52 protein-coding genes and 2 pseudogenes (2 of these 54 cut by a window edge) are annotated in these 57,068 nt (G+C 63.5%); 31 read left to right on the top strand and 23 right to left on the bottom strand.

All coding sequences use genetic code 11. The features are described from left to right. The 3 genes in view from G365_RS0115395 to G365_RS23135 are tightly spaced (at most 15 nt apart) and all read left to right on the top strand, a layout consistent with a single transcriptional unit that may run on beyond the window. Positions 1–2,113: the 3' portion of a TonB-dependent siderophore receptor gene (locus G365_RS0115395; protein ID WP_019646428.1), read on the top strand. The gene continues 332 nt to the left of window position 1, outside the view; 2,113 of the gene's 2,445 nt are visible here — the last part of the coding sequence; the start codon falls outside the window, past its left edge; its stop codon occupies positions 2,111–2,113. A gap of 15 nt (positions 2,114–2,128) precedes the next feature. Continuing rightward, a complete protein-coding gene (locus G365_RS0115390; RefSeq protein ID WP_019646427.1) occupies positions 2,129–3,286 on the top strand; it encodes a PepSY-associated TM helix domain-containing protein in 1,158 nt (385 codons plus the stop codon). Continuing rightward, complete coding sequence (locus tag G365_RS23135) at positions 3,283–3,765, top strand: hypothetical protein (protein ID WP_019646426.1); 483 nt, start codon at positions 3,283–3,285, stop codon at positions 3,763–3,765. Before G365_RS0115390 ends, G365_RS23135 begins: the two co-directional genes overlap by 4 nt. Positions 3,766–3,774: 9 nt before the next feature. Here the strand turns inward: G365_RS23135 and G365_RS0115380 are convergent, their stop codons facing one another. Continuing rightward, a complete protein-coding gene (locus tag G365_RS0115380; protein WP_019646425.1) occupies positions 3,775–4,107 on the bottom strand; it encodes a hypothetical protein in 333 nt (110 codons plus the stop codon). A 124-nt stretch (positions 4,108–4,231) separates the two neighbouring features. Between G365_RS0115380 and G365_RS21885 the strand changes: the two genes are divergently transcribed. The 11 genes and pseudogenes from G365_RS21885 to G365_RS24580 form a co-directional block, all read left to right on the top strand. Continuing rightward, positions 4,232–4,945, top strand: a complete 714-nt coding sequence (locus tag G365_RS21885; protein ID WP_019646424.1) for a helix-turn-helix transcriptional regulator — start codon at positions 4,232–4,234, stop codon at positions 4,943–4,945. Positions 4,946–5,275: 330 nt separating this feature from the next. Continuing rightward, positions 5,276–6,424 carry a DegT/DnrJ/EryC1/StrS family aminotransferase gene (locus G365_RS21880; RefSeq protein ID WP_081628583.1) on the top strand — a complete coding sequence of 383 codons (1,149 nt, stop codon included), beginning with the start codon at positions 5,276–5,278 and terminating at the stop codon, positions 6,422–6,424. Positions 6,425–6,447: 23 nt separating this feature from the next. Further along, positions 6,448–7,209, top strand: a complete 762-nt coding sequence (locus G365_RS0115365) for an SDR family NAD(P)-dependent oxidoreductase (RefSeq protein ID WP_019646422.1) — start codon at positions 6,448–6,450, stop codon at positions 7,207–7,209. An 81-nt stretch (positions 7,210–7,290) separates the two neighbouring features. Beyond that, on the top strand, positions 7,291–8,808 hold the full coding sequence (locus tag G365_RS0115360) for a glycosyltransferase 61 family protein (RefSeq protein ID WP_169545170.1): 1,518 nt from the start codon (positions 7,291–7,293) through the stop codon (positions 8,806–8,808). Then, entirely contained in the window at positions 8,808–9,827 is a 1,020-nt protein-coding gene (locus G365_RS0115355; protein ID WP_019646420.1) for a DegT/DnrJ/EryC1/StrS family aminotransferase, read from the top strand. The genes G365_RS0115360 and G365_RS0115355 overlap by 1 nt, the downstream gene beginning before the upstream one ends. Positions 9,828–9,829: 2 nt before the next feature. Then, entirely contained in the window at positions 9,830–10,732 is a 903-nt protein-coding gene (locus G365_RS0115350) for a GNAT family N-acetyltransferase (protein ID WP_043742647.1), read from the top strand. Further along, entirely contained in the window at positions 10,729–11,295 is a 567-nt protein-coding gene (locus G365_RS0115345; RefSeq protein WP_019646418.1) for a GNAT family N-acetyltransferase, read from the top strand. Before G365_RS0115350 ends, G365_RS0115345 begins: the two co-directional genes overlap by 4 nt. 41 nt (positions 11,296–11,336) lie before the next feature. Continuing rightward, positions 11,337–12,368 (top strand): class I SAM-dependent methyltransferase, encoded by a 1,032-nt coding sequence (locus G365_RS23130; RefSeq protein ID WP_019646417.1) that lies wholly within the window; start codon positions 11,337–11,339, stop codon positions 12,366–12,368. A gap of 4 nt (positions 12,369–12,372) precedes the next feature. Then, entirely contained in the window at positions 12,373–13,302 is a 930-nt protein-coding gene (locus G365_RS0115335; RefSeq protein WP_026345401.1) for a glycoside hydrolase family protein, read from the top strand. A gap of 105 nt (positions 13,303–13,407) precedes the next feature. Then, positions 13,408–13,497, top strand: a pseudogene (locus G365_RS23610) (transposase); the annotation flags it as partial. A 4-nt stretch (positions 13,498–13,501) separates the two neighbouring features. Then, a pseudogene (locus tag G365_RS24580) lies at positions 13,502–13,697 on the top strand (IS3 family transposase); the annotation flags it as partial. A gap of 259 nt (positions 13,698–13,956) precedes the next feature. On the opposite strand, the gene G365_RS0115330 reads toward G365_RS24580, so the two are convergent. The 7 genes from G365_RS0115330 to G365_RS21870 all read right to left on the bottom strand — a co-directional run bounded on the left by G365_RS0115330 (position 13,957) and on the right by G365_RS21870 (position 23,533). Further along, a complete protein-coding gene (locus G365_RS0115330) occupies positions 13,957–15,180 on the bottom strand; it encodes a cellulose synthase subunit BcsC-related outer membrane protein (protein ID WP_019646415.1) in 1,224 nt (407 codons plus the stop codon). 32 nt (positions 15,181–15,212) lie between these two features. Then, positions 15,213–16,538: a tetratricopeptide repeat protein gene (locus G365_RS0115325; protein ID WP_019646414.1), complete on the bottom strand. Its 1,326-nt coding sequence runs from the start codon at positions 16,536–16,538 to the stop codon at positions 15,213–15,215. Beyond that, on the bottom strand, positions 16,535–17,566 hold the full coding sequence (locus tag G365_RS0115320) for a glycosyl hydrolase family 8 (RefSeq protein ID WP_019646413.1): 1,032 nt from the start codon (positions 17,564–17,566) through the stop codon (positions 16,535–16,537). Before G365_RS0115320 ends, G365_RS0115325 begins: the two co-directional genes overlap by 4 nt. Then, the gene (locus tag G365_RS0115315) at positions 17,566–19,866 is read right to left on the bottom strand and encodes a cellulose biosynthesis cyclic di-GMP-binding regulatory protein BcsB (protein WP_019646412.1); all 2,301 of its coding nucleotides are present in this window, start codon (positions 19,864–19,866) and stop codon (positions 17,566–17,568) included. The genes G365_RS0115320 and G365_RS0115315 overlap by 1 nt, the downstream gene beginning before the upstream one ends. Further along, the gene (bcsA, locus tag G365_RS0115310) at positions 19,859–22,162 is read right to left on the bottom strand and encodes a UDP-forming cellulose synthase catalytic subunit (RefSeq protein WP_019646411.1); all 2,304 of its coding nucleotides are present in this window, start codon (positions 22,160–22,162) and stop codon (positions 19,859–19,861) included. The genes G365_RS0115315 and bcsA overlap by 8 nt, the downstream gene beginning before the upstream one ends. Then, complete coding sequence (locus tag G365_RS0115305; RefSeq protein WP_155976314.1) at positions 22,159–22,542, bottom strand: hypothetical protein; 384 nt, start codon at positions 22,540–22,542, stop codon at positions 22,159–22,161. The genes bcsA and G365_RS0115305 overlap by 4 nt, the downstream gene beginning before the upstream one ends. Positions 22,543–22,876: 334 nt before the next feature. Then, positions 22,877–23,533 (bottom strand): helix-turn-helix transcriptional regulator, encoded by a 657-nt coding sequence (locus G365_RS21870; RefSeq protein WP_169545168.1) that lies wholly within the window; start codon positions 23,531–23,533, stop codon positions 22,877–22,879. Between the two features lie 357 nt (positions 23,534–23,890). Between G365_RS21870 and G365_RS0115295 the strand changes: the two genes are divergently transcribed. The 6 genes from G365_RS0115295 to aguB all read left to right on the top strand — a co-directional run bounded on the left by G365_RS0115295 (position 23,891) and on the right by aguB (position 29,714). Next, the gene (locus G365_RS0115295) at positions 23,891–24,964 is read left to right on the top strand and encodes an ABC transporter ATP-binding protein (protein WP_019646408.1); all 1,074 of its coding nucleotides are present in this window, start codon (positions 23,891–23,893) and stop codon (positions 24,962–24,964) included. A gap of 9 nt (positions 24,965–24,973) precedes the next feature. Then, positions 24,974–25,858, top strand: a complete 885-nt coding sequence (locus G365_RS0115290; protein WP_019646407.1) for an ABC transporter permease — start codon at positions 24,974–24,976, stop codon at positions 25,856–25,858. A gap of 1 nt (position 25,859) precedes the next feature. After that, the gene (locus G365_RS0115285) at positions 25,860–26,651 is read left to right on the top strand and encodes an ABC transporter permease (protein ID WP_019646406.1); all 792 of its coding nucleotides are present in this window, start codon (positions 25,860–25,862) and stop codon (positions 26,649–26,651) included. A gap of 57 nt (positions 26,652–26,708) precedes the next feature. Continuing rightward, on the top strand, positions 26,709–27,737 hold the full coding sequence (locus G365_RS0115280; RefSeq protein ID WP_019646405.1) for an ABC transporter substrate-binding protein: 1,029 nt from the start codon (positions 26,709–26,711) through the stop codon (positions 27,735–27,737). A gap of 73 nt (positions 27,738–27,810) precedes the next feature. Continuing rightward, positions 27,811–28,857: a histone deacetylase family protein gene (locus G365_RS0115275; RefSeq protein ID WP_019646404.1), complete on the top strand. Its 1,047-nt coding sequence runs from the start codon at positions 27,811–27,813 to the stop codon at positions 28,855–28,857. Next, positions 28,854–29,714 carry an N-carbamoylputrescine amidase gene (gene aguB, locus G365_RS0115270; protein ID WP_019646403.1) on the top strand — a complete coding sequence of 287 codons (861 nt, stop codon included), beginning with the start codon at positions 28,854–28,856 and terminating at the stop codon, positions 29,712–29,714. The genes G365_RS0115275 and aguB overlap by 4 nt, the downstream gene beginning before the upstream one ends. Positions 29,715–29,739: 25 nt before the next feature. Here aguB and G365_RS0115265 read toward each other — a convergent pair whose 3' ends face one another. From G365_RS0115265 to G365_RS0115255, 3 genes are read right to left on the bottom strand one after another with little or no spacing between them, the layout of a single operon-like run. Continuing rightward, positions 29,740–30,510: a GntR family transcriptional regulator gene (locus G365_RS0115265; protein WP_019646402.1), complete on the bottom strand. Its 771-nt coding sequence runs from the start codon at positions 30,508–30,510 to the stop codon at positions 29,740–29,742. Further along, positions 30,503–31,672: an N-acetylglucosamine-6-phosphate deacetylase gene (gene nagA, locus G365_RS0115260; RefSeq protein WP_019646401.1), complete on the bottom strand. Its 1,170-nt coding sequence runs from the start codon at positions 31,670–31,672 to the stop codon at positions 30,503–30,505. The genes G365_RS0115265 and nagA overlap by 8 nt, the downstream gene beginning before the upstream one ends. Further along, positions 31,672–32,550, bottom strand: a complete 879-nt coding sequence (locus G365_RS0115255; RefSeq protein ID WP_019646400.1) for a BadF/BadG/BcrA/BcrD ATPase family protein — start codon at positions 32,548–32,550, stop codon at positions 31,672–31,674. Before G365_RS0115255 ends, nagA begins: the two co-directional genes overlap by 1 nt. A 242-nt stretch (positions 32,551–32,792) precedes the next feature. Between G365_RS0115255 and zwf the strand changes: the two genes are divergently transcribed. Continuing rightward, complete coding sequence (gene zwf, locus G365_RS0115250) at positions 32,793–34,310, top strand: glucose-6-phosphate dehydrogenase (protein WP_019646399.1); 1,518 nt, start codon at positions 32,793–32,795, stop codon at positions 34,308–34,310. A 113-nt stretch (positions 34,311–34,423) separates the two neighbouring features. On the opposite strand, the gene G365_RS0115245 is transcribed toward zwf, so the two are convergent. From G365_RS0115245 to G365_RS23125, 3 genes are read right to left on the bottom strand one after another with little or no spacing between them, the layout of a single operon-like run. After that, the gene (locus G365_RS0115245; protein ID WP_019646398.1) at positions 34,424–34,894 is read right to left on the bottom strand and encodes a nuclear transport factor 2 family protein; all 471 of its coding nucleotides are present in this window, start codon (positions 34,892–34,894) and stop codon (positions 34,424–34,426) included. After that, a complete protein-coding gene (locus G365_RS0115240) occupies positions 34,891–35,451 on the bottom strand; it encodes a glutathione peroxidase (RefSeq protein ID WP_019646397.1) in 561 nt (186 codons plus the stop codon). The genes G365_RS0115245 and G365_RS0115240 overlap by 4 nt, the downstream gene beginning before the upstream one ends. Before the next feature lie 37 nt (positions 35,452–35,488). Further along, a complete protein-coding gene (locus G365_RS23125) occupies positions 35,489–36,241 on the bottom strand; it encodes a 4'-phosphopantetheinyl transferase family protein (protein ID WP_169545166.1) in 753 nt (250 codons plus the stop codon). A gap of 195 nt (positions 36,242–36,436) precedes the next feature. Here G365_RS23125 and G365_RS21860 point away from each other — a divergent pair, with 195 nt between their 5' ends. Further along, positions 36,437–37,267, top strand: coding sequence for a hypothetical protein (locus G365_RS21860; RefSeq protein ID WP_019646395.1), 831 nt, complete (start codon positions 36,437–36,439; stop codon positions 37,265–37,267). Between the two features lie 62 nt (positions 37,268–37,329). Further along, positions 37,330–38,844, top strand: a complete 1,515-nt coding sequence (locus tag G365_RS21855; RefSeq protein ID WP_019646394.1) for a B12-binding domain-containing radical SAM protein — start codon at positions 37,330–37,332, stop codon at positions 38,842–38,844. Positions 38,845–38,916: 72 nt separating this feature from the next. Here G365_RS21855 and G365_RS0115220 read toward each other — a convergent pair whose 3' ends face one another. The 8 genes from G365_RS0115220 to G365_RS0115185 all read right to left on the bottom strand — a co-directional run bounded on the left by G365_RS0115220 (position 38,917) and on the right by G365_RS0115185 (position 47,696). Then, the gene (locus G365_RS0115220; RefSeq protein WP_019646393.1) at positions 38,917–40,236 is read right to left on the bottom strand and encodes a TRAP transporter large permease; all 1,320 of its coding nucleotides are present in this window, start codon (positions 40,234–40,236) and stop codon (positions 38,917–38,919) included. Next, the gene (locus tag G365_RS0115215; RefSeq protein WP_019646392.1) at positions 40,233–40,769 is read right to left on the bottom strand and encodes a TRAP transporter small permease subunit; all 537 of its coding nucleotides are present in this window, start codon (positions 40,767–40,769) and stop codon (positions 40,233–40,235) included. Before G365_RS0115215 ends, G365_RS0115220 begins: the two co-directional genes overlap by 4 nt. A 76-nt stretch (positions 40,770–40,845) precedes the next feature. Next, entirely contained in the window at positions 40,846–41,910 is a 1,065-nt protein-coding gene (gene dctP, locus G365_RS0115210; protein ID WP_019646391.1) for a TRAP transporter substrate-binding protein DctP, read from the bottom strand. A gap of 278 nt (positions 41,911–42,188) precedes the next feature. Beyond that, a complete protein-coding gene (locus G365_RS0115205) occupies positions 42,189–43,640 on the bottom strand; it encodes an aldehyde dehydrogenase family protein (protein WP_019646390.1) in 1,452 nt (483 codons plus the stop codon). A 154-nt stretch (positions 43,641–43,794) separates the two neighbouring features. Next, a complete protein-coding gene (locus G365_RS0115200) occupies positions 43,795–44,796 on the bottom strand; it encodes a 4-hydroxyproline epimerase (RefSeq protein WP_019646389.1) in 1,002 nt (333 codons plus the stop codon). Between the two features lie 42 nt (positions 44,797–44,838). Continuing rightward, a complete protein-coding gene (locus G365_RS0115195) occupies positions 44,839–46,116 on the bottom strand; it encodes an NAD(P)/FAD-dependent oxidoreductase (RefSeq protein ID WP_051089908.1) in 1,278 nt (425 codons plus the stop codon). Positions 46,117–46,154: 38 nt separating this feature from the next. After that, positions 46,155–47,213, bottom strand: coding sequence for a proline racemase family protein (locus tag G365_RS0115190; RefSeq protein ID WP_019646387.1), 1,059 nt, complete (start codon positions 47,211–47,213; stop codon positions 46,155–46,157). A gap of 210 nt (positions 47,214–47,423) precedes the next feature. Further along, positions 47,424–47,696 carry a hypothetical protein gene (locus G365_RS0115185; protein ID WP_019646386.1) on the bottom strand — a complete coding sequence of 91 codons (273 nt, stop codon included), beginning with the start codon at positions 47,694–47,696 and terminating at the stop codon, positions 47,424–47,426. Between the two features lie 391 nt (positions 47,697–48,087). On the opposite strand from G365_RS0115185, the gene G365_RS23120 reads away from it, so the two are divergent. Continuing rightward, a complete protein-coding gene (locus tag G365_RS23120; RefSeq protein WP_019646385.1) occupies positions 48,088–49,974 on the top strand; it encodes a PAS domain-containing sensor histidine kinase in 1,887 nt (628 codons plus the stop codon). A 31-nt stretch (positions 49,975–50,005) separates the two neighbouring features. Here the strand turns inward: G365_RS23120 and G365_RS21845 are convergent, their stop codons facing one another. Then, positions 50,006–50,851, bottom strand: coding sequence for a DUF1365 domain-containing protein (locus tag G365_RS21845; RefSeq protein ID WP_019646384.1), 846 nt, complete (start codon positions 50,849–50,851; stop codon positions 50,006–50,008). Between the two features lie 280 nt (positions 50,852–51,131). Between G365_RS21845 and G365_RS24240 the strand changes: the two genes are divergently transcribed. From G365_RS24240 to G365_RS21820, 7 genes are all read left to right on the top strand, one after another. Further along, on the top strand, positions 51,132–51,842 hold the full coding sequence (locus tag G365_RS24240; RefSeq protein ID WP_019646383.1) for a YjfI family protein: 711 nt from the start codon (positions 51,132–51,134) through the stop codon (positions 51,840–51,842). 58 nt (positions 51,843–51,900) lie between these two features. Next, on the top strand, positions 51,901–52,590 hold the full coding sequence (locus G365_RS21835; RefSeq protein WP_019646382.1) for a PspA/IM30 family protein: 690 nt from the start codon (positions 51,901–51,903) through the stop codon (positions 52,588–52,590). An 18-nt stretch (positions 52,591–52,608) separates the two neighbouring features. Next, a complete protein-coding gene (locus tag G365_RS0115160; protein WP_019646381.1) occupies positions 52,609–53,778 on the top strand; it encodes a glutathionylspermidine synthase family protein in 1,170 nt (389 codons plus the stop codon). A 280-nt stretch (positions 53,779–54,058) separates the two neighbouring features. After that, positions 54,059–54,703, top strand: a complete 645-nt coding sequence (locus G365_RS21830) for a DUF2491 family protein (protein WP_019646380.1) — start codon at positions 54,059–54,061, stop codon at positions 54,701–54,703. A 49-nt stretch (positions 54,704–54,752) separates the two neighbouring features. Further along, positions 54,753–55,169, top strand: coding sequence for a DUF350 domain-containing protein (locus G365_RS0115150; RefSeq protein ID WP_019646379.1), 417 nt, complete (start codon positions 54,753–54,755; stop codon positions 55,167–55,169). Positions 55,170–55,182: 13 nt separating this feature from the next. Further along, a complete protein-coding gene (locus tag G365_RS23115) occupies positions 55,183–55,845 on the top strand; it encodes a DUF1190 domain-containing protein (RefSeq protein ID WP_019646378.1) in 663 nt (220 codons plus the stop codon). 147 nt (positions 55,846–55,992) lie between these two features. After that, on the top strand, positions 55,993–57,068 hold the 5' portion of the coding sequence (locus G365_RS21820; RefSeq protein ID WP_019646377.1) for a sensor histidine kinase. It continues 430 nt past the right edge of the window; 1,076 of the gene's 1,506 nt are visible here — the first part of the coding sequence; its start codon is at positions 55,993–55,995; its stop codon lies off the right edge, out of view.

Genomic DNA, 57,068 nt, shown 5'->3' with positions numbered 1-57,068 from the left:
TGGCACCGTTACCCTGATCCCGCTGCCCAGCGCCCCGGCGGGCACCGCCGTACTGGCCCCGCTGTCAATGTCAGGGGCAGCGGCCCGCCCGGGCGATGCATCGCCGTGGGAACCGACCGAAGGCTATACCGCCCGCCGGGTTGCCACCGCTTCAAAAACCGATGCCCCGCTGATCCGCACCCCCCAGTCGGTCTCCGTCATCACCCGCGACCAGATCGACGCCCAGAAGGCCGACAGCGTGGTCGAGGCTCTGCGCTACACCCCCGGCGTGGTGGGCGAGCCGTTTGGCATCGACAACCGCTATGACTGGACCATCATCCGTGGCTTTTCACAGGCGGAAACCGGCCTGTACCGTGATGGCCTGCAACTGCGGTCCACCGGCTATGCCTCGTGGCGGCAGGAGCCCTATGGGGCGGAACGGATCGAGGTGCTGCGCGGCCCGGCTTCCGTGCTGTACGGACAGGGCGATGTCGGCGGCCTCGTCAATACCATCAGCAAGCGCCCGATGGACGGCCAGAAGCAGGAGGTGCAGGTCACTGTCGGCAGTCACAATCTGGTGCAGGAATCCTTCGACATCGGCGGGCGGGCCGACGATAAGGGGCAGGTGCTGTTCCGCGTTGTCGGCCTGCGCCGCGATGCCGACACCCAGGTTGACTATGTGCGGGATGAACGCACCTATTTTGCCCCGTCGCTGACCCTGAAGTCCCCCGATGATGACACCCATCTGACCCTGCTGGCCAGCTATCAGCACGACAGTACCGGGTCGGCCACCAACTTCCTGCCCGCAGCCGGGACCGTCCGCCCCGGGGCCACCGGCATGATCCCGACGTCCTTTTTCACCGGCGACCCCAATTTCGATACCTACGACAAGACCCAGTCTTCGGTCGGCTATGAATTCGACCACCGCTTCAACGACACCTTCTCGTTCCGCCAGAACGCCCGCTATTCCCACCTGACCCTCACCTACGCGGCCCTGTATGGCTCGGGGCTGGACTCGTCCGATGCCACCCGCACCACGCTGTCACGCGGGTCACTGGTGGCCGACCCGACCACGGATTCCTTCGCGGTGGACACGCAGGGCCGGGCCGAGTTCAAAACCGGGGAGATCGGTCACGATCTGCTGGTCGGGGTTGATGTGCAGCGCAACGATTTTAAAACCCGTACCGGTTTCGGCAGTGGCCCTTCTCTCAGCCTGAGCAATCCGGTTTATGGCCTCAGCGTCACCCGTCCGGCCTATGGCACCGATGACGAAGTGACACAGGTCCAGACCGGCCTGTATCTACAGGACCAGATCGCCCTGACGGACCGCCTGACGGTGGTTGCCGGGGGCCGCCACGACTGGATCAGCACGGTCACCGACAATCACCTGACCAGCAGGGAATCCTCGGCCAACGACAGCGCCTTCACTGGCAAGCTGGGGCTGGTGTACGAATTCCCGGTCGGGATTGCCCCTTACGTCAGCTACTCCGAATCCTTCCGTCCGACGCTGGAAAGCAACAAGGCCGGCATCGCCTTCGCGCCGGAAGAAGGGCGGCAGTATGAGGCAGGGGTCAAATTCCAGCCCCCCGGCCACGACAGTCAGGTGACGCTGGCGGTGTTTGATCTGACCAAGAGCAACGTCGTCACCACCCACCCGACAGACTCCACCGACAAAGTGCAGACCGGCGAAATCCGCGCGCAGGGCTTCGAGGCCTCTGCGGTCGGCAAGGTGACCGAAGAGTTCAGCGTGATCGGCTCGTTCACCGTGCTGGATATGGAGAAAACCCGCAGCAACAACGGCGATCAGGGCAAAGCCCCCACCGGGGTGCCGAAGACCACCGCCACGCTGTGGGGCGATTATACCGTCCGCTCCGGTCCGCTGGCCGGGTTCGGTCTGGGGGCCGGGGTCCGCTACACCGGGCCGACCTGGGGCAACAACGACAACACCCTGCGTCTGGACAGCAGCTGGCTGGCCGACGCCGCCCTGCATTACGACATCACCGAAAACGCCCGCTTCGCCCTGAATGCCAGCAACGTCTTTGACGAGACCGTTCTGGCCCAGTGCTCCAGCGACAGCGCCTGCTACTACGGGCAGGACCGGGTGGTGAAGGCAACCCTTGGCTACCGTTGGTAACATCAGGAAAGACCTGTGCCCGTGACTCCCCCGCGCCGCCCTGTTCTGCCCCCCCGGTTCTGGTTCCAGCTGCATGGCTGGGTGACGTGGCCGCTGTGGGTCTTTCTCGCCTTTCTGTTTCTGACCGGCAGCCTTGCCGCCGTCAGCAACGAGGTGGTCTGGCTGCTCGACCCGGCGGTGCGGGCCACCCCGGCACCTGACGGGCAGACCCCGGCGTATGGGGCCGCGATGGAGGCGGCGCTGGCGGCAGTCCCCGGCAGCAGCCCGGACTATATCCGCCAGCGCACCGGCTTTCTGGCTCTGGAAGTGGTGCTGTGGACCCCCGGCGGCATGACCGCAACCGTGCTGGTTGACCCTGTCACCGCCGAGGTCCGCCGCATCACCACCGCCCCGCTGTTTCAGGATGTGGTGCGGGGCCTGCACAGCTGGCTGCTGCTGCCGTGGCAGGATGATTACAGCCTCGGCTATTACGCCGTCAGCCTGACGGCCCTGCCGCTGCTGGTGGCGATGGGCACCGGGCTGGTGGTCTATAAACGGTTCTGGCGCGGCTATCTGACCCCGCGCCTGCGGGTGACACAGGGCAGCCGGATTTTCTGGGGCGACCTGCACCGGCTGGCCGGGATCTGGTCGCTGTGGCTGCTGGCCCTGACCGGCATCACCGCCCTGTGGTTTCTGGTTCAGGCGATCCTGTGGCACAGCCACACCGCCTATCTGTCTGAGCCGCCGGATCTGGCGGAGCACACGGTTCCCGCACAGGTTTCCGCCCCCCCGGCGCGGATCAGTGCCGATGCTGCCTTTGCCGCCGCACAGGCGGCCCTGCCCGGCCTGCGGGTGCAGTGGTTTGTCTGGCCGGAACACGCCCTGTCACCGTATGCCCTGTGGGGCACCGGGCCCAACCCGCTCTACAACAGTTTCAGCTACGGGGCCTTTGTCAATCCGTGGACCGGGGCGGTGGACAGCACCCGCAGCCCGCAGGACCATACGGTCCTTCAGACCCTCGACGGGCTGGCCGACCCGCTGCACTACGGCACCGTCGGCGGGATCACCACCAGAATCATCTGGGCCGTTTTCGGCCTGATCCTGACCGCTCTGTCGGTGTCGGGGATGATCCTGTGGCGACGGCGGACCGCCCCGAAGCCAGCCCCCCTTTCCAGAAAGGAGACACGGTCATGATCCGCCTGCTGCCCCTGCTGTGGCGCAACCGCTGTCACTGGGCCGTCTTTCTGGTTCTGATCCCGCTGGCCCTGCTGCCTGAAACGGTCAGGCCGCTGCCCGCTGGCCCCCTGCCGGACGGTACCGCCGTGCAGGCGGGGCCGTGGTCAGCCCGCCTGTGGCCGCTGGACGACACCCCGCCCCAGACTGCGGAAGGCCCATATCCGGAAAAGGAATTCTTCCTGCACTGGTGCGACGGTTGCGCCCCGGCAATCCGTCAGGCCCGGCTGCTGGTCGCCCCCACCCCACCGGCAGACAGCACCCTGCGGGCCGAGGGGGCGATTTTACACGGCGGCGTCACGACGCCATCGGCACACCTGCCGTTCCCGCCGCAGCCCCCCGGCACCACACCGCGCCTGTGGCTGTGGGTGGAAGGCTGGGATGGCCAGACGCACCTGACATCCCTGCCCCTGACAGCCACCGGCCAGCCCGCCAACTGACAGATCCCCCTATTCCCCCACAGTCAGGAAGGCGGGCAAGGCCCCCGGTATCCAGAAAGCCAGATCAGTGCTGCCCGGCTCCATCAGGGCCATCAGGGCCCGTGTCGCCGGATGATCCAGCCATCCTGCGCAGGCGCGGTGAGCTGCCTCAAGACTCTCCGCCACCAGCAGATCCACCCACTCCCCGCTGTCACGGCGGAACCAGTCATGATGAATCACCCCCGGCTGCTGCGGCATGTACTCCTGCCGGATCAGGCGATACGCGGCGACAATCTCTTCATCGCTGACCCCGGCTCGGGCCCGGAACGACGACAGTTCAATGGCATGGGCAACAGGCTGCATCCGTAAAATTCCCTGAAGTCAGAAGGCAGGGGCTTGATCCGGCCCCAACAGGCGTTACCCTGCCATACCCCTGCTGACAGCCCTGTGTCAGCAGACCAGCCCCGAGCGGGAGAACATCGCCCCCATGCGCCGGGCCGACCGTCTGTTTCACCTCGTGACCCTGTTAAAGGCAACACAGGGCCGGGCCATTACCGCAGCAGCACTGGCTGCAGATCTTGGCCTGTCGGTCAGGACTGTATACCGTGACATTGCCCATCTTCAGGCCAACGGTCTGCCGATCGACGGCGAAGCAGGGGTCGGGTACCGTATTTCACCGGCCCTGACCCTGCCCCCGGTCACCTTCACGCTGGAACAGGTCGAAGCTGTCGCTGCGGGAATCCGGGCTCTGCGGTCCCTTGGCGACCCGGCTCTGGCCGAAGCGGGACAACAGGCGCTGGATAAAATCCGTGCCGTCCTGTCACCCGCTGCGGCAGAGCATCTGTTGCGGGACTCCCTGCACATGCCCCTCAGCCTGACGGCTGATCCCTCAGGGGTTCTGGCCGCCCCGTTGCGGCAGGCCATCCGCGAGCGGCGGCGGACCCGCCTGACCTATCAGCGCCCGGATCAGCAGGCGGTTGACGGCAGCACCGACCGCTGGGTCAGGCCGTTGGAGCTGGCCTGTTTCGGACCGTTCTGGATGCTGGCGGCATGGTGTGAACTGCGCGGGGAGTTCCGCCATTTCCGGCTGGACCGAATCATCGGGCTGGAGGTCAGCGACACCTGTTTTCCTGAAGAGCCGGCGCGCAGCCTGCCTGACTATCTGCGCTGGCTGCGCGCCACCCTGCACTCTCCGCCCTGACGGGCAGGCGCTACCCCGCCCGCCGTCAGGTCAACACCAGCACATTGCCCGCCATCACGGCCGCCGCCCCGGTGAACAGAGCCGGACCGGGGACTAAACGCCTAGGAATCGCGTGGCGGTGTGCCATGATGGAGAAACCTTGGAGGCTCTTTCTCCATGTGCTGAAGGCTCACGTCGGCTGTTGAGTGGCCCTGTACCGCGGCACCCTGCGGTACAGCTCCTGTAGAATTCGAGATTGCCTTTTAGGTTTAATAGAGATAATCTATAATGGCCTTGCCTATGTAAAGCATCTCCATTTTTGTCTTAAATCTCCCGGGTAGATAGTTTGAAATGATTTCGGTCTTCAAGCCGCTCCTTCCTAAAGCTGAGGAGATTTTTCCATTCATCTCGCGAATTGACGCCAATAGATATTACAGCAACAATGGGCCTTTGCTTGTTGAGTTCGAAGCTCGAATTTTGCAGGCTCTGCGGTGCTCTTCTGGAAATGTTGTAACCAGTAGCAATTGCACGATGGCACTAGTGCAGGCTCTTAGAGCGCGGAATTTAGATGATCTCCCGCTGAATTCTCTTTGTATTGTGCCGTCTTGGACGTTTGTTGCTAGCCCAGCTGCTATTCTATTAGCTGGGATGATACCTTATTTTGCCGATGTGGCGGCCGAAACTTGGTCCTTGGACCCCTCGCAGCTTGGCGTCTTGGTTGAAAGGCTTCGCACTGAAGGTAAGACCGTTGCTGCAGTCATGCCAGTGGCGCCGTTCGGTGCCCCTATCGACGTGGCGGCTTGGGAGGCCTTTGAAACTACGACCGGGGTCCCTGTTGTGATTGATGCTGCGGCGAGTTTCGACAGCCTGACGATGGCCGGTGGATTGCCGCCGGTGCCTGTCAGCCATATTCCGATTGTCGTCAGCCTGCATGCCACGAAAGTATTTGGCATCGGTGAGGGGGGATTTGTGATCACCTCCGATGCGGCACTGGCTGATCGCATCCGCCGTTTTGGTAACTTCGGCTTCTTCGGTTCACGCGAAGCTTGCCTGCCTGGTTGGAACTCGAAACTGGGCGAAATGTATGCCGCGGTCGGATTGGCCCAGTTCGACCAGTGGGCCGATACCCGTCAGGAATGGGTCGATCTAACGATACAGTTCCGCGAGCTGGCCGCGCCATTGGCCCCCCATGCGCATGTTCCAGACGTCATGGTCGGGGACTGGGTTTCGACCTATGGCCTGCTTCAGCTTAATGATCATGAGAGCAATCTGCCCCGGATCATGAACTATATGACCGAACACGGCGTCGAGACGCGTTGCTGGTGGGGGGGCGGTTGCCACCAGCATCCCGCTTACAACAAATTCGGTCGTGAGGATCTGGTTCAGACGGAGCGACTGGGCAAAACTGTGCTAGGACTTCCTTTCTGGCGCAAGCTGCCTCGGCATGAGATGGCGCGTTCCTTTTCTGTGTTGGCGGATGCATTGGCTGCCGATACATAATAGCTTTGACTGAGGGGCGTAGCATGCTTTCTTTCCAAGGCAAGACTGTCTTGATTACCGGTGCGTCGGGTGTGATCGGGCAGGCTTGCGCGACGTTGTTTCGTCAGCAAGGGGCAAGATTGGCCCTGACCGACCTGAGCGTGCCGCCACGAGAGAAGAGCGACAGTACGGACGATTGTTTCATCGCTGCCGATGCTTCCGTTCCCAATGCCGTATCGGATGCTTACGAACGTTTTTCCTCGGAGCTGGGACCGATTGATGCAGCGGTTCTTGCGGCGGGCATCGAAGGGCCTGTGTGTGGGATCGAAGACTTATCAGTCAATGACTTGGATAAGATTCTGGCGGTCAATGTCCGCGGATCACTACTGTGGCTACAGCAGTGCCTTCGCGATATGAAAACCGCGCGATCTGGTAGTATCGTTCTATTGTCTTCGATTTCGGGTGTGGTCGGAACGGGATTTCTGGGTGCTTACACCATCAGCAAGCATGCGGTGATCGGATTGATGCGGGCTACGGCGCTTGAGGTCGGACCGCTGGGTATTCGCGTTAATGCCATTTGCCCTGGCCCTGTAAAATCAGAGATGATGCAGCGGCTGGATGCTGCTTTCATCGCCCGTGATCCTCAGAGATTCGGGGGTGGGGGGGACGCGTCGAAAGCGCTGCCGCTGCAGCGCTACGTGACGGCGAAGGAAGTGGCTGCCATGGCGGCGTTTCTGTGCAGCGAAGATGCCTCCTCCTGCCACGGGGGCACCTACATGGTTGATGGCGGTTTCACAGCGAGGTAATCCATGCTGATCTCTTGGCTGCGTTCCTTCTATAAGCGGCTTGTTCGGCGAGAGATAGATCAACAGATCAGACACCTAGAAATGTTGGTGCAGTCTGGGCAGTGGATCAAAGCTGATGAAGTCGGTCATGAGATACTGAGGGCGGCGCCTCTGTCCCATGAAGCCATGTCGACTCTGGCCTACGGGTATCAGCAACAAGGACGCTTGGCTGAAGCTGCGAGCATGGCCATGAAGGCGGTCAATCTGAATGACAAGCAGTGGCTTTCCAATTTCATCGCCGGCGTCGCCCTTAAGGGCCTCGATCGAAAACCAGAAGCCTATGATTATTTGCGCCGCGCTCTGAATATAAATCCGGGTAATGCCGATACGGAGCGGGAATTCTTGGCCGTCGAATGCAGTGTCGCAGGCATTGATGCCGCATTTGAGTCTTTCATACGCCTCCATCCGGAAAGCAAGAGCACAGCGTCCGTGATGCCAGTCTTATCTGTCCAAGACTGGGCCATGACGGTCGGGGGGGGCCCTTTGCTCAATGTCTGCGAAATCGAGACTATTCCTTATGTTCCTCCAAGGGTGTGGGGACAGGCTGCGAGCGAAGAACGACTCTTCTCGTCCGGAAACAAACCCTATGTAACGGATATCACGGATGCCTGCATTTACAGCCGCTGCACGTTTGTCCAAACCGCAGATGGCTATCTCCTGAACGATTTGGCTGGTCATCCTAAATATGGTTCGTTCGCCTCCTTCCTGGGGCAACCTCCAGTGATTTTCTATCAGGACAACAAGGTTTTACTCAACGCAGACGGCTACCAGAAGCAGGAAATCGCAGGCGGGATCTGGATGGCGGGATTGGCCTCCAACTCCTTTGGGCACTGGTTCCCAGAATTCCTGCCGAAGCTGGAATTCTTGATGCAGCATCCCGATTTTGATTCCTTGCCTATCATCGTGGACGAGGGGATGCCGCCTACTCATCTGGAATACCTGCAGCGTATCGTTAAAAACGAAATTATTGTTTTACCGCTCAATACTTCCTTTATGTGTCGCCGACTTCTTGTAGCTCCGTCGCCGACCTATTACCCTGTACATTTGCAGCCACACACGATCCCGCAGCATGAGATTGGGGCTCTTTCACCCAGAGCGCTGCGCTTTCTACAAAATAAAGTCGGCTCAGATATTTCTGGGTCCCCCAAAAAGCGTATTTTTCTGGGGCGGCGAAACATGCAGTGGCGCCTCTTGCTTAACGAAGAGGAAATCATCGGAGCCTTGGGCAATCTAGGGTTCGAGAATGTTTATATCGAGGATCTTAACCTACAGCAGCAGATAGACTTGTTCAGTTCCGCTGAATGGATTGTCGCACCTAACGGTTCGTCCCTGCTCAACTTGATCTATGCATCACCAAGCGTCAAAATCCTTATTTTAGCTCAGCCATTCTTGTACAATTGGGGAAATTTTCAAGGTCCGATGGAGGAGTTGGGCTATAAGCCCTATTTCATTTGTGGTGAACAGTCAAAGCTGACGGATAAGCATTCCAATTACAGTGTTTCATTGCCTAAAATTCTTGCCGCCTTGACGGAAATGGGCCTAAAGGAAGCGGTCGAGTGATGTCAAAGGCAGTCGCCATCGGGGGGTTTTTGCCTCTGGAACTCCCGCTAGGCACTGGCGGGCTGCTGAAGGCATGGACGGCAGGGTGCCCCTTTGCGGCCTTCCGCAATGCCCGCTCTGCCTTGGCGGCGTTGATTTCCCAGCTTTCGCCTCCTCGCGTTTGGCTGCCAGCGTTCATATGTGTTGCAGTGACGGAAGGAGTTCCCTTCAGTCTGCGCCACTACTACCGCCTGAATGCAAATTTGAGTCCGGATGTCGAGGACCTGAAGCAGGCACAACCCGGTGACATGATTCTGGGGGTAAATTACTTCGGCTACCAACCGGATCAAGCCTTCCTGAATTTCGTGACCGGACGGCCTGACATAACGTTTGTCGAGGATTGTGCCCATTGTGTGCTGCCTGATGAAGAGGCGTGGGGCGACTGGCGCCTGTTCAGCCCGCGAAAGGTGATCGGGGTTGCCGATGGAGGCATCCTTGTGGCCAAGCATTCTAAATGCCCCCCCCCGCAGCCGACGGATAACCCGCGCGACGCGGATGCCCTTTGGCGTGCCCCGCTATTGCGCTACGAAGACGAGATGCAGGAAAACTCCTCGATCTGGCATCCTGATAATCAGGCAAAAGAAACCGCTATGACCGTGGATCGCACCAAGATGACACGACTGACAATGGCGGCGCTGGCACTTCTCGAACCAGAGAGCATAGCAAAAAAGCGGAGGCGCAATTTCGCCATCCTCAAAGAAAACATTGGTGAATTCTTGTTACCTCAATCGCGTAGCACAAAAGAAACGCCGTTTTGCTTTCCCATCAGACTGCCGCCAGATCAGAGGGATCGTGTCTTGCGTCATCTGCACGCCGATAAGATATTCGCGGCCGTTCACTGGACCTCGCTTCCTGTCGCCAGCGCCGAATTCCCGGAAGCTCATCTTTTGTCACAAAGTCTGATCTCACTTCCCTGTGATCAGCGGTATGATGCGGATCAAATGAGATCAGTTGCCACTTCTCTTCGGCAGGCCTTGTAATAATGCATCCTTATGCAACCGAAGTATACGCGCGCTCTCTAATGCATTTGGGCTCGCCCGTTGAGATACCTGAATGGGAAAGCTGGGCTATCATCCATCCTATTGCTGATGGATTGTTTGATGTCAGCGGTCCTTATCCGCTGAGCGTCATCTCCCGGTCGGCAGACCTGTCAGCAGGCCTTGAGCGGTTGAGAAAGATAGGCGCGGTGTCGGTCACATTGGTGCTGGATGGTTTCAATTGTCCAAGCATTGACCGGATATCCGAATGCTTCGATATCGTCACGCCCTTCAAGACTCACTATGTGGTCGATCGTTCGATCGGAGAGCCCAAACCCAGCAAACACCACCGCTACGAAATTCGCAGAGCTTTGGAGTGTGTTACTGTCCGCCAGTTTGCTCTGAAAGACCACCTTCCCGCTTGGATCGATCTGTATGCGAATCTTTCCCAACGCCATGGACTAAAGGGAGTGCATGACTTCCCGAAAGCTCATCATGAGGCTTTGGCGACAATGCAGAACATTGTAACCGTAGGGGCGTTCGATGGTGATATCCTTCTTGCAGCCCATATCTGGGTGTTTGATGGCGATTTGTTTCACAGTCATCTGGCGGCCTCTTCCGAGGCTGGATATGCGTTGGGAGCAGCTTACGCAGTTAATGACCATTCCATTCGCCTGTTTTCGCAGGCTCGCATCATTAACCTAGGTGGCAGTGCGGGACATGTGGAGAACCCTGACGATGGACTTGCCCGATTCAAGCGCGGTTTTGCCAATTCCGCATCCAGCGCTTATATTTGCGGCAAGATCCTTGATGAGGGAATCTATGAACGTCTGGCGACCAACCACCAGAATAACAACTACTTTCCTGCCTATCGGGGCCCTACAGTGAAGGTGCAACAGGTAAAATGAATATTAAGGGGAAAAAAGTCACGCTACGCGCCATCGAAGAGGATGATCTTCAGCAGCTTCATGCATGGAGCAACGATCCTGAAATCTGGCCTCTTCTTGGTGGATGGCATTTCCCCTGTTCTATGGCCTCGACCCGGCGTTGGTTCGAAGGTTTAGCTGGTGATTCACTGAACCAGCGTTTTGCTATTGATGTTCCTGGAATTGGCTTGGTGGGTACAGCCAATCTTATCGACATCGACTGGAAAAATAATAATGCTTTCCACGGAATGATGCTGGGCTCTCCGGAAATCAGGGGCAAGGGGATCGGTGTAGACACCGTCATGGCTATTATGCGCTATGCTTTTGACGAACTTCACCTTGCTCGTCTTGACGGTTCGATGATCGAATATAATGACCGCTCTATCGCCATGTACTGCAACAGGTGCAACTGGAAAGTAGAGGGCCGTCAGCGTAACTGGTATTTTCGGAATGGTCGTTATTGGGATAGGATTATTGTTGGCGTAACACGTGAAGATTATCAGGATCTAATTCTAGAAAAAAATTATTGGGACGGTATGAAGTGACTATTCTAGTATTTCCCTCTTGCTTAGAGGGTGCGCTGCAGATGATCGAAGAGGGCCATCGTCATGGCCGCAAAGTCTTTGGCGCGTCAGCCCTCCAGCCCGATCCTTATGCCGACCGTTTCGATGGTTGGGCCCCATTGCCTTATCTTCAGGCTCCGGCTTTTTTTCAGGAACTGACCCAGTTACTGAAAGATTGGGAGGTTAGTCACATTTACACCTCTCATGCTCCTACCTTTCACTTCCTGACCCTTCACGCCGACATCTTGCCGCAGTCTGTGCGCCTGATGCAGCCATCGCCCTATGAGCGACAGAGCCTCCTTGTCAGAACTGCGTGGGATGGCCTGTCAGAACGAATGGAAGAGATCGCTCGACTGGCTGGCGCCCCCGTCCCGTATTCTCCCGCATTCATTGCCAGCCTTCTGTATTACTCCGCTAATCTTTACGGTGAGTGCCGCGAGGAAAAAGCCTTGGCGCTCTGCGCGGTGATGGCCGATGCTCCGAAAGGCGACATCGTGGAAATCGGCACATTCTTTGGTAAAAGCGCTTTTTTGCTAAACCGATTAGCCGCTCATCAGGGAATGGGCACCGTCCTTGCGGTGGACCCTTGGAACATGGATATCTCTGTACAGAAGGATTCGCCTGCAGAAATCCAAAGTCTGTCCGCGGTCTGGGACTGGCAAACAGTGTTTCAAGGTTTCCTGATGGCTACCGCTGCGCCGAGTGCGGGGAGTTCCTTTAATTATATGCGCCGCCCCTCGGCTGAGGCGTGGTCCATATACAATTCAGTCAGTGCCATTGAATCGCCTGAGTTCGGCAGCACTCCGATCGCAGGTTCTATTTCCCTGCTTCACATTGACGGAAACCATGATGAAGACGCGGTGAGCGAGGACTACACCCTTTGGAGTCAGCGCTTAGCCGATGGCGGATGGATTGTTTTCGATGATTACGAATGGAGCCATGGGGCTGGCCCACGCACAGTCGCCGACCGTGTGCAGAAGAATTGTGGCGACCGCGTCCTCCGCAGCTTTCTTAGCGGCGGCGCGCTTTTCCTGAAAATTGCTAAGAAGGGTTGATATTATGGCGTGGCAGCAGAGAGGCAAGATCTTTAAACCCGATGGAACCCGCGCGTGGTCACAGAGCCATGCTCAGGTACCATCAGCCCTGGTTCAGGAAGATCGTATCCGCGTTTATTACGCTACTCGCGATGAAATAGGACGTAGCCGGACCAGTTTTATTGATGTTGATCTTGAAGATCCGTCAAAGGTTATTTATGTCCACCCTGAACCGGTCATGGAATTGGGGGCCCCTGGATGCCATGATGAAGATGGGGTCATGGTTGGCTGCGTGCTGTCCGTGGGGGACGAGGTATGGATGTATTACACAGGCTGGAGCCGCTGTACGACCGTCCCCTATAGAGTTTCCTGTGGGTTGGCTGTCAGTCGGGATGGTGGTTTAAGCTTTCAGCGTCGCTTCGATGGCCCGGTGGTGGATCGCACTCCCTTGGAGCCGCATATGACCATGTCTCCCTACGTGATGGCAGATCAAGGTCGCTGGCGGATGTGGTACGGTTCCGGCATCAAATGGGAAGCCGTCGCTGGGAAATTTGAACCCATCTACGTTATCAAATATGCGGAATCCAACGATGGATTGAGTTGGAGGCAGCCGAATCAGTTGTGTATCCCCCCACTACACCCGATGGAAGCCAATACCCGCCCAAGCGTCATGCTTACGACGGATGGCTTGGAAATGTGGTTCAGTTATCGCCACAGTCTGGATTTCCGGGACGGGGATGGCGCCTATCGGATCGGACACGCCGTATCTAAGGACGGGCTGGTTTGGGATCGTAAAGACGATCCAGCAGGGCTACAGCCAGGTGACATAGGCTGGAACGATGCGATGATGGCTTATCCCTGCGTCGTTCAGGTAGAAGGCCGCCGCTATATGTTCCATAATGGGAACGGCTTTGGCCGCTCGGGGATGGGGTATTCGGAGTGGGTGCTCCCGTAATATTGAACCCGCCGGTATTGCCAGAGAGCATTTTGATCAAGTTGGCCTGAGACCGGCAAATTCCTCCAGATTTGGGTAGAGTTCGTCATCTACGGATGACGGACTATGAAACGCAGCCGGTTCACGGAAGAACAGATCATCGGCATCCTGAAGGAACAGGAGGCCGCTTATGCGACAGGGGATGTGTGCCGCAGGCGCAGAAGAAAAGCTCCAGGTGCGGCGGCGGGGCGGGCGCAAGTGTGCTTTGGGCACGCGGGCACCGATGGCGACCGCAAGAGACAAACCAACGCTGGTCGCTGGATTTCGTCGCCGACGCCTTCAGTGACGGGCGGCGGTGCCGCATCCTGACCGTGGCCGATGACTTCACCCGCGAATGCCTGGCGCTGGTCGCCGACTGGAAGGACGATTACAATCATGCGCGGCCTCACTCCCATCGAAACCGCAGCAAACGCAGCGACGTAAGCAGGGCTGGGGCATGCCTCAGCCCTGCTTGCCATCAGCGCCCGCTTCGGGCATCAAAACCACACGGGCCTCCACCCATAACCGGAGGAAACTTCGGTCTCAGGTCAAGCCCCCTTCCGGTCCTGCCTCGTTACGATAGGGTGATCCTCATGCCGCTGCCGACCACCGGGCGCCACACCGTCTGACCGCTGCTTATCGGAACGGGGTAAACACGCTGTCGGGCAGATCGGCACTGAAAACCCCGCCCCGGGCCGAAAACGGAATGGTCAGAAAGGCCCCGATGGCAACGTCGGTATACTGCGGGGCCGCCTGATAACGGCTGAACCCTGACAGGATCAGATGATCGCCCAGCAGGGCGCTGGCCCGCAGGGACACCTGCCCGTTGACGCCATCCGTGCGGCTGGCGTCATACTGCCCGCCCGCATCATCCCCCAGCCAGAAGCGCGGGGCGGCATCCTCCTCGGCCTGCGCCAGAGCAACCGATGCTCTGGCCTCCACCTGCCAGCGTTGCCCCTCCGTGGTCAGGGCATCCAGCGCCAGCCCCTGCCGCAGATCCTGCGACGGGCTGTAATACCCACCATGCCCCCACGTATAATGACTGAGATTATGGGCAAACCGCGCATACGAGGCGAAGGGCCCGACGCGCAGATGATCAAAGCCATCCGGCTTCAGGTCATACGACAGATCCAGCCGGGCAGAAACCCGGGTGTTATCCTTGACATCCTCGCCCTGCAGGGCCGCCGCCTCACCGCTCAGGCCAACCCCAACCTGCGGCCAGGGCAACCAGATTGCCTGCGCCCCGCCGCCCATATCCATGACCCGGCCCCAGCTGTCTCCGCTCACCGGATCCCGCATCCCGGTGTAGGACAGCATGCTGGAGACCACCGGCTCAGCAAAAACCTTCCCCCCCAGAATGACATCATCCCCATAATGGGTCAGTTCAGCCCGCCCGGACAGCCGGGCCGACACGGCCCCCCCCAGCGGGGTGGTGCCGACCCGCAGCAGTGTGGTCCAGTCATCGCTTTCCTGCCTCAGGGTCAGGGTCGGAAAAACAACATCAGCCTCCGCCAGAGGGCTGGACCGTTCCCCCCCGCCCGGACGTCGCCCGATGGCACCGGCGGCAAAGCCGGTGTTGATCTCTGCCCTGACCACCATCAGCGTCAGCCGCCAGTCATCGACCATCCCTTCGGCATAGGCCCGCTCCACCGTGATGTGCAGGCTGCCTTCGCCATGCGTCCCATTGGTGGACCGGCGCTCGGCACCGGTCCCGGCCTGCCAGTCGCTTCGTCCGGCCAGCGTCCCCAGCGACTGCCCCAGATCCCCAAGGGTCTCCCCCAGATCCGGCAGGGGCTCCGCCCCGGCCGGAGCCGCAGACAACAGGACAGCAACAGACAGCAGGAGAACAGTTCTGGTCATAGCGGAATGACGTCCTTTCCGGGGCCGGGGTATCAGGGGTTGTCGGCGGACAGAGCATCGGCATAACGGGCCGCAAGGTCAAACTGCTTGCGCCCCCAGGCCGTCGCCCCGGCCTGCGCCTGCACAATCCGCATCAACAGGCGGTCTCCGGCGGCGGCCCGGCGGCGCAGGTCCTCCCCCCGTCCGGCAGCCGTCAGGCTCTGTGCCAGCGCGGCAGCCAGTTGCGGGCTCTGCCCGGCATCGTAAAGGCGGGAGAACAGCTCCGCCGCCTCCGCCGGTCGCCCTAGCCGGAACAGTGACCAGCCCCGCAGCTGCTCAGGCCCGGCCCAGTCCCCCGGCAGGGCCGCGATCTCTTCCCCCAGACGCAGGGCCACAGAGAACTCTCCGGCCTGATACGCTGTCAGCTGCCGCCCTGCCAGAGCGTCACCGCAGGCCTGCGCCAGACGGGCCGACATCTTTGCCGCATCACAGGCCAGCGCCTCAGCCTCGGCCCCGTCCCCCTGCGTCCGGGCGGCCAGAACCCGCCCGAACCGGGCCCCTTCCACCGGACCGGCACGGGTAAAAGCCTCCAGCGCCAGCGCCGCCTGATCCCGCCCCAGCCAGCGCCAGCCAGCCGTTTCCCACGCATCAGGGCGCCCCAGATCCGTGGCCAGCATCAACCGCATCATGATCAGATCCGGACGATCCCCCCGGTCCACGCCCTCCAGCGCCCGGCCCAGCGCGGCTTCGGCCAGTGCTGGCCCCAGCCGGGGATCGTCCTCGACCAGTTCACGCACGGCCTTGCCATCATCCAGCGCCACCAGCGCCCGGCCCAGCCCTTCCCGGGCGGACAGGGTCTTTGTGGCCCGCCCGAACCAGTCGCGGGCCTGCTCCGGTTTTCCGGCGGACAGGGCCTGCCAGCCCCGGCGTTCCGCTCCGGCAGCCGGATCCGTCGCCGCCCTGCCACCGCGCGGCGGAACCGGGGCCGTCACAGGCGTCGGGGCCGACAGCGCCAGCAGCAGATCCTCCGGCGGGCTCCAGCCGGGATTCTGACGGCGCAGGCGGGCCAGATCACTCCGGGCGGCCTCAGGGTTGCCCTGCCGCAGATGAAACCACAGGCCAGACGTGTCCACATCCGGTTCCGGCCCCTCCTCTTTCTGCGGCAGCGGTGCCGGGGGCAGAAGCAAGGATGGCCGGGGCTGCACCTCCGGTCTCTGGGGCCGACGCGGCGGCTCTGCCGGGCGCTCCGGTCCGGAAGACTGAACGGTGGCGGGCAGCTTGCGGTCTTCCAGAAGCTGCCCGATCTGATCATCCTCAGCGCAGGCGGTTCCGGCCAGCAGAGCGCACATCACCACCCCGGCGATACCGGCGCCCTTCACCGGGCCAGATCCGTCTGGGCGACACGGGCCAGAAGGGCAAGACTCCACGAATAATAGCCGTCCTCCGCCCCCGGGCGTGGCAGATCCGCCCGCCCTTCGGTCACGGCGGCAACCGCCGCCATCCCCGTCTGCCAGCCATAGGGGGCCACTTCGCCGCTGCGCAGGTCAACCCATGCCGGGACGGCCCCGTCCCGGGGCGCAGACCAGAAGGCCCGGAACGGGGCCAGCAACGCGGCATCGGTCTGCCCGCCCCACACCAGATTCAGCGGCACCCGTACCGCATTAAACCCGTATTGCGGCAGCTGATCAGGGGCCAGAGAGACCTGACCGTTTTCCACCAGCAGCCAGTCCGGCGGCAGGGACCAGTGACCGAACCGCGCCTGCTGCAGCAGTGTCAGGGATGACCGGGTCAGGGCCGCCCAGGCCGGATGCCCGAAGGCTGCCGCAAAATCACGGAAGGCAGGGAAGATCCAGTACGACGGATTGACAGTCACGGCCTGAGCCCGGACAAACCCTTCGCTGCCGGGCAACAGCAGGGTCAGGCCACCGATCTGCACCGTCTGCCGCTCTGCCACCGCAGTGCTGATCGTCCGGGCGGCCTCGACATAGTCAGGCCGGTCCCAGGCCCGCCCGGCCCGCAGCAGGGCCCAGGCAATCAGAATATCGCCGTCACTGGCATTGTTCGCGTCAAGAACACAGCCCTGCGGCAGGCCGCAGACCCCGTATTTCCATGAAAACAATCCGTCTGACCGCCGCAAAGTCTGCCGGGTCCATTGCCAGAGTCTCTCAAAGGTATCGCGGTCCCCTGCCGCCTCAGCCAGCAGCAGGCCGTACCCCTGTGCCTCGGTATGCGTGATGCCGGGCTGACCGCTGTCGGCATCAATCACCCGCCCCTCCGCCGTGACAAAGCGGCGGGTGTATTCTGCCCACAGGGCCCCGTCCAGCCGGGGCGCAGGACCAAAGCATCCGGTCAGGGGCAGCAGCAGGGCCAGAAGCCCCCCCACGCACAGCACGGTACGCCATCCCATCACGACTTCCCCATAAAGTTCTGGCGGCGGCGGCGGATCATCTGCCACAGCAGCAGGGTGAACAGGCCCGAGACACCTGCGGCCCCTGCCATCCAGTACCACGGGTTCGCGGACAGGATCAGACGCAGCAGAAGCAACGGATTGTCACGGCCCACCTGATAATGTTCCGAGACCTGAAGTGTCAGCAGATCCTGACCGCCTTTCCCCCAGACCGCCAGATCCCCCTGCAACTGGCCCCACAGGCCGGGGCCGATCAGATCGTTCACCCGGGCCGCCAGAACCGCCGGAGTTTCCGCCGCCACCACCGTCAACAGGTCGTCCCCCTGTCCTGCCGGATTGCGGAAGGCCGTCAGGGCGGCTTTATCACCCAGACTGCTTTTCTGCTGCATCCACTCCTCATCCGGCAGCGCCGGTTTTGCCGCGGTGCCGCCCAACAGGCCCCCAAGCCCGCCGAGAGACAGCTCAGGCCCGGTGGTGGCCGTGCGCAAATCCTGCAACGCCCGGTACGGCCAGGCTTTTACCTTCGACAGAGACACCGCCCACGGCCCGAAATCCTCACGCTGAAGCTGGGCCGTGGTTGCCAGAACAAGGGCCTGCCCGGACAGCGGAGCGGGCAGGCCGACCACGACCTGAAGACCATCCACCGGGCCACGGGCCGCCTGAGCCATCCGCCCGGTCAATGTCAGGGCCGGACCAATCAGGTCAGCCGACCCCAGATAGACCGTCCCGGCCCCCCGGCCATCCCCCCCGACATAGGGATACCCCGAGGCCGCGAAACGGGCCAGATCCGGCAGCATGGCCGCTTTTCCGGCCTCCGGCAGGGTAATCACCGAGCTGTCAGAGACCTGTACCATCAGGTGCCGCCCCCGGCTGCCGACACATTCCCCGCCGCTGACCGGCGGCTGGCTGTTGATGTCAATCAACAGCGCATTGGCACCGGGTTTCAGCAGATTGACCGGAAAAGTGATCAGATAGTCCTGAAAACTGGCCCCGTTCTTATTGTCCATCGCATGCCCATGGATCTGCCGGTCATTGATCCTGAAGTTCAGGATGGACCCTGCCCCCAGTCCGGCCCCGTAGGAGAAATCGAGTTTCAGGACAACTTTTGCATTCTCATAGGTGTAGTAATCCGGTGCCATCGGCAACGGCACGCTGATCTGATATGCCCCCTTTCCCCGCACCGTCGCGGTCCGGAAGCCAAGCGCCTGAAAGCGGTAACTTTTCCCCCCTTCCATGCTGATCCGGCCATCCAGCGGTAAAGATCCGCCGCCACCGTCACGGCGGGGGAAGGTCACCTGAGAATCCGGGGTCAGGGCATCGTTCATCAGGGTCAGCCCCCGGGCGGCGGCGATCACCTCCTCCTCCGTCCGTCCGGTAACGATCAGGCGGCTATGCCCGCCCCCGGTATCGGTCAGGGTTGCCTGCGGACCATCCACCACCGGCAGCGCCTGCGGCGGCAGCACTGCGGCCAGATCCTGCGGCAGACCGACCAGCACCTGCACCGCGCCGGGCACATCTGCGGGCAGCCCTGCCGCCGTCCAGTCCCGGTGCAGCACCTCCAGCGGTGCATACTGCCGCCGCAGGGCCAGTGCCTGCGCCACATACGGCAAGGCCCGCTGCCGCAGTCCATCCGCCCCGGGTCCTGCCGGGGTCAGCACCGTCACCTGACGCTGCCCCCCCAGACCGGGGGAAAACAGCGCCCCAAGATCCGACAGTGCAACAGGCCGGGCCAGCGGCCCCAGATCATAGGACAGATGCGACTGAGACAGGTCCACCTCCGTCCACAGTTCGGGGGCGACCGAATCTTCACAGCTGTCGGCATAATGCTGGATGACCGCCAGCGTCAGCTTATTAAAGCCACCGCGCCACATCTCAGCGGGCAGCCGGATCCGTGCCTCGCCGGCAGGCTGGGCAGGATCAAGACGGATCTGGGCCAGCGTCGCTTCATTCAGGCGGACAGCCAGCACCGACCGGTCCGGAAGCAAAGACACCGAGTTGGTATACCGCAGCGTCAGGATCACATCGCGCAGCACTGCGGTCCGGGCCAGCGGAATGAAGAAATTCTGTTCCCCGGCTTCATCGCGCAGGCGCAGGGGGCCGGGGTCTGCCGAAAAGGCCGAAAGCGGCACGGTCCCCTTCGGGCGCACCGTCACATCGTCCAGCACAGCGTCCGGCAGGGAAGAAGCACTTTCCGGCCCGTCCGTCACCGCCGCAGCCCGCCGGACAGGCAGGGCGATACAGACAAGGCAGACACTCAGAAAAACGGCAAAGATCGCACAAGGACGGAACAGGTTACTCATGGGTGGATCCTTGCCGGGTCTGCAGACAGGACGGAAGACGGATCGCCGCCCGCAGCATGCGGGCATGCAGCAGGACAGGTTGCCAGATCAGACCGAAAATCATCGAAAGCGCTGTGGTAAAGGCAATCGGCCGAACCCGCCGATCCAGAAAAAACTGCCAGCGGGCACTGTCGCCAAAAGCCAGCACCACCGCATCATTGGCCTCCGCCTCGGTGGCCGGTACAAACCGCACCCCCAGCGCCAGCCTGCGGCGCAGCGGAAAGACCGAACAGACCTCGCAGCTCAGCATCACCGTCCGCCCGGCCTGCGGGGCCGGGGCGGCAAGCCGGATCAGATCCCCTTTCCGGGGGATCTGCGGGGCGGACGGATCAATCAGCAGCCGCGCGCCACCCGCCGACAGGTCGTCAATATCACAGGATACCCCGGCTCCGGTCAGGACCGTGCCTGTCTGCTGCGCCGGCATCCGGGGTGATGCGCGACGCTGCCGCCGTTCAACCAATGCCCCCAGCGCCGCTGTCAGGGTCAGAAAGTTCAGGGTATTCCACACCAACACCACCATGGTCATATCCCGGGTCACCGGGTCATCCCACAGCCGCCACCCGCCAAAGATAAAACCGATGCCAACCAGCACAAACAACCCGTAAAACGGCTTGGCCAGAGGGGAAATGAACTCCTCGGCCATCGTGTCCCCTTTGGGGGTGACCACGAAAGACGGATGCCGTGGATTGGCCACCACCTTAATCAGGGCATTCAGCGAAAAGATGCTCTGCATCAGTTCGTAGATTTCCGAGATCAGTGGCCAGCGCGTGCGCCCGAACAGCATGTCGGACATGATGTAGCCCGCCAGCACATGCGGGACGGTGTACGCCAGAATTTGCATGGTCGACGCGTTGTAAACATCAAAACCGCCGATCAGGTAGGCCAGCGGCGAAAAAATGAAAATCATCCGCGCGAAGGGAAACAGCCAGAACAGCAGCGAGCTCATGTAACCGACCCGCTGAAACCACGACAGCCCCGGCGCCATGAACGGGCGCTTCAGCAACAGGATCTGCGTCATCCCCTGCGCCCAGCGCATCCGCTGAATCACAAAGGCCGTAAACGTTTCCGGGTTCAGCCCGGCCACCATCGGCCGGTCAAGATAAACGGACTTCAATCCCTGTCCATGCAGGGTAATCGCCGTTTCGGCATCTTCGGTAATGGTCTGTCCGGCCAGCCCGCCAATCGCCATCAGCGGGGCCCGGCGCAGGACCGCCGCAGAGCCACAGAAAAATGAACTGTCCCAAAAATCCAGACCCTTCTGAATCGTCTGGTAAAACATATCATTTTCCGACGGCATCCGCCGGAACGACTGCAGAAGGTTCCGGTCAATCGGATCGGGATTGATCATAAAATGAGGGGTCTGGACCAGAAATACATCCGGCCTTTTCACCATCCACGGGACGGTGCGGTTCAGGAAGTCCCCGGTCGGCACATGGTCTGCATCCAGAATGACAATCAGATCGCCGTCGGTATGGGCCAGCGCGCTGTTGATGTTACCGGCTTTGGCATGGCTGTTTTCCGCCCGGGTCAGATACCGCGCCCCCAGACGATGGCACAGGGCCTGAAGCGTGGTCCGCCGGGCCTGCGCCGCTGCGGCGTTCTCCGGGTCGACCTGCGCGATCTTGGCATCGGTGCCGCCATCATCCAGCAGATAAACCCGCAGCAGATCAGCGGGATACTGGATCTGCAGGGCTGCCCGCAGGGTCACTTCCAGCATCTCTGCCGGTTCATTATAGGTCGGTATCAGCACATCAACCGTCGGCAGGGCCGTTTCCGGGGGCAGGTCGGCCAGCATCAGGGACGGGCGGCGCAGCGGCGTGGAATTGACCAGTGCCCCCAGCAGGCTGATCACGACCGAATAGACCTCCGCCAGATACAGGATCACCGCCAGAGCCGTGCTGATCAGCGTCGAGCTGTTGAGGGTGAACAGTCCGCGCCAGGCAATATAACGGAGGGAGACAATTGCGGTCAGCAACAGGACCAGAAGCCGGAGAGGGGATCCCGGCTCATCATTGGGCAACGTCCGCAAAACCCACAGGGCCGCGATGACGGCAATCATTGCCATCATCTGACCACTCCAGTCCATCGGCACCAGAACCACCCCGGCGAGTCCCGGCAGGGCCAGCCCCCAGCCCAGCCATGACCAGACACGGGACAACGCTGACGGTGCCGCCGGTTTTTGTCCGTCTGACAGATCCGGCGACGAAGCATCAGGCAAAGAGGCCTCAGCCGCGCTCAGCCGCGTCTGGACAGTCATACTGCCCCCGACAGACGGGCGCGGTCATAAATCAGTCTGGGGTGGGGATCATTGGTCACAACCCGCCCGGCTTCGTCCACCCGCAGACCCTGCGCAAACAGGACACCATGCAGACGGTTCCGTTGCCGCCACAGCCGACGGCGGGCCAGCCAGGCCACGGGAATCAGCGGGACAGAGATCACCAACGTCAGCAGGCTGCCGATAAACAGCGCAATCTGCCCCACCGGAGAATACTGCATGAGGAAAACCAGAGTGGAAAACGCCAGATAAAACAGGGCGCATCCCGTGGAAAACAGACGGCGGGCCCATCGCAGGCCCTGCTCTGCCCCGGTCAGGGACCGCATATGGACAGCAAGCTCATCCAAGGTCACAACAACCACCTTAACTCCTGCAGGCCGCCGCAGCATCGTGCCGCGACACCCCTGACACCCCCCGGCGCCGCTCCCTGTATTTTCTGAGTATCCGGTCTCCCCCGGAGTCAGGCTTTCCTTTCAGTCATGGCAAAAAGCCAGAACACCCCTATCCTATTCCCATTCCACACTGGATTGGTGAAAGGTTGGTTAACCCGGCCTCAACGCGGATCGATAAGCCACCCTTCGCCACACAGGCGGTCTGTGCTTTTTAAAGACAGACCGACAACGCCAGCGCATCCAGACCTGATACGCTGCTCCCCGCACAATCCGGCGCAGAAATCTGCAGCCCCGACGGGGCTCCTCACATCGGCAGAACACCGGGGGAGACTGGCCCTGCCGTCACGGCGACAGGGCGGGAAAGCGGACGCCCCGCCCCTTCCAGCATTGGCATGATTTTCAGGAACAGATCCGCCTGTGACGACACCTGAAGCTTGGCGTAAGCATGCTTGCGATGCACTTTGACCGTCAGACGGCTGATGCCCATGCACTGCGCGATGGACGCATTGGAATGTCCGCCCATCACCAGCGCAATCACCTGCGCTTCCCGCTGCGTCAGACCCTCGGTGATACCGGGCTGGGGTTTCAGGCGGCACAGCCGCTCTTCAAGGCTCGCCGCACTGCCGGAATCGGCAGGCAGATCCATCCGCGCCATCCGGGTTTCCGCATAAATCCGCAGCAACGGGGCCAACGCCGGGGACATATCATCCAGCCAGCGCTTTTCTGTCCGGCTGAACCGCCCGGATCCCCGCTGACGGCCCAGCGACAGATTGATGAAGCAGCCATCCCCCCCGGCACTGACCAGCCCCAGCTCGTCCAGCATCCGGACACAGGAAAAATAGGATTTTCCGTATTCACTCTGAAAAAAGCGGTCGGGGGCAATCTCACCGATCAGAAACACCCCTTCCTCCCCCGCCTGCGCTTTGCGGAAGAAGGGATCCAGAGCATAGGATATTTTCAAGTATTGCTCTTCATAACGGAAACCTGTCCGGTCCGGTATCCAGTAATAAAGATCGACCGGTGGGCTATCATTCTGAAAAACAACAATCACCAGATTATCAAATGCAATCTGTGACTGAATAAAATCACGCAGATGGACGGGAAAGGCCGGGCTGCGGACCGCGGAAATCATGCTGCCCATTTTTTCAGCAAATTCTCTTCCGGCCCACTCCTTCATCACCCATACCCCCGATACCCGATGAATTGTGATCAAAATAACCCTGAGGGGGTATTCTTTCCACCGTAAATTCTCCGTAGCCTCACAGAACGTTCGATTTAGACCCCTTCCCGGGGTCGCCGGAACCGAGGGAGCGTCCGCATGCCGCAGGCCGTCGAGATTATCGATGTCGTCAAGAAATACGGATCTTTTACTGCACTGCACAACGTAACTCTGGATATCCGCCCCAACGAATTCTTCACCCTTCTCGGCCCGTCCGGGTGCGGAAAAACAACCCTGCTACGCATCATCGCCGGGTTTGAAGACATCACCGGCGGCACCCTTAAGCTGTTTGGCAATGACATTACGGCCCTGCCGCCGGACCGCCGCCCGATCAACACGGTGTTCCAGCATTACTCCCTGTTTCCCCACATGACGGTGGCGGAGAACGTCGCTTTCGGGCTGCGCCGCCTGAAAATGCCGGATGCCGAGATCACCCGGCGGGTGGCGGAAATGCTGGAGATGATCAAACTGTCGAGCCATGCCGGGCGCAGGCCGCATCAGCTCTCCGGCGGGCAGCAGCAGCGGGTGGCGCTGGCCCGGGCGCTGGCCCCCCGCCCCAAGGTGCTGCTGCTCGACGAGCCGCTGTCGGCCCTTGACCTGAAGCTGCGGCAGGCCATGCGGATGGAACTGAAGACCCTGCAGCAGCAGACCGGGGTGACCTTCATCTTCGTCACCCACGATCAGGAAGAGGCGCTGGCGATGTCAGACCGCATCGCCGTGCTGTCAGAAGGCCGGGTCCAGCAGATTGACGCCCCGCAGGTGATCTACGAACACCCGGCTACCCGCTTTGTTGCCGACTTCATCGGCGATGCCAACTTCCTGACCGCCGGTGTTGAACAGCTTGAGGACGGTCGGGCCCACTGTGCCCTGCCGGGTGGATACCGCCTGATCGCCCGCGATGCCGGGGCCGCCCGCCCGGGCCAGCGTGTCAGCCTGTTTCTGCGGCCGGAAAAACTGTCGGTGCATGACGGCCCGGTGGAAGACGGAATCGGCATGACCGTCCGCACCATCGTCTATCAGGGTGACGCCACCGATTATGTGGTGGAGCTGGATGGCGGCATCACCCTGCGGTCACGCTGTGAGAACCGCATCAACGGCGACCCGATCCTGACAGCGGGGGAACGCGGGTTCCTGCGGATTGCCCCTGATGCCGCCAAAACCCTGCTGGACTGAGGGGCTGCCATGACGCCACACCGCGCCACCCTGCTGGGCATTGCCCCCACCCTGCTGATCATCGGGGTCCTGATGGTTGTGCCGATGATCATCATGGCCGCCTATTCCCTGATGGAAGCCAGCAGCTTCGGCGGGGTCCTGCCGCACTTTTCGGCGGAAGCCTACATCAAGCTGCTGTTTGACCGCGATCTGGATGACTCTCTGGCCTTTGATCCCTCTTACATGATCATCCTGTGGCGGTCGCTGCGGATTGCCGGGCTGGCCACGCTGATCACCCTCTGCGTCGGGTTCCCGGTGGCCTATTTCATCGCCACCCGCCCGCCGGAACAACGCACCCTGCTGATTTTTCTGATCACCATTCCGTTCTGGACCAATCTGCTGATCCGCACTTACAGCTGGGTGCTGATCCTGCGGGATACCGGCCTGATCAACACCGTCCTGCAGGCGGGGGGCCTGACCGATCAGCCGGTAAAACTGCTGTATACCGAAGGGGCGATTTTGTTCGGGCTGGTCTACACCTATGCCCCGTTCATGGTGCTGCCGCTTTATACCTCGCTGGAAAAGCTGGACTTCCGGCTGGTCGAGGCTGCCCGCGATCTCTACTGCGGCCCGTGGGGTGCCCTGCGCCATGTGGTGCTGCCGCTGGTGAAGCCGGGGCTGGTCGCCGGGTCGATCCTTGTCTTCGTCCCCTGTCTGGGGGCCTTCGTCGCCCCTGACCTGCTGGGCGGCGGCAAGGAGCTGATGATCAGCACACTGATCCAGCTTCAGTTCACCTCCTCCCGCAACTGGCCGTTCGGGGCGGCGCTGGCGCTGGTGCTGCTGGCTCTGGTGATGCTGACCCTGACCGTTTCCGCCGTGCGGCAGGCCCGCGCCACCGCCGAAGGGGGGCACTGACATGGCCCGGACAATCCGCAAAGTCACTGATCTGCCCGGCTTCCGGGGGTTCACCTGGCTGTTCTTTGCCTATCTCTATGCACCGCTGGTGCTGCTGGTGGTGTTTTCCTTCAACGCCACCCGGTCCGGCACGGTGTGGAGCGGCTTTTCCCTGACGTGGTACGCCAAAATCGCCGCTGACAGCCAGATCCAGCGCGCGGCCCTCAACAGCCTGACCGTTGCCGTCTGTGCCACCGCCATCGCCACGGTGGTCGCCACCGCCGCCGCACTGGCGATGAAGCGCGGGGTCCCCTTTTTCGGGAAGAAAGTCACCGGCGGCCTGATCATGACCCCGCTGGTGGTGCCGGAAATCGTCACCGCCGTTGCCACCCTGCTGCTGTTTTCCGCCATTGGACTGTCGCTGGGGCTGGGCAACATCATTCTGGCCCATGTCGCCTTCTGCATCCCCTTCGCCTATCTGCCGATCCGCGCCCGGCTGGAACGGATGGACGAGAGCATCGAGCTGGCCGCCCGTGATCTCTACGCCACCCCGTGGCAGACCCTGCGCACCGTGACCCTGCCCCTGCTGGCCCCGGGGATTGTCTCCGGCGCCCTGCTGGCGCTGATCACCTCCATCGACGATTTCATCATCACCATGATGGTGGCCGAGCCCGGCGCCACCACCCTGCCGCTGTACATCTACGGCATGCTGCGGCTGGGGGTGTCGCCGGAAATCAACGCCATCTCGACCATCCTGCTGGCGGTGTCCGTGATGGTGGTGACCCTGTCCCACCTGCTGACCCGCCGCCGCTGATCCCCAAAAAAACAGAGGTCCCGCCCGCACGGAGACCCTGAACAGGAGAGCCCACCGATGAAACGACTGACCGCCGCCCTGTCGCTTGCCGTCCTGACCGCCACCGCAGGCCCCGCCGCCGCCGGAGAGGAGCTGTTCATCTACAACTGGTCGGATTACACCGCCCCGGAGATCCTTGCCAAATTCGAACAGGAAACCGGGATCAAGGTGACGCTGGACGTTTATGACTCCAACGAGACCCTGCTGGCGAAACTGAAGGCCGGGAACGCCGCCTATGACATTGTGGTGCCATCCCACAACTTTGTGCCGATCCTGATCAAAGACGGGCTGCTGCAACCGATTGACGCCCCGAAACTGGGCAACTACGCCAACATCGACGACCGCTGGCGCAACCCGGAATGGGACCCCGGCAACCGCTACACCGTGCCGTGGATGTGGGGCACCACCTCTTTCGCCGTCGATACCGCCGTCTACAAAGGGCCGACCGACAGCGCCGCCCTGCTGTTCACTCCGCCGCCGGAACTGCGCGGCAACATCGGCATGTTCAAAACCCCGGAAGAGGTGACCGCCGTTGCCGCCATCGCCCTCGGCCTGCCGCAGTGCGACGACGCCCCCAAGGACCTGAAAAAGGTCGAAGACCTGCTCGCCGCCCAGAAACCGGCGGTGAAGATCTACAGTTCTGAAGGGATTCACGAGCGGCTGGCCTCGGGCGAGGTCGCCATGCATATGATCTGGAACGGGGCCGCCAAACGGGCGCGCGATGTCCGCCCCACCATCACCTATGTCTACCCGAAGGAAGGGGTTCTGGCCTTTATGGACAGTCTGGCGGTGCCGAAAACCGCCCGGAACTATAAAAACGCCCTGACCTTCATCGACTTTATGCTGAAGCCGGAAAACATCGCCATTCAGTCTAACTTCGCCCGCTATTCCAACGGCATCAAGGGCAGTCAGGCCTTCCTCAGCCCCGATCTGCGCGACGCGCCGGAAATCAATCCGCCCGCCGGGGTGAAAACGGTGTTCCAGCCGGTCTGCTCCGATCAGGCGGTCAAACTGCGGGACCGCGTCTGGACCCGTCTGTTCCAGTAATCCCCGCTCCGGCCCGGCCGGGGGGCCGCTGAACCCCCGGCACCTCTTCCCCTCCTGACCGTGGATCACGCCGATGCTGACCGTCTATTCAGATCGTCATACCCTTCACCATGCCCGCGCCGAACCTTTCGGCGGAACCGTGGTTGAACCGTTTGAATGCCCGCAGCGGGCCGAATATGTGCTGGCCCGCGTGCGCGAGGTCGGGCTGGGGCCGGTCACACCGCCCGCCGATCACGGGCTGGGGCCGGTGCTGCGGGTCCATGATGCCGGGTATGTGCAGTTCCTGCAGACCGTATGGGCAGACTGGACCGCCGCCGGGTTCAGCGGGCAGGTCACCCCCAGCGTCTGGCCGGGCCGGACCATGCCGTTCCGCCGCCCCAGCAGCCATATTGAGGCCCGGGTCGGCTATTATGCCCTGTGCGGCGAGACCGGCATCGTCGAAGGCACGTGGGAAGCCGCATACTGGAGTGCCCAGACCGCCCTGACCGCGCTGGATGCGGTGCTGGGCGGCGACCGTGCCGCCTTTGCCCTGTGCCGCCCGCCGGGGCATCACGCCCCCCGCGACCAGTTTGGCGGCTACTGCTTCCTCAACAATGCCGCCATCGCCGCACAGGCCGCACTGGACCACGGGGCGCAGCGGGTGGCGGTGCTGGATGTGGACTTTCACCACGGCAACGGCACGCAGGAGATTTTCTACGACCGCAGCGACGTGCTGTTCCTGTCCCTGCATGGCACCCCCGATCAGGCCTACCCGTATTTCATGGGCTGGGAGGATGAGACCGGTCACGGCGCGGGAGAGGGTTTCACCGTCAACTACCCCCTGCCGGAGGGCACCCCTTACAGCGTGTGGAAACAGGCGCTGGAACGGGCCCTTGACCGCATCCGCGCCTATGCGCCGGATCTGCTGGTGATCTCGCTGGGGCTGGATACCTACGAACACGACCCGATCAGCTTTTTCAGGCTGACAGGCGACGATTACCGCGATACCGGCGCCCTGCTGGCCGGTGTGGATCTGCCAACCCTGTTCGTGATGGAAGGCGGTTATGCGGTCGACGATCTGGGGGTCAACACCGTCAATGTGCTGCAAGGCTTTGAAACCGCTGCCGGAGACCGCCCATGACCCCGTTAACCCTTGCCGTCACCCAGATGGCCTGCACCTGGGATCTGCCCGCCAACCTCGACACCGCCGAAGCTTTGGTCCGCCGGGCCGCAGCGCAGGGGGCCGGGCTGGTGCTGCTGCCGGAACTGTTCGAGACCCCCTATTTCTGCCCGGAGCAGAAGGCCCAGTACTTCACCCTTGCCCGCCCTTTTGCCGGCAACCCGGTGATCGCCCGGTTTCAGGCCATCGCGCGGGAACTGGGGGTGGTGCTGCCGGTCAGCTTTTTTGAAAAAGCCAACCAGAGCTTTTTCAACAGCGTCGCGGTGATTGATGCCGACGGCGCGGTCCGGGGTCTGTACCGCAAAAGCCACATCCCCGACGGCCCCGGTTATCAGGAGAAATTCTACTTCAGCCCCGGCGATACCGGTTTTCGGGTGTGGGAAACCGCCGTCGGCACCCTTGGCGTCGGCATCTGCTGGGATCAGTGGTTCCCCGAGGCGGCGCGGGCGATGGTGCTGATGGGGGCCGATGTCCTGCTCTATCCGACCGCCATCGGGTCAGAACCGACCGCCCCGGATCTCGACTCCCGGCCGCACTGGTGCCGCACCATGCAGGGCCACGCCGCCGCCAATATGGCCGTGGTGGCGGCAGCCAACCGTATCGGCACCGAACAGTGGGACACCTGCGCCCTGACCTTTTATGGGTCCTCTTTTATCGCTGATGAGACCGGCGGCCTGCTGGCAGAAGCCGGACGCAGTAATCCGGCGGTCCTGACCGCCACCGTCGATCTCGCCGCCATCCGCGACCGCCGCGCCGGGTGGGGTCTGTTCCGCGACCGCCGCCCGTCTCTCTACGGGCCGCTGATGACCTATGGCTGAGATGACCTATGGCTGACCGGCCCCGTCAGGCCGGATCCGTCAGGTTCAGTTCGACCACCACATCATAGACCTCGCCCCGGTAATGGGACCGGACCAGTTCCACCGGGGTCCCGTCCTCCAGCATGGTCCGCCGTTCAATCGACAGGGCGGCGGACCCGTCCGGCACTTCCAGAAGACGCGCCTGCTTGACGGTCAGAATCACCGCAGTCAACCGTTGCAGCGCCCGGAACGGGGCAAACCCGTTCTGGCGCAGCACGGTATAGAGTGATCCGCTGACCACCGCCGGATCCGGCAGAAAGCGGGTCGGCACCGTGGTCAGCTCCAGCGCCATCGGTGCGCCGTCGGCCAGCCGCAGCCGGTACAGGCGCGATACTTTCGACCCCGGGGCAATGCCCAGCGCCATCGCCTCTTCCGGCGTCGCCAGCGCCAGAGAGCGGTTCAGCCAGACGGTTCCGGCCTCCAGCCCGCGCGACTGCATATCTTCCGAAAAACCGATCAGCGCTGACAGCCGCTGTTCGCGGTGCGGGGACGGGGTAACAAACGTTCCGGCCCCCTGCCGGGGGTGCAGCAGCCCGTCGGCGATCAGTTCGCGCAGGGCCTTGCGCACCGTCACGCGCGAGACGCCAAAGCGTTCCGACAGCACCCGCTCACTCGGCAGGGCCGCCGCCTGACCGGCACGGTCCGCCGCCACCATCGCCCGCAGACGGGATGCCAGCTGTAGATACAGCGGCAGCGGATCATCGGGCGATAACGGTCCGGCGGGGGGCGGGGACGCAGCGCCGGGCGTGTCAGTCATGGCCGTCCCCTGCCGCCCAGTCACCGCCGATCCAGGTGCCCAGCACCGCCAGATCCGGCGACAGCAGCGTCAGGTCGGCGGCAAACCCGGGACCGATCCGCCCGCGCTGCCGGTCCTGCCCCAACAGCATCGCGGGGTGCAGCGACGCCATCCGCAGTGCCGTTTCCAGCGGCAGCCCCAGCAGGGACACCGCATTGCGGACGCAGGACGCCATGTCGATATCCGCCCCGGCCAGCACCCCGGCCTCGGTCACCAGCCGCCCGTCACGGCGCAGGATCCGTTCGCCATACAGCAGAAAATGATCAGCCCCGGTCCCGACCGGCGGCATCGCATCGGTGACCAGAATCAGCCGCTCCGCCCCCCGGGCCGCCAGCACCAGCCGCAGCGTCAGCGGGTCCACATGCACCCCGTCGCAGATGATGCCGCACCACGCCTGCGGGCTGAGGATCGCCGCCCCGGCAATCCCCGGCTCCCGCCCGGCGACCGGCGGCATTGCATTGAACAGATGGGTAAAGCAGGACAGACCGGCGGCCACCGCCTGCCGGGTCCGCTCCGCCCCGGCGGCGGAATGCCCGCCGGAGATCACCGCCCCCGCCGCCACCATGGCACGGATGAAGGCATCGTCCACCTGCTCCGGGGCCAATGTCATCAGCAGCCGCCCCGGCCCCAGTGACCGGGCCAGATCCGCCATCTGCCGCCGGTCTGCCGCCGTCGGGGTGCGGACAAACCGCTCGGCATGGCAGCCCCGGCGGGCCGGGCTGATGAACGGCCCTTCCAGATGCAGCCCCAGCACCCCGCTGCCAGAATGCCGCAGGGCAGCCTGTACGGCGGCAGCGGCCTGCTCCGTCACCTCCGGCGTATCGGTGATGACGGTCGGCAGCATCCCGGTGGTGCCGAAACGGCGGTGAGCCGCCACCATTGTTTCCAGCGCCGCAGCGGTCGGCGTCTCATTCAGCAGCACCCCGCCGCCACCATTCACCTGAATGTCGATAAACCCCGGCACCAGCAGTGATCCCGCAGGCAACGCCCGCTGCGGCACCCCGGCAGGAAGCTCCGTCACCGGATACAGGGCGGCAATCCGCCCGCCATCAAGGCCCACCGCCTGATCATCCAGCCAGTCGGTGCCGGTAAAAATCCGCGCGCCGGTCAGGATCTCACGCATCACCGATCTCCCGCAGTCCGTCCGGCCAGAATCAACGCCCCCGACAGGGCATCATCCTGCGGGGACACCAGCAGATCCTGCACCGCCCCCGGCAGGCGCGGGGCCAGCACCCCGGCCAGACCGCCGACCAGCGCCAGACGCGGCGCCCCCAACGCCCGCAGCCGCAGCAGAACGGCGGCCGCATGGCCCGCCGCCTCTTCCAGCAGCGCCGCCGCCGCCGTATCGCCCGCCGCGGCCTGCTCCAGCACCAGCGGGACCAGTGCCGCATACTCCGCCGGACGGGCCGACCCAACCCAGTCAATCACCCCGAACGGTGTGCCGCCGAACCGGGCCAGCACCGCTGCGCCCAGCGCCCCAGCATCGGCCATACCATCCCAGCCCTGCACCGCCAGTTCCAGCGCCCGCCGCCCGATCCACGCGCCGCTGCCGTGATCGGACAGTTCAAATCCCCAGCCGCCCGCCGTGATCTGCCGCCCGTCCACCAGACCGAACCCGGCGCTGCCGGTGCCGGTAATCAGAATCGCCCCATCGGCCCCGCCAAACGCCCCAAGGCAGGCGATCACCGCATCGCCGGTGACCTCCAGCGCGGCAAACGGCTGCGGCTGACCAAGAAAGTCCTGCAGGTGCGACGCCTGCGCCGCCCCGGCCAGACCGAACACGGCAACAGTCTGCCCCATCGCCGCCGCCGGAAGACCGGCAGCCGCAAAAGCCGCCCCACAGGCACGGTGGATCTCTGCCCAGGCCACCGCAGCCCCCAGCCGGATGTTGCAGGGCCCGGCCAGCCCCTGCCCCAGCACCGTACCCGCCCGGTCGGTCAGCCGTGCCCGGCAGGTGGTGCCCCCGCCATCAACCCCCAGTAGATACTGTTGCGCCGCCATCGGCCCTTATCCCGTCAGATCCCGCCGGACCGGAACAGCGGCGGTCATTCTGTGATAAACCGGTCTCAGCAAAACCAATACCAGACAAATACCATCCGGCAAACCATGCAATACCAGTCTGCGGTTCCTGCCTCAAAAAGACCAGTCTGATCCGCTTTATCACCAAATTGTCGGTTGTCGGCGGCCTGCCCGATGCTATCCTCACGACACCAGTTTAATACCAGCGGACCAGAGGACTCCCCATGTCATCCAGCCCGACGCCCGCCCCGATGTGGTCCCCGGCCAGCCCGCAGGCCAGACAGGTGGATTGCTTTGATTTCGTGATTTTCGGTGGCACCGGCGATCTGTCGATGCGCAAGCTGCTGCCATCGCTGTTCCAGCGCGATGTCGCCGGGCAGATCCCCGCCGGGGCGCGCATCATCGGGGTCTCACGCAGCCCGCTGGATGCCGCCGCCTTCCGGGCCATGGCGGATGAACAGGCCCGCCCCCACCTGCACGACACCCCGGACCCCGCCGCATGGGCCACCTTCCTGACCCGGCTGGATCATGTGCGGGTCGATGCCCTGAGTGAGGACGGCTGGCCCGCACTGGCTGCCCTGCTGACCCCGGCGCCGGACCGGATCCGCGCCTATTATCTTGCCACCGCTCCGGGGCTGTTCGGCATCATCTGTCAGCGGCTGCAACAGGCCGGGCTGGTCACGCCACAGGCGCGGGTGGTGCTGGAAAAGCCGCTGGGGCACGATCTGGCCTCGGCCCGCGCCATCAACGCCGCTGTCGGCGCGGTGTTTGCCGAACACCAGATTTTCCGGATCGACCATTATCTGGGTAAGGAAACGGTGCAGAACCTGCTGGCGCTGCGCTTCGCCAACAGCCTGTTCGAGCCGCTGTGGAATGCCCGTTACATCGACCACGTACAGATTTCGGTGGCCGAAACGGTCGGCGTCGAAAAGCGCGGCGAATTCTACGACCAGACCGGTGCCCTGCGCGATATGGTCCAGAACCATCTGCTGCAACTGCTGTGTCTGGTGGCGATGGAGCCCCCCTCTCACATGACGCAGGATGCGGTGCGGGACGAAAAGCTGAAAATCCTGCGCGCCCTGCGCCCGATGACCGCAGCGGATCTGGCCCAGTCCACCGTGCGCGGCCAATACCGCCCGGGGGCGATTGCCGGGCAGGCGGTGGATGGCTACGTCGAAGATCTGGGCCGCCCGGCGTCAGAAACCGAAACCTTCGTGGCCCTGAAGGCCGAGGTCTGTAACTGGCGGTGGGCCGGGGTGCCGTTTTATCTGCGGACCGGCAAGCGTCTGGCCCGCCGCACGTCAGAAATCATCATCCAGTTCCGGCCCCCGCCGCACAATATCTTCCCCGCCGACTCCGGCCCGGTCCAGCCCAACCGGCTGGTGGTGCGGTTGCAGCCGGATGAAGGCATCACCCTGCACCTGATGGGCAAAGACCCCGGCCCCGGCGGCCTGCGCCTGCGCCCGGCCCCGCTGAACCTGTCATTCGCCGAAACCTACGGCACCCATTACCCCGATGCCTATGAACGGCTGCTGCTGGACGTGGTGCGTGGCAACTCCACCCTGTTCATGCGCCGGGACGAGGTGGAAGCAGCATGGCAATGGGCGGAACCGATCCTGTCCGGCTGGGCCGGCACCCATCAGCCGGTCCGCCCCTATGCCGCCGGAACCTGGGGACCGAGTGCCGCCGTCGCCCTGATCGAACGCGATGGCCGGACATGGCAAGACGATGACGGGCTGTAAGCCCGTTGGGCAAGACGATGACGGGCCATAAAGCCCGTTGGGCAAGACGATGACGGGCTGTAAAGCCCGTTGGGAAGGCCCCCCCGCCGGGGACCGGAATCGACCCGCCGCCTTCAGTGCGGGCCGGTCCCCGTCATCCGCCGCGCCACCGTCCGTCGCAGCCGCGCCAGCAGCCCGCCGATCACCGGCAGACGCTGATAAAACTGCACCGAGGCGTCCCAGTGATCAACATGCGCCGCCACCCGGCCATCCGGGGCCAGTGTCACCACACTCATCCCCGTCACCGTCCATGGCCCCAGCACCGGCACGGTGGCGGTCATCGTCCAGTGCAGATAGGCGGTCTGCGGGTCCGGCTGCGCCACCCCATGCACGGTAAACCGGGCATCGGGGGCATGGGTGACAGTCTGCTGCAAAATCTGCCGCACCGCCGCCACTCCGCGCACGTCATGAAACGGATCACAGAACCGCACATCCGCCGTCACGGCCTCTTCCAGCGTTTCCAGCGCCTGCGGGCTCAGCTGCTCAAACACCGCAACCCAGCGCCGCAGGCCTTCGGGCATCCCGCTGTTCAGGGTGGCCGTCACCGCGTGACCTGCGGCAGCAGAGCTTCAATCGCCGCCGTCACCTTCGGGTCCTGCGGCTTGGTCAGCGACGAATACCAGTCGGCAATCTGCCCGTCGGGGGTGATCAGATACTTATGGAAGTTCCAGCGTGGCACGCCCACCGCCCCGACCTGCGACGCCGCCCACAGATAAAACGGATGCGCCGCGCCACCGCTGACCATCACCTTATCCATCAGCGGAAAATCGACATTGAAGGTGGTTTCGCAGAAGGTCTTGATCTCTTCCTTGCTGCCCGGTTCCTGCCCGCCGAAATCATTGGACGGCACACCGATCACCACCAGCCCCCGGTCGCGGTAGGTCTGCCACAACGCCTGAAGCCCCTCATACTGCGGGGTAAATCCACACTGCGAGGCGGTGTTGACCACCAGCACCACCTTGCCCGCAAACTGACGCAACGGCACGTCCTGCCCGTCGATACCAGTAAAGGTATAGTCCCACGCGCTGCCCTGCCCCGCCGTCGCCGGAACCGGTGCCAGAGCCAGCAGGGCCGCAATGCCTTTTGCCACAAACCGCTTCATCGCTTCATCCTTCCTGCGTTACGGCATTGCTGCCCCGTTATCCTATTCCGCTCTCGTGCCCGGATCCGGTGCGGGTCAGCCCCGGCCACCCGGTGCGCACTGTCACGGTCGCCTGTTCCACCTCCGGGCCGGTCAGACCCAGCCCGACCCGGTGCCCGGACGGGGTCAGCCATTGCCACAGCCGCACCGGCTGCGGCAGACAGGCTTCCCCCTCCTGCCGCAGCAGGCGGGCAGGCTGCGGGTCCGGCCCCTGATCCGGCGGCGGACGGACCGAAAAAGCCGTCAGCCCCAGCGCCAGACCGCGCCCCGCCGCTTTCACAAACGCTTCCTTCAGGGTCCAGACCGCCAGAAACGCCTGATCGGGCTGCGGCTGCGCCCGGATCCAGCCGGTTTCATCGGCGGCAAAAAAGCGGTCAGCCAACTCCAGAGTGATACGGCGGTCGGCGGCTTCCAGATCAATGCCGATGCCGTTTTCCGCGCCGCCCCCGCTGACCACCGCACAGGCGACCGCCCCGGCGGTATGGCTGAGGTTGAAATCAAACCCCTCCTCTCCGCCGGTCAGCGCCGGTTTGCCATGTTCATCGCGGGGGGCAAACCGCAGGGTCATCGGATCAGCACCGGTGGCCTCGGCCAGCATCAGGCGCTTCAGGGCATGGGCAACCGTAAATTCCAGACGGCTGCTGGCCCGCACCCGCCGCTCCGCCCGGATCCGTTCCTCCGCCGACAGCAGCCCCCACGCCCAGCGCTCTCCCGGCGGCCCGACGGCATCCAGCGGGATAAAGCCAACCATGATCCTCTGCTGCCGCATGTGCCCCTCACCTGACTCTCCGGCTGTCTCTCCGGCTGTGGGCAGGTAAACGCGCCTTGCGGCCCGGCGCAAGCCCGGGAGTCTCACAAAACTCTCAATGAGTGATTTTATTGAATATTTACACTTTTTGATTTAGTTTCTTCCACCACATGTTTTCCGGCAAGGAACTCTCCCCCGATGTCTCTCGCCCTCCCCGCAGCCATTCTGACCAGACTGGAAGAAAGCTCCGGCCGCCTGACCCGGCTGTACCACTGCCCGCTGTGGATCCCCTCTTTCCCCGATGTCAGTCATGGGCGCTGGACCGTCAGCCGCCTGCCGATGGGGCTGATGCAGGGATACTGGGGGGACAGCTATGTGGTGACCGATGCCGCTGTCCTGCTGCGGAACGACGTCACCTGGATGTCGGTGACCCCGCCGGAGATTGAAAGTCAGGAGCTGGGCTGTCGGCTGGCCCATGGTCACGTTGTGGTTCTGGGCTTCGGCATGGGGATTGCCGCCGCCAACGCCGCCCTCAACCCGGCGGTGACCGCCGTAACGGTGGTGGAGCTGGACCCCGAAATTCACGCGTTTGCCGCCGATCTCGATCTGCCCGCCCAGCTGCCGCCGGAGGCTGCCGCCAAGCTCCGCCTGATTTCCGGCGATGCCACCCGCTGGTGCCCCGACCCGGACCGGCCGGTTGATGTGATCCTTGCCGATTACTGGCTGCCGTTTTTCGACTCCCGCCGGATTGTGGAGATGCAGGCCGTACAGGCCAATATTCAGGCGACGCAGGCCTTTTTCTGGGGGCAGGAGCTGTCTCTGGCATGGGCGCTGTACCAGACCCATGGCACTGTCCCGGTGCTGGATGATACGGCGCTGGAGGCCTTCATCACCCATCTGACTCCGTTGCCGCTGCTGTGGCCGCGGGGGGTCGGCTACGGCCAGATGCTGGTCCGCGCCGCCGCCGCCCGGATGCCGCCGGACCTGCGGGCGCAGATGTTCCCCCCGGCGGAGATCAATCGCGGTTGAACCGGGGGCCTCCGGCAGCCGGCAACAGGTGACAGGGCGGCCTGCCCCAGCAATGATGGGGCATGACCGGACTGTATCTCATCAATCCCTATCCTGACTCACAGGCCTATTTCGGGACCGATGTCTTCATCGGCAGCCCCGGCGGCGGTGTGCAGCTGGTGGCCGATCTGGCCATTGCCACGGTGGCGGCGATGGTGCCGCCGGATATGCCGGTTCGCCTGTGTGACGAACAGATCAGCCCCGCTGACCCTGACCCGCCGGAATCCGTCATTGCCCTGACCGGCAAGACCCCGCAGGTGCCCCGGATGCTGGAACTGGCCGCAGCCTACCGCCAGCGCGGCAAGGTGGTGGTGATCGGCGGCCCCTATGCCTCGCTGGCCCCGGAGCGGATCCGGCCCCACTGCGACGTGCTGGTGCGTGGCGAGATTGAGGAGATCGCCCCCCGGCTGTTCGCCGATCTGCGTGACGGAACATGGCAGGCCGAATACACCGGCACCCGGGCCGATCTGTCCGCCTCGCCGCTGCCGCGCTGGGACCTCTATCCCAACCACCGGGCCCTGATGGGCACGGTACAGACCTCCCGCGGCTGCCCGTTCCCCTGCGAATTCTGCGATGTGCCGACCTACGTCGGGCGCAAACAGCGCCATAAGGACCCGCCGCAGGTGATCCGCGAGCTGGACGCGCTGTATGCCCACGGCTACCGTTCCATCTTCATTGCCGATGATAATTTCAGTGCCACCCGCGCCCGGGCCCGGGCCCTGCTGGAGGCCCTGATCGACTGGAACCACAGCCGCCCCGATGGTCCGGTCGGCTTCACCACCCAGATGTCGATCGACGTGGCGCGGGATGAAGACATGCTGCGCCTGAGTGCCAGAGCCGGGATTCAGGCGGTCTTCATCGGGCTGGAAACCCCCAGTGCCGACAGCCTGCGGGAAACCGGCAAACGCCAGAACCTTCAGGCTGACCCGATGGAGATGGTCGGACGGTTCCTTGACCACCACATCATGGTCATCAGCGGCCTGATCGTCGGCTTTGACGCCGACGGGCCGGATATCTTCGACCGCCAGCGCGCCTTTACCCGTCACGCCCCGATCCCGGTGTTCACACTGGGGGCGCTGGCCGCCCCGGAAGGCAGCCCGCTGCACCGCCGCCTGAGCAATGCCGGGCGGTTGCAGCCCGATCAGCCCTATGGCACCGGCCAGCCGTGGTCCACCAACATCCTGCCCGCGCAGATGAGCCCCGAAGCCCTGCTGACCGGGGTGCGGACTCTGGCGCTGGAGATGTATCATCCCGATGCTTTCGCCGACCGGGTGATGGCGCTGATCGACCGCCTTGGCCCCTATCAGGGCCCGCCGCCTGCCACGGCCCCGGCCCCGCTGCCCGCGACGCTGCGGCAGCTGGACGACGATGTCTCTCACGTCGTGCGCGGGGTCGTCGCCCTTGGCCCGGCGGAACGGGCAATGGTCAGCCGTCTGGGCCGCCACGTCCTGACCCACCGGCCAGAGACCCTGCCGGTGCTGCGCAACTGCCTGCGCTTCTATGCCCAGATCCGCCATGTCTATGGCCGGGCGTTCTGACAACGGCAGACAGGCCCGGCAGCAAACGCCACCGGGCCTGTCCTGTCTGCCTGTTCTTTCGGTCAGGCCCGCTTACAACCCGACCATCAGGCTGGGCAGCCAGGTTGCCGCCTCAGGCACCAGCAGCAGAACCACCAGAACCAGAAGCTGCATCAGCACAAAGGGGATAACCCCCTTATACATATGCCCGTAGGTCAGATCAGGCGGGGCAATCGACTTCAGGTAAAAGATGGACGGGGCCATCGGCGGCGTCAGATACGACGTCTGAATCACCACCAGCACCATCATCGCAAACCACACCGGATCAATACCCGCCGCCTTCACCGCCGGGGCAAAAATCGGCACGCAGATCAGCACGATCGAAATCCAGTCGAGGACAAATCCGGCGATGAACACAATGAACAGAAACAGCGCGATCAGCCCATAGGGACCAAGCCCCAGACCTTTCGCCAGCGACCCGACCAGCAGCCCGCCACCGGCCACCGCAAAGATGCTGGTGAACATCGTACCGCCGACAACGATCATCATGATCATTGCCGTGATCCGCACCGTCACCGCCAGCGCTTCCTTCAGGGTCTGCACCGACAGCTCGCGGAAGAAGACCGCCAGCGCCACCGCACCGAACGCACCGACCGCCGCCGCTTCAGTCGGCGAGGCGATCCCCCCCAGCAGCGACCCCAGCACCGCGACAATCAGCAGCACCGGCGGCACCAGCGCCTTCAGGGTGATCAGCAGCTTTTCCCCCAGCGGCATGGCGATGTCTTCCACCGGCACCCGAGGCGCATCCGACGGACGCAGCAACGCCCGGATCAGAATATAGCCGAGGAAAAACAGCACCATCAGCAGACCGGGGATAATGCTGGCCGCAAACAGCTGCCCGATCGACATCTGGGCGATGGAGGCATAGACCACCACCACCACCGACGGCGGGATCACCGTACCCAGCGACCCACCGGCGCAGATGGTTCCGGCCACCAGCCCACGGTCATAGGAATACTTGGCCATCGCCGGAAGGGCCATCATCCCGACCACCACTTCCACCGCCCCGACCACGCCGGAGGCGGCGGCAAAAACACTGCACATGGCAATGGTGGCAATCGCCAGACCACCAGGCAGGCGGCCCATCCACAGCTGCAATGCCTGAAACAGACGGGCAGCAATCCCTGACCGTTCCAGCACCGCGCCCATGAACACAAACAGCGGGATCGACGCCAGCACAAAATTCGACGACGTTGACAGAATCGGCCCGTAGAGCTGCACCAGCACCGAGGAGCCAAACACAATCGCCCCGGCTCCGGCAGCGACGATCAGCAGTGACAGGGAGACCGGAATCCCCAGAAACACCAGCGCAAACAGCGCCGGAAACATGCCAATGGCAACCGAGGGATTCATCCTTCACCTCCCAGTCCGACAGACTCCGGCTGTGCACCGGGGCGGGCCTGACCAAGAGCAAACTTAATCCCTTCGGCCAGCAACTGCAGCGTCATCGCCCACAGCCCCAGCGCCAGCGCCCCATAAAACGGCCACATCAGCGGGGCCCACGGGCTGACTTCCTCAACCGCCCCGGTCAGATAGGCCCGGTATGCCTTGCCGGTGGCGATCCATGAAAATGCCCCGACCAGCGGCAGCAGCACCAGCAGGTAGACCACAGCGTTGATCCCCTGCTGCACCCGCAGCGGAAACTTCTGGGACAGAAAATCAATCCGCACATGGGCATCGTGTTTCAGGGCATAGGCTGCCCCCAGCAGAAACAGCACACCATTCAGCATGTAAGAAATGTCAAAGGCCCACATCGTCGGGGCATTGAACACATAGCGGGCCACCACCTCGTAGAGCATCGACCCGATCAGCACGAGGGTGACAATCCGGGCCACCCATCCCAATCCTTCGGCAAGGGCGTCACAGCCCCGCAGTAAAACAGTCATCCCCGGTCTCCCGTTGGGTCCGTCCGGATCTGACCGGGGCGGAAAACACGCCCCGGCAGGCCCGGCCGGATGGAACTTATTTCCCGTCACGGACGAGGTAGGACGAATTGGCCGTCAGCTCATTCTGGTACCCAAGGTAAGAGTCCAGCACCTTGGACATGGTCGCATCGCCCTCAGCCTTACGCTTGCTGGCGGTCTCCAACGCCCACTGACGACCGGCGGCACGCAGCTGGCCGACGCTCTTGTCGTCCAGCGTGATGATCTCCACCTTGGTTTTGCGATAGACTTCCATTGCCTTCACATCTTCACGGGCGAAGTGGGACAGGCTTTCATAGGTGGTCAGCTTGGCAGCGGCGGTGATCAGGCTCTTCAGGTCATCAGGCACCTTGTTCCAGGTATCCTGCTTGACCACCACTTCCCACACGAAGCTCGGCTGATGCACCCCCGGCAGAATCAGATACGGGGCGACTTCGTGAAAGCCTTCACTCATGTTGGCCGACGGGGTGGCCCATTCCACCGCATCAACGCCTTTCCGCTGCAGCAGGGTATAAATTTCCCCCGGCGGCACCACGGTCGGGACCGCACCGAAACTGTCTTTCAGCACCGTCGCCCAAGCACCGGAGGTGCGGTACTTCAGGCCTTTCAGGTCATCAACGGTCCGGATCGGCTTGTTGGAATGGGCAAAAATCTCAGAGGTACCGACCCCGACCACCATGCTGTGCAGGCCCATCTTTTCCTTACGGAAATCCTGCAACAGCTTTTCGCCGCCTGCCTCATACAGCCAGGTCAGGGTCCCTTCCGGCCCCATCCCGCCGGGGAAGCTGGCAAAAATCGCATTGGTGGGGTCGGCATTGACCAGAAATGACGGCGTCGAATGCCCGGCTTCCACCACACCGTCCTGCACCGATTCGTACACTTTAAAGGCGGGCACCACCACCCCGGCCCCGAACGGCTGAATCTTGACCCGGCCCGCGGTCAGGCGGTCGGTGTTATCGGCAAAGCGCTGCATGAAGTTGTTATAGAAGAACGACCCTTCCGGCACTGCGGCGGGCATGCGCCAGCTCACCACCGGATCAGCGGCCTGCGCCTGCGACAGACCAAGGACAAATGCGGCAACCGCTGCGACCAGCGTTTTTTTCATTATGAAGCCTCCTGTTGTCCGCCGGAGGATGAAGAGAGAGAGGCCCGGCGGGGTATCGAAACTGTCATCTCGTATATTGGATACAGTATTTTTCTTGTCGACAACAGCCAGAACATCATTGTCCCGCCCTTTCGCCTGACGAATCCCTTACTCAGAAAAACAGTATTCCCGCTCTGGTTTAGCGACTGCGTCAGCACAAAAAAAAGGGGCAGACCCTGCGGCCTGCCCCCCGTTCTGGTTCCGGGAAAATACGGGATCGTCCCGGTCACAAAGACGGTTTATCCGGCGGTGTAGGTGGTCTTGACAGTGGTGTAGAATTCCACCGCGTAGCGGCCCTGTTCGCGCGGACCGTAGCTGGAGCCCTTCCGGCCCCCGAACGGCACATGATAGTCAACCCCGGCGGTCGGCAGGTTGACCATCACCATCCCGGCCTCGGCATTGCGCTTGAAGTGCTGCGCCGCCTTCAGCGAAGAGGTGCAGATGCCCGCCGACAGACCGAATTCGGTGTCGTTGGCAACGGCAAGGGCTTCGTCGTAATCGGCAACCTTGATGACACTGGCGACCGGCCCGAAGATTTCCTCACGGCTGATCCGCATCTGGTTGGTGGCCCCGGTGAACAGCGCCGGTTCCAGATAGAAACCGTCGGTGTCGCGGGTCAGGCGCTTACCGCCGAACGCCAGCTCGGCCCCTTCGGCCTTGCCGATGGCGATGTATTCTTCATCCTGCGCCAGCTGCCGGGCATCGACCACCGGGCCGATGTGGGTGTCGGCGGCCAGCGCATGGCCGACGCGCACACCTTCCAGCCGCTTCACCACCGCCTCGACGAAGCGGTCATGGATACCGGCGGTGACGATCAGGCGCGAAGACGCGGTGCAGCGCTGCCCGGTGGAGAAGAAGGCCCCGTTGACGCAGGCTTCCACCGCCGTCGTCAGGTCGGCATCATCCAGCACCACCATCGGGTTCTTGCCGCCCATTTCCAGCTGGAAGCGGGCCCCACGGGTCACGCAGGCCTGCGCCACGCGGGCACCGGTCCCGACCGAGCCGGTGAAGGACACAGCGGCGACCTTGCGGTTTTCCAGAATCGCCTGCCCGACCACCGAGCCCGGCCCCATCACCAGATTGAACACCCCGGCCGGGGCCCCGACGGCCTTCAGCGCGCGGTCGATGATCTCTGCCAGCGCCCAGGCCGACCCCGGCACCAGATCAGCAGGCTTCAGCACCACGGTGTTGCCGTAGGCCAGCGCCGGAGCAATCTTCCACGCCGGGATGGCGATCGGGAAGTTCCACGGAGTGATCAGGCCGATCACGCCCAGCGGCTCGCGGGTGACGGTGGTTTCAACACCCGGACGCACCGAATCCAGCAGATCCCCGGCGTTGCGCAGGGTTTCCCCGGCGAAAAACTTGAAGATCTGGGCGGCGCGCAGGGTTTCGCCAATGCCTTCAGCCTTGGTCTTGCCTTCTTCACGGGCCAGCAGGGTGCCGATCTCTTCGCGGCGCTCGGTCAGTTCCTGCCCGACGCGCTCCAGCACATCATGACGGACCTGCGGCGTGGTGCGCGACCACAGGCGGAAGGCCTGCGCCGCAGCCTCAATCGCCGCTTCGGCCTGCGCCTTGCTGCCGGAGGCGTACTGGCCGACGATATCCGTCACATCAGACGGGTTGATGTTGGCGGTGGTGCCGTTTTCCCCGGCAACCCAGTCCCCGGCGATCAGATTAAGCTTCTCGGTCATCTCAGCGTTGGTCCTGTCAGTCTGAAAACATCAGAGCAAGTCTGTTCGGTATAAGATAAACGCAAGGACGGACAGACCTGAAATAACGATACGGTCTGGCCGTCATAGCGTGAAGTGGCATAGCGCGAAGTGGCATAGCGCCCCCACCGCCGTCTTACGGCAGCAGGAAGCCCCTGGTGTACGGCTCTTCATCATACAGGAAGATGGTGTTCAGCCCGGTGACCCAGGCCTCACCCTGAATGCTGGGGATGATCCCCGGTGCGCCGCCGACCGTGGTCAGCGCCTCGACCCGGCCATGGAACAGGCTGCCGATGATGCTCTCATGGACAAAGTCCTGCCCTTCCTTCAGGTCGCCGCGCGCCGCCAGCTGCGCCATGCGGGCCGAGGTGCCGGTGCCGCAGGGCGAACGGTCAATGCCCCGGTCCCCGTAGAACACCGCATTCCGGGCATGGGCCTGCGGATGGCGCGGCTTGCCGGTCCACTGCACATGGCTCAGGCCCTTGATCGCCGGGTTATCGCGGTGGACGATCTCGTACTTTTCATTGACCAGACGGCGGATCAGCGGGCTGAGGCGCTGGATATCGCCGGTGGAAAGATCTTCCATATCGCGGAAGGTCGGCTGCGGCTCGACGATGGCATAGAAGTTACCGCCATAGGCAACATCAAAGCGCAGCTCACCCAGACCCGGCACCTCGACCGACAGGTCGGTGGCATGCAGGTACGAGGCCACATTGCGGATCCGCACATGCGTCACCTTGTCGCCCTGCATCTCATAGCGGGCCTCGACCAGACCGGCCGGGGTATCCAGCTTCAGCAGGCCCGGCACCTTCGGGCGGACCAGACCATGCTCGATCATCACCGTCACCGTGCCGATGGTGCCGTGACCGCACATCGGCAGGCAGCCCGAGGTCTCGATGAACAGGATCGCCACATCGCAGTCCGGGCGGGTCGGCGGATACAGGATCGAGCCCGACATGGCATCATGCCCGCGCGGCTCAAACATCAGGCCGGTGCGGATCCAGTCGTATTCCGCCAGAAAATGGGCGCGGCGCTCCATCATGGTGGCACCGTCCAGCTGCGGGCCACCGCCCGCCACCAGACGCACCGGGTTGCCGCAGGTATGGGCATCGATACAGAAGAAGGAATGCTTGGCCATCAGTTCAGGTGTCCTGTGTCAGAAGTCAGGGCAGGAAAAGACTTAAAAACGCTCAACCGCAAAAGCCGACAGCTGCGGCGCCGGAGTCTGCCCCTGCGCCAGGGCCGCCAGCAGCGATCCGGTCACCGCCGCCCCGGTCAGGCCGAGGTGCCCGTGGCCGAAACCGAGCAGCAGATTGGACAGGCCGGGGGCCCGGCCAATCACCGGCAGCGAATCCGGGGTTGAGGGCCGCTGGCCCATCCACTGGGTGCCCCCGTCGGCGTTCATATCCGGCAGATAGCGGCGGGCAATGGTCAGCAGCGCCTCTGACCGCCGGTAATTGGCATCGGCGTCCAGACCGGCAAACTCCGCTGCCCCGCCGATCCGCAGACCGATTGCCAGCGGCGACAGCACGAACTTGCCTTCCGCCGAGGTCACCGGACGCCTCAGGCTGACCCCGGACTGCGGCAGGGTGGTGTTGTACCCGCGCTCGCTTTCCACCAGCGCCCGGATGCCCAGCGGCTTCAGCAGCTTCGGCGACCACGGCCCGGCGGTCAGGGCAACGGTGTCACCGTCCAGAGTCCGCCCGTCCCCCAGATGGATCAGGCAGCGGTTGCCCGGCCCCCGGCTGAGACCGGTGACCACCGCATGCTCAATCACCCCGCCCAGCGCCCGGAAATGGGCCGCCAGACCGGACACAATCCGCCACGGGTCGCTGACATGCGCGGTCTTCGGGCAATACAGGCCGTGGCGCAGCACACCGCGCTGCACCGCCCCGGCCAGATCCGGCTCCATCTCCGCCAGTTCCCCGGCGGTCAGGGCCTGCGATTCAATGCCATAGCGGCGCTTCAACGCCCATTCGTGGGCATCGGCCTGAAACGCGGCATCGGTCTCATAAACCGTCAGCGCCCCGGCCTCGGTGACCTCGCCGCTCATCCCGGCTTCGCGCAGCAGCTCGGGCCACGCCTGCCATGCACCATCCATCAGCCAGGCCAGTGACTGCGCCGCCCGTTCGACACCGGCAGGGGTTCCGGCCCGCCAGAACCGCCACAGCCACGGCAGCAGCGCCGGCACATGGGCCGGGCGCAGGGCCAGCGGCCCCAGCGGATCGAGCAGCCACTTCGGCACATTCCAGATAATACCGGGGGCCGACATCGGGGTGATTTCGGTGACCGCAATCACCCCGGCATTCCCGAAAGAGGCTTCCCGCCCCGGCTCGCCGCGTTCCAGCAGCGTCACCGCATAGCCTGCCCGCCGCAGGGCAATCCCGGTGGAAACCCCGACCACACCGCCACCGATCACATAGGCCTGCTTCTGCACGTCAGACGACCCCACAGACATCTTCATCCCTCCCTTGACAGAAATACGGCCCCGCGCCGTTACAGCACCCGGAACCCGGCCCCGAGTGCATCCCCGGCTTCCAGCACGAATTCGCAGCGCCCGGCGTAATGCCCCTGCCCGCCGACCCGCGCCGTCACGGCAGGCACCCCGCCCAACACCGATGTTGCCACCACACTGCCGGTAAAGTCCGATCCGGTGATACTGCGGAAATGCCGCACCTGCCCGGCGGTGATCTGGCCACGGGCATGTTGCAGGGCCAGCCGGGCAGTAACCCCCGACCCGGTCGGGCTGCGGTCCACCTGCCGTTCGGCAAAAATACAGATATTCCGGGTTGGCTGTTCCGACCACAGATCAGCCCCGTCGGTCAGAATCGTCCCGTACAGAAAAGCCAGATCGCCGCTGTCGGGGTGCGAGGTATCGGGATAGGACAACGGCACCTGCGCCCGGGCCGCTTCCGCCACCGCCCACGCCGCATCGGTCAGGGCCGCAACCCCGGCATCCATGGTCAGGCCCAGCCGCTGCGCCGGCAAAATCGCATAAAAGGCCCCGCCATACCCGATATCCAGCGTGACCGGGCCATAGCCCGGCACTGTCACCACCACATCCAGCGCGGCGGCAAAAGCCGGAACGCTGTCAAACCACGCAGCCCCGGCCCGGCCGTTCTTCACCGCCACCGAGACCTCGACCAGCCCGCAGGGGCATTGCAGCCCGACCCGGGTCACCCCGTCCTGCTTTTGCACCTGTCCGCTGTCCACCGCCCAGCGCGCCACTGCCAGCGTGGCGTGACCGCACATGGTGGAATAGCCTTCGTTATGCATAAACAGCACCGCCAGATCCGCCCCCGGCAGATCAGGCCGCACCGGAATCACCCCATACATGTCGGCGTGCCCCCGGGGCTCCAGCATCAGAAAGCGGCGATAGGCATCCAGATGGGTCTGCACATAGCGGCGCTTGGCCAGAAGGGTGTCGCCGGGAATATCGGGATATCCGGTGGTGACAATCCGCACCGGTTCCCCGCCGGTATGCATCTCCACGGTCTCAAACCGCTGCGGCCAGTCAACGGGCAGGGTCAGGGCGGATGGCAATCCCGGCGGCATGGCGTTTCTCCCGGCGGTCACAGGGCACCGGCATTTCTCCCGGCCCTGCGTTTGTACCGTCAAACCACGCCGCCGTCCACGGCAAGAATACTGTATATTGGATACAATTATAAAAAAGCAGAAATCACTGCATCAGAAACACCACAGGCGGACCGGTTGCCCGATCCGCCTGCTGAAACAGCAAAACTGACCCCGGTCGGGGAGAATCGCTTATTCGGTGTATTCGATGATGGCGATTTCACCGGCAACGGCGGCCTCATACGGGGCCTTCAGCTCGTTATCCGGCACTTCGTCAATCTCACCGACCTGATCGAGCTGGATATCGTCGAAACCGTCTTCTTCCAGCGCATCATAGGCGGCATCGACGGCGGCGTCGGCATCTTCAGCGGTCAGCATCACGCTGACGTTGACCGGGGCCGCATCTTCAGCGGCATCTTCCGGGCGGGCCTGACCCAGCACCACATAAACGACGGTATCAGCCATGGAGCGTCTCCATTGAACAATAATGGCTCCCGCCCCGGCATGGTGTCAGGTGCGGACAATGGATGAGGCATAGCCGGTCAGACGCCGTCCGTCCAGCGACATTTGGTGACTCCTCATCATCGTGCGGCCCTGCCCGCATCAACCTGCGGCAGAACCGGGACACAGACCTACGCCGGATCCACACCTATTGGGTGTATTCCCCTTGACCTGCTGCGTTCTCAGACGGATTAAAACATGATAAGCAATGATTAAACAGGATGGTGACCCCGCAGGGATCCGGCCAGACTGTCATATCTGGGCAGAGGTATGGCGGCAGACCGGACATCCGCGCAGGGCCACCGCAAGCGCAACAGGCAGGATACTCCGGGGGATCGGCCGGACAGGGCAGGCAATGACAGTCGATATCAAGACCCTCCTGCTGGTGCAGGTGATGACCGTCATGCTGGCGCTGGCTGTGATGGTGATCCTCTACGTCCGCTATCCCAGCTTCAAAGGCCCCGGCTGGTGGGTCAGCGGGGCGGGGACCGCGCTGGTCAGCTTTTCACTGGTCCTCAGCCGCTCCGCGATACCGGCGGAATGGTTTGCCCACATCGGCGGGCTGGCGGTGATTCTGTCCTACAGCCTGTTCTACAATGGTATGCGGCAGTTCTCCGGGCGGCCGGTGGATGCCCTGCTGCCGGGGGCGGCGCTGCTGCTGTCACTGCTGTCCCCCCTGCTGGTCCCGCTGTTTGAAGGGGCGCAGGCCCGTACCGTCATGCTGTCTCTGGCCCTTGGCACCCTGTCGGTGAGCACCGGCGTCACCCTGCTGCAGGGGCGTCATCAGCCCGGTGAATTTGGCCGCCGCTTCACCTGCCTGATCTGGATGCTCAACGGGGTGATGATGTTTGGCCGCACCGTGCTGATCATCGCCGACCCCACCGCCGCCGACATCAACGGCCCGCAGGGCGGCACCGGCGCGATCCTGCTGTGGAGCGTCCTGTTCTGCTTCGCCATGGCTGCCGGACCGGTGCTGATGACCACAGAGCAGCTGGCCAGCAATCTGGCCCGCCGCACCCGCGATCAGGAACGGGAAATTGAGGAGCGGCAGATGGTCCAGCAGCGGCTGGCCGACAGCGAGGCCCAGTTCCGCCGCCTGATCGAAGCGGCCCCGTTCCCGGTGCTGATTCTCCATCCGCCACGGGGGACCATTCTTTACATCAACCGTCTGGCAGCCTCTCTGCTGCGGGCCGGTCCGGCGGATCTGCTGGACCGGCCCCTCGCGGAGTTTTACCGCCAGCCGGATGCCGCCGGACCGTTCCTGAGCGCGGTGACGGAGCGGGGACTGATCCTCGATCAGGAAATTCTGGCCCGTGACGCACGGGAAGAGCCGCTGGTGCTGCTGGTTTCCGCCGTGCGGCTGCCCTTCCACGGGCAGGACTGCATCATGGCCTGCGCCAATGACATCACCGCCCGCAAGCAGCTGGAATCGGCGCTGCAACAGGCGCGGGACGACGCGGAGTCGGCGCTGGAAATCCAGAACCGGGCCATGAGCGGGCAGCGGAACTTTCTGGCGATGGTCTCGCATGAATTCCGCACCCCGCTCAGCATCATCAATACCACGGCGGAAAGTCTGGCCTCCCTGCACCCCGAGGAAGAGACCCGCCTGACCCGCATCCGGCGGGCGGTGCTGCGGATGCAGGGGCTGATCGAGACCTGCCTCACCCATGAATGGCTGGAAAGCGCCACCGAGGCCCGCCGCCGCGACCCGATTGCGATGGTGCCGCTGGTTCAGCGTCTGGCTGAGGAAATCCGGGCCCTGCATCCGGGCCGGAGACTGGATCTTGATCTCTCCGCCCTGCCGCAGGACGGCATCACCCTGACCGGCGATGCGCCGCTGCTGGGGGTGGTGTTCACCAATCTGATTGAAAACGCGATCAAATATTCCGCCGAGGACACCCCGGTCCGGCTGGAGGTCAGGCTGGATACCCATACCCAGGACGGGGCACCGCATCTGACCCTGCGGGTCAGCGACCGTGGGATGGGGATCACCCCGGAGGAACAACCCCGTATTTTCGAGAAGTTCTTCCGCTCATCCCGCAACGAACGGATCCCCGGTGCCGGACTGGGGCTGTATCTGGCCCGCCAGATCATCATCGCTCACGATGGCGACATCCGTCTGGAAGACACCCCGGCGGGAGAAGGCACCACCTTCCGCATCAGCCTGCCGCTGACGTCATCAGCCCCGGCACCAGCCCCAGAGTTGGCCCCGGAGCCGACCCCGGAGGCAGCCCCGGCCTGATCCCAGCCCCCTGTTTACCCCAAACTCCTGTTTACCCGATACTCTGGCCGGGGCTGGCCTGCCGCCCCGGCGGCGGGGTCCGGCGGAAAAACGGGGCTCCTTTCCGCCACAGCCGCAGCGCTTCCCAGTGGATTCCGCCCAGCACCGCCAGCCACAGCAGCGGGTGACGCAGCCACAGCCGCAGGCAGGCCCCCGGCGTCACCGCCACCGCCGACCCGGTCAGGGCCGCGGACAGATCATGCTCGGTTCCTTCCAGCCGAATGCCAACGCTGACCTGCGCCGACGGCGGACGGGTGCGGAAGCGGTAACCGCCCTGCAACGGCAGAAACGGCGAGACATGGAAGGTCTTGTCGGCCCATGACCGCACCACCCCCTGCGCCTCCTCCTCCCCGCTGACCGGCACCACATAACTGTGACGGTCGCCGAAGGTGTTGTTGACCTGATAGATGACCGCCCCCAGCCCACCATCGGCGCGGTGGCAGAAATAGACCGACAGCGGGTTGAACACCCCGCCCAGCACCCGGGGCATCGCCAGCAGAAGCACCGGGCCTTCCCCGGCGGCGGCGAGTCCCTGTTCGGTCAGACGCTGGCGGACCCAGTCGAGAAGACCGTCACGGCGCCCGTCGCCATGATCGGCCTGACGGAACGACAGCAGACCGGGGCCATCAACCCCCAGCAACGGCAGCCCTTTCCAGCGGCCACGGCGGCGCAGGGCGGGCAGATCGGTCAGGTCGGTCAGCAGCCAGAACACCCGGTAGCGCAACCGGTGCCGCACCGCACCATCCCGGCGGTGCACCACCGCCCCCTGATACAGGCAGCTCCGCCCCGGTCCGGCTTCCGGCGGGACCGAAGCCCCGGTGTGTGCGGCTTTTTCCAATGCTCTGCCCTTCCCTTCCAGAAAACGACTTTTGCCATCTTTACGGCGCAGACCACCCTTTGTATCACTGTGTCCGGAAAATTACGGATACGCCATCCGCCGGGTCAGGATTTACGGGGGATTGCCTGTATTCGCGAAACACCTCTTGCGGGGATGGCCCCGGCCCCCCATACTCTATCGGGTGACCGCAGGGCAGGGAGACATCCCCCGGCCGGCGGACACGCCCGGTCTTTTCCGACAGCTTCTTCAGGCCCAGTGCCGTTCAGGAGACCACCCGACCATGGCGACGACGCGAGACCGCCCGCCGCGGAAGACCCCTCTCAAGCCCCGGGTCTCAGGCAGTACCGCTCTTCCCCCGTCCCGGTCCTCGCGGGCACAGGATGTCCGCGATGCCGCCAAACGCTGGCGCGAGGCGCTGGTGGCACAGGGGCTGGTCAAGGTGGAACTGTGGGTTCCCTCCGACCTGAAGCCGGAAGCCAAAAAGCTGGAGCAGGCGCTCCGGCACCGGGCTGTGATTACGATGACCCCTCATCCGTCTCTGGAGAATGCGATGACTATGGTGAACGAAGCGCCGTGGACGGTGCAGAGCCTGAAACAGGCCCTTGAAGCCTCCGCCGCGCCCGAAGTGGCTGCCATGACCTTGACGCTGACCCCGGGGCTGGATCCGATCCTGTGTGTCGAGATGAACGACTTCGGCGACCTGCCGGTTTACGTCAGCGTCAACGGCATGCAGATTCTGGCCTCGACCCTGCTGTGGCCGGTGACCAGCGAGGCGGACGCCGCCGCCTTCAACGATTTCGCCCTGCGCAGCCACAAGCTGATGCCGCTGTCGACCTTCGGCATCGTCACCATTGACGGCACCGACTACTACGAACTGTTCGGCGCGCTGAGCGCCCACGCCACCCTTCAGGATATCGTGGTGGAACTGGTGACACTGGCGGAAAACGCCCTGGATGTCGCCGCTGCCCGGGCCGACGCGCTGGCGGCCTGACCGCCCGCCGCCCGGTTTCTCCGCGTCCCCCCTTTTCCCTGTTTCAGGACAATCGATCATGAGCCTGTTCCGTAAACTGTTCAGCCTTGGCAAAGGCGCCGCCACCGAAGTTGCTGAAACCATCATCGACAGTCAGGCCCTGCGGATCCTCGATCAGGAAATCCGCGATGCCGAGACCGCCCTGTCAAAGGCGCGGGACGAACTGGCCGCGCTGATGGCCAAGCGGGCCGTCCTTGACCGCAAGATCACCGAGCTGAAAGAGCAGATCTCCGGTTACGAGGCCAAGGGCAGCAAGGCGCTGTCGCTGGGGCAGGAAGATCTGGCCCGCGAAGTGGCCCAGCGGATCGCCGCGCTGGAGCAGGAACTGACCGCCAACGACACCAGCGCCACCGCCTATCGCGGCGCTGAGGCCAAGATGCGCGCCACCATCACCCAGACGGAAGGGCGGATCGCCACCCTGAAGCGGGAAATTGACACCGTGCGCGCCACCGAAGCGGTGCAGAAGGCACAGGCCGCCGTTGCGGCCAAACATTCCGGCGTCAACACCGCGCTGGGGGATGCCACCGCCTCGCTGGAGCGGCTGAAGGCCCGTCAGGCCGAGCAGGAAGCCCGCTTTGCCGCCGCCGATGAGCTGGAACAGCAGAAAACCGGGGCCGACCTCGATCAGCGGCTGGCGGCTCTGGGCATCGGCGACAAGGGCGCTGACCGGGCCGACGAGATCATGGCCCGCTTCAAGACCAAGCCGTAACCCGGCGGCCTGACAGCGATGGAGCGTCTTCACCTTCCGGCCCGACCTGACTGGCAGGCTCTGGCCGAGCGGCTGGGGTTCGGCTTTCACACCATGTACGGCGCGCCGTACTGGGATGAAACGGTGGCCTGGCGCTTCTCGCTGACCGAAATCGAACGGGATCTGGAAGACCCCAGTGCCGAACTGCACCAGATGGCACTGGCCGCCGTTGACCGGGTGCTGGGGGATGAAAGGCTGCTGCGCCGCCTTGCCATCCCCGAACAGGTCTGGGACTGGATCGCCACGTCATGGAAACGCGGCGATCCGTCCCTTTACGGGCGGTTTGATCTGGCCTACGACGGCACCGGCCCGGCCAGACTGCTGGAATACAATGCCGACACCCCGACCAGCCTGTATGAGACCGCCTTCTTTCAATGGGTCTGGCTGGAACAGGCGATGGAACAGGGCATCCTGCCCGCCGGTGCCGACCAGTTCAACGCGGTGCAGGACCGGCTGATCGACCGTCTGGCGGCCCTTCTGCCCGCCGACGCCTTCACCCATTTCGCCAGCGTCAGCGGGTCGGATGAAGACCGTGGCACGGTGCTGTATCTGGAAGACTGCGCCCGGCAGGCCGGACGCCACCCGGCCTATGTGGCGATGGACCGGATCGGCGTCGATGCACAGGGCCGTTTTGCCGATGACGAGTCGCGCCTGATCAGCTACCTGTTCAAACTCTACCCGTGGGAAATGATGCTGCGCGACCCCTTCGCCGTGCATCTTCCCACCTGCCCGACCCGGTTTCTTGAACCCCCGTGGAAAGCCCTGCTGTCCAACAAGGGGCTGCTGCCGGTGCTGTGGCAGATGTTCCCCGGTCATCCCAATCTGCTGCCGTCGTGGTTTGCCGAAGACGGCCCGCCCCCGGGGGCCGACCTGTCGGCGGGCTGGGTCCGTAAGCCGCTGTTCTCGCGGGAAGGGGCCAATGTCACCCTGCTGACAGCGGCGGGCACGGTGCGGGAACAGGCCGATGGCCCCTATGGGGCCGAAGGCTGGATCGGGCAGGCCTATGCCCCGCTGCCCTGCATCGACGGGCAGCATATGGTGGTGGGATCGTGGATCATCGGCGACAGCGCCTGTGGGATCGGTCTGCGGGAAGACAGCAGCGCCATCACCCGGGACCTGAGCCGGTTTGTACCGCATTTTATTCAGTAAGCCGGACCCGGCCCGATAAAAACGGGGACCGGTAAAAGCAGGAGCCGGTAAAAACTGGTACCCGTAAAAACGGGTGTCCGTAAAGCTGGTACCCGTAAAAACGGGTGTCCGTAAAGCTGGTACCCGTAAAAACGGGTGTCCGTAAAGCTGGTACCCGTAAAAACGGGTACCGGCCCCGCCCCTGAAAATGCTATAACTCTTTCAAAGAAGAGCGTTTTCTTCGATCATTCACCGCCAGATCCATCGAAAACGCCCCAGACGTTCCGCGCGGGAGCCGATCATGTTCAAAAGCCTGAAGTCCCTGTTCACCCCTGAACCGCCGAAACCGGTGGTGCCGGAAGTGTTGAACCTGACCATCGGGCGGGGGGCGGAAATCGACCCGCTGATGCTGCGGCTGCGCGACAGCGCCAGCGTTTTCAGCCTGCCGTCGCCGACCCTGATCTTCACCGCGCAGGGGGTCTGCCGCCTGCAGGACGGCCAGTGGGTCCACCGGATGTATACGGACGACAACGTGATGCTGCAGGTCGTCTCCGGTCAGTGGGAAGGCGACGACGCGATCCGCGACGTGACCCTGTTTGTGCCTTATCTGAGCGAACACCCGCAGAATGCCAAGGCTGTGAAAAGCTGGGAAGAACGGCTGACCCGGCCGGAGCTGACCACCCCGAAAGGGGATACCTTCGACCGGCTGTGGTTTGACCCCGCCGAGGGACCGCAGGCCCCGGTGGTGCTGATCGAGGACATCTACGACGAGCGGACGCAGACCACCCCGCCGCGTCAGATCAGGCAGACCTGCATGCTCTATCACCGGGCCTATGGCAGCGGTGACCGCGATCTTCTTCTGGCCATTATCGAAGACTATGGTGATGAGATCAGTGTTGAGATGATGGCGGGGATCCCCCTTGAGGCCCACCACCTGAAGGTATGACCGCCGCCCCTGCCCTTTCCGCCCGCCCCGCAAGACCGGACCGACGCCGATGACCTTCTCCGCCGCAGCCTTCCCGCTGCAGAACCTGCTTTCCTTCGCCGCCTACTTCGTCACGGCGGTGGTGGTTCTGTTCGTCTTTCAGTGGATTTACACCCGCGTCACCCCCTACGATGAAGTGGCAATGATCAAGGCCAACAAGGCTGCCGCTTCGGTCACCTACGGCGGGGCGCTGATTGGCTTTGTCCTGCCGCTGGCCAGCGTGATCGCCAATTCGGTCAGTCTGGTCGACATGCTGATCTGGGCGGTGATCGCCGGTGTTGTCCAGCTGCTGGCCTTTGCGGTGATGCGCCTGTTCTATCCCGGACTGTCCGACAGCATTGCCGCGAACGAACTGGCCCCGGCGATGAAGCTGGCCTTTGTGTCCATCGCGGTCGGCATTCTCAACGCCGCCTGCATGACCTACTGACGGAAGCGCACCGATGAAACGCTCCCGCGCTCTGGCGCTGACGCTGATGGCCACCGGATCTTTCACTCTGGCGGCCTGCAACGACGATCCCCCTGACGGCGGCAGCGCCGACGCCGGGGGCGATGGCTATACCACCTATCAGGCCTGTGTGGACGGCGGAAAGTACACCCCTTCCTACTGCGAAACCGCGCTCGGTCTGGTCCCGGATCTGAAGCCTCAGGACAAGATCTACGCTACGGTGCAGGAATGTGTGGCCGTCCCCGGCAACACGGTCGAGCAATGCACCCAGGCTTTTAATGCCGCGAAGGAGTCGCTGCCGAAATTCCTGTCCCAGACCGACTGCGAATCGGCGCTTGGGGCTGCGGCCTGCCAGAGCGTCACCCAGAACGGCACATCCTTCTGGACGCCGCTGCTGACCGGATATGTTCTGTCACAGGTGATTGACGGCCTGACGGACCGCCGCTATGGCCGCCCGGTCTACCGCGCGCCGGACAAATCGTGGCGCCCCTATCCGGCCTCTCCGCCCCCGACAGCGGGAAAACGGTACGACTCGCAGCCATGGGCTGGCAGCGGCAGCTCCCGCCAGAGCAGCACGGCCCCTGCGCCTAAGGCAGAGCGGACATCGGTCATCAGCCGCAGCGGCTTCGGCGGCGGCGGGGGAAGCTGGGGCGGATAACGCCACCCCCTCCTCCTTGCTGTTTTCTGACCATAGGCCGGGGCGCAGGCCCCGGGTGCCTGCGCGATAGTGGTGCAACCCCCGGCAGACTGATACAGTGGGCACAGTAATCCACCGGCCACCGACCAGACCGGACAGGAGACCGCGATGCCGCTCCCCCCTCCCCAGCAGGCGGTCCCGCTGACAGCGGAAACGGAACGCATTCTGGCCATCACCGGCGATGTTTACTTCTGCGGCCTGCCCGACGGCACCCTGCGGGAGGTCAGTGCATCCGTCACCATCCTGCTCGGCTATCAGCGGGCGGATCTGATCGGGCAGAATATTGCCAGCCTGTATGTCCGCCCTGATCTGCGCAGCCAGTTTCTCGACATCGTGCGCCGCAACGGCGGGGTCATTCACGACCATCCGATTCAGGTCCGGCGGGCCGACGGGGGACTGATCTGGATTTCCACCAGCTGCCACCTGCTGTTTGATGCCACCGGCACCGAAACCGGCATCGAAGGGGTGGTGCGTGAAATTACCGCCCGCCGCGAGACGGAGCTGCAGGCCAGACGGCAGGCCAATCTGATCAGCGCCCTGCTGGATGCCTCCCGCGATGCGATCATGCTGATTGACCGTACAGGCTGCCTGCTGGCCTGCAACCGGGTGTTCGCCGCCCGGTTCGGCACAGAGCCGGAAGCCCTGCGCGGTCAAAGCCTGTTTGACCTGTTTCCGCCCGATGTCGCCGCCCATCGCCGCGAAGTGGTGACGCAGGTGATTGACAGCGGCCACGCCCTGCACACCCGCGATGCCCGCCCGCCGCTGATACTGGATAATAACATCTACCCGGTCTGCGGCCCTGACGGAACGGTGGAGATGGTGGCGGTCTTCTCGTCGGATGTGACCGAACAGGTCCGGGCGGAAGAGCAGAACCTGCGCTATATCGAGAAAATCGAACGGTCCAACGAAGACCTTGCCCAGTTCGCCTATGTCGCCTCGCACGATCTGCGCGAGCCGTTACGAACCCTGATCAGCTATTCCAGCCTGCTGGAACGGCGTCACACCACAGCACTCGATGACGAAGGGCGCGAGTTTCTGGACTACATCCGTACCGCCGCCCGGCGGATGAATGCCCTGATTGAAGACCTGCTGGCCTTCTCCCGCGCCGGACAGGAGGAGGCACAGGATCAGCCGCTGGATACCGGCCTGCTGGTGCATGCGGTCATCGAGGATCTCAGCACCCT

Origin of the sequence: Novispirillum itersonii subsp. itersonii ATCC 12639, assembly GCF_000381985.1 — a bacterium.
GTDB classification, from domain to species: Bacteria; Pseudomonadota; Alphaproteobacteria; order Rhodospirillales; family Rhodospirillaceae; genus Novispirillum; species Novispirillum itersonii.
This window is presented reverse-complemented; position numbering and strand designations above follow the sequence as displayed.

Excerpts from the sequence above, each read along its gene's own strand:
- G365_RS0115290 (WP_019646407.1), top strand. The coding sequence starts at position 24,974 with ATGACGCCACACCGCGCCACCCTGCTGGGCATTGCCCCCACCCTGCTG.
- G365_RS0115350 (WP_043742647.1), top strand. The coding sequence starts at position 9,830 with ATGCATCCTTATGCAACCGAAGTATACGCGCGCTCTCTAATGCATTTG.
- dctP (WP_019646391.1), bottom strand. The coding sequence starts at position 41,910 with ATGAAAAAAACGCTGGTCGCAGCGGTTGCCGCATTTGTCCTTGGTCTG.
- G365_RS21830 (WP_019646380.1), top strand. The coding sequence starts at position 54,059 with ATGTTCAAAAGCCTGAAGTCCCTGTTCACCCCTGAACCGCCGAAACCG.
- G365_RS0115190 (WP_019646387.1), bottom strand. The coding sequence starts at position 47,213 with ATGCCGCCGGGATTGCCATCCGCCCTGACCCTGCCCGTTGACTGGCCG.
- nagA (WP_019646401.1), bottom strand. The coding sequence starts at position 31,672 with ATGCGTGAGATCCTGACCGGCGCGCGGATTTTTACCGGCACCGACTGG.
- G365_RS21885 (WP_019646424.1), top strand. The coding sequence starts at position 4,232 with ATGCGCCGGGCCGACCGTCTGTTTCACCTCGTGACCCTGTTAAAGGCA.
- G365_RS0115185 (WP_019646386.1), bottom strand. The coding sequence starts at position 47,696 with ATGGCTGATACCGTCGTTTATGTGGTGCTGGGTCAGGCCCGCCCGGAA.
- G365_RS23120 (WP_019646385.1), top strand. The coding sequence starts at position 48,088 with ATGACAGTCGATATCAAGACCCTCCTGCTGGTGCAGGTGATGACCGTC.
- G365_RS0115345 (WP_019646418.1), top strand. The coding sequence starts at position 10,729 with ATGAATATTAAGGGGAAAAAAGTCACGCTACGCGCCATCGAAGAGGAT.
- G365_RS0115220 (WP_019646393.1), bottom strand. The coding sequence starts at position 40,236 with ATGAATCCCTCGGTTGCCATTGGCATGTTTCCGGCGCTGTTTGCGCTG.
- G365_RS21855 (WP_019646394.1), top strand. The coding sequence starts at position 37,330 with ATGACCGGACTGTATCTCATCAATCCCTATCCTGACTCACAGGCCTAT.
- G365_RS0115315 (WP_019646412.1), bottom strand. The coding sequence starts at position 19,866 with ATGAGTAACCTGTTCCGTCCTTGTGCGATCTTTGCCGTTTTTCTGAGT.
- G365_RS0115160 (WP_019646381.1), top strand. The coding sequence starts at position 52,609 with ATGGAGCGTCTTCACCTTCCGGCCCGACCTGACTGGCAGGCTCTGGCC.
- G365_RS0115205 (WP_019646390.1), bottom strand. The coding sequence starts at position 43,640 with ATGACCGAGAAGCTTAATCTGATCGCCGGGGACTGGGTTGCCGGGGAA.
- G365_RS21880 (WP_081628583.1), top strand. The coding sequence starts at position 5,276 with ATGATTTCGGTCTTCAAGCCGCTCCTTCCTAAAGCTGAGGAGATTTTT.
- G365_RS23135 (WP_019646426.1), top strand. The coding sequence starts at position 3,283 with ATGATCCGCCTGCTGCCCCTGCTGTGGCGCAACCGCTGTCACTGGGCC.
- G365_RS0115200 (WP_019646389.1), bottom strand. The coding sequence starts at position 44,796 with ATGGCCAAGCATTCCTTCTTCTGTATCGATGCCCATACCTGCGGCAAC.
- G365_RS0115355 (WP_019646420.1), top strand. The coding sequence starts at position 8,808 with ATGTCAAAGGCAGTCGCCATCGGGGGGTTTTTGCCTCTGGAACTCCCG.
- G365_RS0115360 (WP_169545170.1), top strand. The coding sequence starts at position 7,291 with ATGTTGGTGCAGTCTGGGCAGTGGATCAAAGCTGATGAAGTCGGTCAT.
- G365_RS0115280 (WP_019646405.1), top strand. The coding sequence starts at position 26,709 with ATGAAACGACTGACCGCCGCCCTGTCGCTTGCCGTCCTGACCGCCACC.
- G365_RS0115265 (WP_019646402.1), bottom strand. The coding sequence starts at position 30,510 with ATGACTGACACGCCCGGCGCTGCGTCCCCGCCCCCCGCCGGACCGTTA.
- G365_RS0115215 (WP_019646392.1), bottom strand. The coding sequence starts at position 40,769 with ATGACTGTTTTACTGCGGGGCTGTGACGCCCTTGCCGAAGGATTGGGA.
- G365_RS0115255 (WP_019646400.1), bottom strand. The coding sequence starts at position 32,550 with ATGGCGGCGCAACAGTATCTACTGGGGGTTGATGGCGGGGGCACCACC.
- G365_RS0115295 (WP_019646408.1), top strand. The coding sequence starts at position 23,891 with ATGCCGCAGGCCGTCGAGATTATCGATGTCGTCAAGAAATACGGATCT.
- G365_RS0115335 (WP_026345401.1), top strand. The coding sequence starts at position 12,373 with ATGGCGTGGCAGCAGAGAGGCAAGATCTTTAAACCCGATGGAACCCGC.
- G365_RS21835 (WP_019646382.1), top strand. The coding sequence starts at position 51,901 with ATGAGCCTGTTCCGTAAACTGTTCAGCCTTGGCAAAGGCGCCGCCACC.
- G365_RS0115195 (WP_051089908.1), bottom strand. The coding sequence starts at position 46,116 with ATGTCTGTGGGGTCGTCTGACGTGCAGAAGCAGGCCTATGTGATCGGT.
- G365_RS23125 (WP_169545166.1), bottom strand. The coding sequence starts at position 36,241 with ATGGTTGGCTTTATCCCGCTGGATGCCGTCGGGCCGCCGGGAGAGCGC.
- G365_RS0115275 (WP_019646404.1), top strand. The coding sequence starts at position 27,811 with ATGCTGACCGTCTATTCAGATCGTCATACCCTTCACCATGCCCGCGCC.
- G365_RS0115320 (WP_019646413.1), bottom strand. The coding sequence starts at position 17,566 with ATGGGATGGCGTACCGTGCTGTGCGTGGGGGGGCTTCTGGCCCTGCTG.
- G365_RS0115150 (WP_019646379.1), top strand. The coding sequence starts at position 54,753 with ATGACCTTCTCCGCCGCAGCCTTCCCGCTGCAGAACCTGCTTTCCTTC.
- G365_RS0115240 (WP_019646397.1), bottom strand. The coding sequence starts at position 35,451 with ATGAAGCGGTTTGTGGCAAAAGGCATTGCGGCCCTGCTGGCTCTGGCA.
- G365_RS0115330 (WP_019646415.1), bottom strand. The coding sequence starts at position 15,180 with ATGACCAGAACTGTTCTCCTGCTGTCTGTTGCTGTCCTGTTGTCTGCG.
- G365_RS21860 (WP_019646395.1), top strand. The coding sequence starts at position 36,437 with ATGTCTCTCGCCCTCCCCGCAGCCATTCTGACCAGACTGGAAGAAAGC.
- G365_RS0115380 (WP_019646425.1), bottom strand. The coding sequence starts at position 4,107 with ATGCAGCCTGTTGCCCATGCCATTGAACTGTCGTCGTTCCGGGCCCGA.
- G365_RS24240 (WP_019646383.1), top strand. The coding sequence starts at position 51,132 with ATGGCGACGACGCGAGACCGCCCGCCGCGGAAGACCCCTCTCAAGCCC.
- G365_RS23115 (WP_019646378.1), top strand. The coding sequence starts at position 55,183 with ATGAAACGCTCCCGCGCTCTGGCGCTGACGCTGATGGCCACCGGATCT.
- bcsA (WP_019646411.1), bottom strand. The coding sequence starts at position 22,162 with ATGACTGTCCAGACGCGGCTGAGCGCGGCTGAGGCCTCTTTGCCTGAT.
- zwf (WP_019646399.1), top strand. The coding sequence starts at position 32,793 with ATGTCATCCAGCCCGACGCCCGCCCCGATGTGGTCCCCGGCCAGCCCG.
- G365_RS23130 (WP_019646417.1), top strand. The coding sequence starts at position 11,337 with ATGATCGAAGAGGGCCATCGTCATGGCCGCAAAGTCTTTGGCGCGTCA.
- G365_RS0115365 (WP_019646422.1), top strand. The coding sequence starts at position 6,448 with ATGCTTTCTTTCCAAGGCAAGACTGTCTTGATTACCGGTGCGTCGGGT.
- aguB (WP_019646403.1), top strand. The coding sequence starts at position 28,854 with ATGACCCCGTTAACCCTTGCCGTCACCCAGATGGCCTGCACCTGGGAT.
- G365_RS0115285 (WP_019646406.1), top strand. The coding sequence starts at position 25,860 with ATGGCCCGGACAATCCGCAAAGTCACTGATCTGCCCGGCTTCCGGGGG.